The sequence below is a fragment of the Anaeromicropila populeti genome (genome assembly GCF_900112775.1).
GTDB classification, from domain to species: Bacteria; Bacillota; Clostridia; order Lachnospirales; family Lachnospiraceae; genus Anaeromicropila_A; species Anaeromicropila_A populeti.
Genome location: NZ_FOYZ01000004.1, coordinates 143,872 through 201,542, shown reverse-complemented (window position 1 = coordinate 201,542; position 57,671 = coordinate 143,872). Strand labels below are relative to the sequence as shown.

Annotated in this window: 22 protein-coding genes (2 of these 22 only partly in view); 1 reads left to right on the top strand and 21 read right to left on the bottom strand. The window is 33.2% G+C overall.

The features are described 5' to 3' along the window. From BM305_RS06520 to BM305_RS06505, 4 genes are all read right to left on the bottom strand, one after another. Positions 1 to 1,118: the 5' portion of a 4-hydroxyphenylacetate 3-hydroxylase family protein gene (locus tag BM305_RS06520; RefSeq protein ID WP_092559893.1), read on the bottom strand. 334 nt of this gene lie to the left of the window's left edge; the window shows 1,118 of its 1,452 coding nt (coding positions 1-1,118); the start codon lies at positions 1,116 to 1,118; the stop codon falls past the left edge of the window. Positions 1,119 to 1,233: 115 nt separating this feature from the next. After that, positions 1,234 to 2,646 (bottom strand): sigma 54-interacting transcriptional regulator, encoded by a 1,413-nt coding sequence (locus tag BM305_RS06515; protein WP_092559892.1) that lies wholly within the window; start codon positions 2,644 to 2,646, stop codon positions 1,234 to 1,236. 160 nt (positions 2,647 to 2,806) lie between these two features. Further along, complete coding sequence (locus BM305_RS06510) at positions 2,807 to 3,361, bottom strand: CDP-alcohol phosphatidyltransferase family protein (RefSeq protein WP_092559891.1); 555 nt, start codon at positions 3,359 to 3,361, stop codon at positions 2,807 to 2,809. Then, complete coding sequence (locus BM305_RS06505; protein ID WP_092559890.1) at positions 3,358 to 4,191, bottom strand: undecaprenyl-diphosphate phosphatase; 834 nt, start codon at positions 4,189 to 4,191, stop codon at positions 3,358 to 3,360. Before BM305_RS06505 ends, BM305_RS06510 begins: the two co-directional genes overlap by 4 nt. A gap of 281 nt (positions 4,192 to 4,472) precedes the next feature. Between BM305_RS06505 and BM305_RS18935 the strand changes: the two genes are divergently transcribed. Beyond that, positions 4,473 to 5,054 (top strand): DUF6431 domain-containing protein, encoded by a 582-nt coding sequence (locus tag BM305_RS18935; RefSeq protein ID WP_177214585.1) that lies wholly within the window; start codon positions 4,473 to 4,475, stop codon positions 5,052 to 5,054. A gap of 103 nt (positions 5,055 to 5,157) precedes the next feature. Here BM305_RS18935 and BM305_RS06495 read toward each other — a convergent pair whose 3' ends face one another. The 17 genes in view from BM305_RS06495 to BM305_RS06415 are tightly spaced (at most 60 nt apart) and all read right to left on the bottom strand, a layout consistent with a single transcriptional unit that may run on beyond the window. Then, on the bottom strand, positions 5,158 to 5,658 hold the full coding sequence (locus BM305_RS06495) for a YbhB/YbcL family Raf kinase inhibitor-like protein (protein ID WP_242940477.1): 501 nt from the start codon (positions 5,656 to 5,658) through the stop codon (positions 5,158 to 5,160). 24 nt (positions 5,659 to 5,682) lie between these two features. Next, positions 5,683 to 6,945 (bottom strand): beta-ketoacyl synthase N-terminal-like domain-containing protein, encoded by a 1,263-nt coding sequence (locus tag BM305_RS06490; RefSeq protein WP_092559888.1) that lies wholly within the window; start codon positions 6,943 to 6,945, stop codon positions 5,683 to 5,685. Continuing rightward, the gene (locus BM305_RS06485) at positions 6,945 to 7,190 is read right to left on the bottom strand and encodes a phosphopantetheine-binding protein (protein WP_092559887.1); all 246 of its coding nucleotides are present in this window, start codon (positions 7,188 to 7,190) and stop codon (positions 6,945 to 6,947) included. Before BM305_RS06485 ends, BM305_RS06490 begins: the two co-directional genes overlap by 1 nt. Before the next feature lie 9 nt (positions 7,191 to 7,199). After that, positions 7,200 to 7,769, bottom strand: a complete 570-nt coding sequence (locus BM305_RS06480; RefSeq protein WP_092559886.1) for a hypothetical protein — start codon at positions 7,767 to 7,769, stop codon at positions 7,200 to 7,202. A gap of 60 nt (positions 7,770 to 7,829) precedes the next feature. Further along, positions 7,830 to 9,140, bottom strand: coding sequence for a glycoside hydrolase family 1 protein (locus BM305_RS06475; protein WP_092559885.1), 1,311 nt, complete (start codon positions 9,138 to 9,140; stop codon positions 7,830 to 7,832). Between the two features lie 14 nt (positions 9,141 to 9,154). Then, positions 9,155 to 10,978 carry a polyketide synthase gene (locus tag BM305_RS06470; protein ID WP_177214584.1) on the bottom strand — a complete coding sequence of 608 codons (1,824 nt, stop codon included), beginning with the start codon at positions 10,976 to 10,978 and terminating at the stop codon, positions 9,155 to 9,157. 52 nt (positions 10,979 to 11,030) lie between these two features. Next, positions 11,031 to 11,780, bottom strand: a complete 750-nt coding sequence (locus BM305_RS06465; protein ID WP_092559883.1) for an enoyl-CoA hydratase/isomerase — start codon at positions 11,778 to 11,780, stop codon at positions 11,031 to 11,033. Beyond that, the gene (locus BM305_RS06460; RefSeq protein ID WP_092559882.1) at positions 11,780 to 13,039 is read right to left on the bottom strand and encodes a hydroxymethylglutaryl-CoA synthase family protein; all 1,260 of its coding nucleotides are present in this window, start codon (positions 13,037 to 13,039) and stop codon (positions 11,780 to 11,782) included. Before BM305_RS06460 ends, BM305_RS06465 begins: the two co-directional genes overlap by 1 nt. A 50-nt stretch (positions 13,040 to 13,089) precedes the next feature. Continuing rightward, positions 13,090 to 19,209: a beta-ketoacyl synthase N-terminal-like domain-containing protein gene (locus BM305_RS06455; RefSeq protein WP_092559881.1), complete on the bottom strand. Its 6,120-nt coding sequence runs from the start codon at positions 19,207 to 19,209 to the stop codon at positions 13,090 to 13,092. A gap of 27 nt (positions 19,210 to 19,236) precedes the next feature. Then, on the bottom strand, positions 19,237 to 23,709 hold the full coding sequence (locus tag BM305_RS06450) for a type I polyketide synthase (protein WP_177214583.1): 4,473 nt from the start codon (positions 23,707 to 23,709) through the stop codon (positions 19,237 to 19,239). Between the two features lie 31 nt (positions 23,710 to 23,740). Further along, positions 23,741 to 38,359 (bottom strand): SDR family NAD(P)-dependent oxidoreductase, encoded by a 14,619-nt coding sequence (locus BM305_RS06445; protein ID WP_092559879.1) that lies wholly within the window; start codon positions 38,357 to 38,359, stop codon positions 23,741 to 23,743. 20 nt (positions 38,360 to 38,379) lie between these two features. Continuing rightward, a complete protein-coding gene (locus BM305_RS06440) occupies positions 38,380 to 44,739 on the bottom strand; it encodes a type I polyketide synthase (RefSeq protein WP_177214582.1) in 6,360 nt (2,119 codons plus the stop codon). Positions 44,740 to 44,773: 34 nt separating this feature from the next. Continuing rightward, positions 44,774 to 47,038, bottom strand: a complete 2,265-nt coding sequence (gene fabD, locus BM305_RS06435) for an ACP S-malonyltransferase (RefSeq protein WP_092559877.1) — start codon at positions 47,036 to 47,038, stop codon at positions 44,774 to 44,776. An 18-nt stretch (positions 47,039 to 47,056) separates the two neighbouring features. Then, positions 47,057 to 47,818 carry a metallophosphoesterase gene (locus BM305_RS06430; RefSeq protein ID WP_092559876.1) on the bottom strand — a complete coding sequence of 254 codons (762 nt, stop codon included), beginning with the start codon at positions 47,816 to 47,818 and terminating at the stop codon, positions 47,057 to 47,059. A gap of 24 nt (positions 47,819 to 47,842) precedes the next feature. Next, positions 47,843 to 54,304, bottom strand: coding sequence for a non-ribosomal peptide synthetase (locus BM305_RS06425; RefSeq protein ID WP_092559875.1), 6,462 nt, complete (start codon positions 54,302 to 54,304; stop codon positions 47,843 to 47,845). A 52-nt stretch (positions 54,305 to 54,356) separates the two neighbouring features. Next, the gene (locus BM305_RS06420; protein ID WP_092559874.1) at positions 54,357 to 55,733 is read right to left on the bottom strand and encodes an MATE family efflux transporter; all 1,377 of its coding nucleotides are present in this window, start codon (positions 55,731 to 55,733) and stop codon (positions 54,357 to 54,359) included. 35 nt (positions 55,734 to 55,768) lie between these two features. Further along, positions 55,769 to 57,671: the 3' portion of an amino acid adenylation domain-containing protein gene (locus tag BM305_RS06415; RefSeq protein ID WP_177214581.1), read on the bottom strand. Its footprint extends 1,163 nt past the window's final position; 1,903 of the gene's 3,066 nt are visible here — the last part of the coding sequence; its start codon lies beyond the right edge, outside the window — the gene reads right to left on this strand; its stop codon occupies positions 55,769 to 55,771.

The following is a 57,671-nucleotide window of genomic DNA, read 5'->3' as shown; positions in this document are numbered from 1 at the left end:
ATATTTTGTTTACATACATTAGCAAGAAGTAAATCAATTAAATAGGCTCCTGATTCTGTTGCCTTTCCTTCTGTAGAACATGCAATTCCACAGCAATACAAAGTTTCATTCAGATGGGTCATTTCAATCAGCTTATCCTTTACAGCGGAAGCCTTTTCTGCGCCATTGTACTCTGCAATCACAGCAGCAGCTCCTATCAGTACATCGCCCACTCCAACTTTACATCCACCATAAGACTGTCTATGATAGCCTGCAAAACGCTCTACTAATACTCCTGCAAATTCTGTTTCTCCATCCATGAAAATTCTTTCATTCGGAACAAACACATCTTCAAAAATAACTAATGCCTCTACTCCTCCAAATTCAGAATTTCCAACGTCTAATTCAGATTCTTCTAATTTTCTTGTATCACAAGACTGACGTCCAATAATCATTAAAAGACCTTCCGTATCAGTTGGTACTGCAAAGGAAACCGCATAGTCCTTATCATCTGGTCCCATGGAAATTGTTGGCATTACAATTACTTCATGAGAATTGATAATTCCAGTTTGATGCGCTTTTGCACCACGCACAATAATTCCATCTGGTCTTCTTTCTACTACTCGAAGGTACAAATCTGGATCCTCTTGTGCATGGGGTGCTTTGGACCTGTCACCCTTTGGATCTGTCATGGCACCATCTACTGTTAAATCGTTTTCCTGACAATACATCATAAACTTTTTAAAATTTTCATGGTATTTTGTTCCGTACTTTTTATCAATTTCAAAGGTAGTAGAATATTCCGCATTAAATGCATCCATCCCTACGCAGCGCTGAAAGCAGGAGGCTGTTTTCTGCCCACATAATCTTTGCATTTTTACTTTATTTTTTAAATCTTCCGTACTTTGGTGTATGTGGGTAAAACGATTAATGGTATTACCTGTAAATGGTGACTTTGTTGTCATCAGCTCTGCATACTGGCTGTCCTGTGCCAAATCATACGTCATTCTGACAGAATTCAGCGACGGTCTTAATATGGGGTGATCCACCGGGTTTTCTATTTTTTCCCCAAACATATAAATTTCCATTTTTATTTTACGTATACTTTCGATATATTCTTCACCTGTCATTAAACTCATAAGTTCCTCCTTCTAATCGTTGCATTTTTGCACCTATTGATGTGTTATTGCAATTATATCATTTTTACATCAAAAAAGCAATCCTACAAAACATTGTAAAATTGCTTTTCTATACTTATATTTTTTTATCTGTTCTCATAAGCCCCATCTTAACATACCGCTGTCGTTTTCTGACAAACGTGGAATTATCCATGCCAAGCCACTCTGCTGCTTCTCTGGTATTATGAAATTTTTCATACGCATAAGTCATATACTCTGCTTCCAGCTCAGCTACCGACTGTTTTAAATTTACCTTTTCTGGAAACTCCCGTACACGACGATTGTAATATTCCACATTTCCTTTTATAAAAATATCGTCCTTTCCAATCGCTTCCCCTTCACTAATAATTGCCGACTGCTGCACCAGATTCCCTAGTTCTGTTACATTTCCAGGCCAATGGTAATCTAACATTTCCATGTAGCTTTCCTTGTCAAATCGCTTTATTTCTCCCGTTTTCCGATTATATCTGCCTAAAAAATAATTAGCAAGGGGAATGATATCTTCTTTTCTCTCACGCAAAGGCGGTACAGTTAAGGGAAAAAGTGAAAACTTATCTATCAGCTTAGGACTGACTTCCTTACTGGCTCGCAGTTCTTCTATAGAATACAGGCTTGCTGCAATAATGCAAATATTCCAACGGCGGAATATTCCTTCCTCGCTTCGAATATTTCCATCCTCCAGAAGTGCCAGAAAAAGCCCCTGTACTTCTTTAGGCATATGCCCAAGCTCTTCAATAAAAAGAATACCGCCTTCTGCATTTTCTAATATGCCCATATGGCTTTCCTTTGTTTTCACGTCCACATATCCGATCAATTCCTTTTGCAGATTTTCTTCTTGCAAAACAGAGAAATCCAGCCTTACAAAAGGAAATTCTGCTCTTTTAGAATGCTTATGTATATATTGAGCCAGCTTTTCCTTTCCTGCCCCGGTCTCCCCAGATATTAAAATAGGAATCTCTAGAGCTGCTGCTCTTTCTGCCAGCCGAAGCAGACTAATGGTTGCCGAATTAACAGCTACCATTTCCACATCTCCTTCCAGCTCCCTTCTGATTTTCTCTATCTCATTCAAATAGTTTCTATTTTGTTCTTCTTTTCTTTTCAATTCTTTACGAATCGCATAGATTTCCGTTATTTCCCGTACTATGGTGACAACCATACTGATTTTTTTCTTTTTCTCATGGGTATCATATATGGGCGTACTGGTAATAACCGCTCTCTTTCCCGTCCGAAAACTTTGCTCAACTGTAATTTCTTCTCCCGAATCTAATACTGCCAGCGTACCACTTCGTGAAACCACTCCCTGGGCAACCAGTTCCTTCATATTCCTTCCCATCATTTCTGACTTTCTCAATCCACTAATTGCTTCATAGCTGTCATTGAGATAAATGGTATTAGCATCTCCATCTGTAATATAAATTCCATCATGAAACTTATCCAGTACCACTTCCATATATTCATGTATATTTAATAAAGAGTTATTTTTTTCCATTCCGCTTTCCTTCTTTTTAATGATAGCCCTTGTCTTCCTGTCAATTTTATTCAGTCAACATAGATTTTACTATATGAAAGAGAAGTTGTACAGTATCTTTCATGTAATCTGTCCAAATGCCAGGACATTGTTCTATGATTGAGCCTGAGTGCAGAATCACTTACTTTCTTACTAAAATACTCTTTCTATTTCTATCAACGGCCTTAGACGTTGCGTGGATCAGCACTTCCTCCATTGCAGCCATACTTGCTGCTGTGCACACAACCCAGATTCCTTTCTCTAGCCGGGTTAGCTGATACAAAACAGGATAAAGGAACAATAATATTCCTGTAATTTTGTTTGCGTAAGTATGGAGAAATACCAGTTCACGAAAGCGAAAATACCCTATGATCACTGATATAATGCGAATTCCCGCTATCCCAGCTATCCAGATATAAATTACAAATGAGATTTCTATTCTGTTCATTACAAAAATCAATGTCACTCCAACAAATACAATGTCAGCTATACTATCCAGCATGGAACCAAGTTTACTTTCTGTATTTGTTTTTCGGGCAATATATCCATCCATAATATCACTAATGCCGCATAAACAATATATAATAATGAATGCTGCTGAATTATGAAATACAAATAACAAGAAAACAGACAAAAGGATTCTTACCATTGAAATCACGTTTGCTGTTCCTATTATGCTTCTTTTACTATGAGTCATGCCATCGCAAAATACAGCAGCACAATCACGCCTAAAATAATACGATACCAGCCAAATGCCTTAAAATCATGTTTCTTAATAAAGGTCATTAAAAATTTAATAACAAATACAGATACCATAAATGCAACGACCATTCCAATTACTAAAATAAGCAGCTCTGCACCTGTAAAAGCCAGGCCAAATTTCAATATTTTTATTGCGCTCAAACCAAACATTACGGGTACAGCTAGAAAGAAGGTAAATTCTGCTGCCGCCACGCGGGAAACTCCTATCAGTAACGCACCTATAATTGTAGCACCTGAACGAGAAGTCCCTGGGATAATAGAAAGCACCTGAAATAAACCTATTATAAACGCCGTCTTATAAGTAATATCCGATAATCTTCTTACAGACGGAACTCGCTTTTTATTCCAGTTTTCAATAAATATGAAGGCTGCCCCATAAAAAATCAATGCAGCAGCAATTACAACAGGTGTGTGTAAATGCGCTTCAATATAGTCGTCAAATAAAAGAGTCACAGCTGCACCAGGTATACAGGCAAAAGCCACCTTAAACCAAAGTGAAAAAGTTTCTTTTTTAATGACAGACTGGCTTTTATCCTTCCACTGAAAAGGAAACATTTTATCCCAAAACATAAGAACTACCGCTATGATTGCACCTAACTGGATTACAACAAAAAACATTTCTTTAAAATCATCGGTTGCATTGAGCTGTAAAAGCTGGTCTACAATCAACATATGCCCTGTACTGCTGATAGGCAGCCACTCCGTAATACCCTCCACAATACCTAGAAAAACAACTTTTAAAATTTCTATCAAACTTAACTCCATTATTTCATATTCTCCTCTCTCTTCACTAAAACATTAAATAATATTTAGAATAGCCTGCATCCAGACTTATTTCTTCTGCCGTATGTTCCTCATTATATTCTATCAAAAAATGTATCGTCTAGTACATGATTTTTCATTATTCTTACTGTGTCATCTGACTTTTCATTTTTTTAAAGTAACTCATCTATAATTTGTGGTTTACACACTTCTATTTCTTTGTTACTCTATAGGTGTTACTTTATAAACTGAAACAATAGAATGGTTACTTGTCTTTCACTATTATGATAATCGATTTTTCTACAGATAGCAAACAGTATAAAAAAAATATTTTAGATTTTAGGGGTATCTGGAACTGTCAGTGCCCTACTTGTGGTACCAGTCATTCCCTTCGCAGACATGGAACCTATAAAAGAAATGTAGTTACTGTACAAAATGGATGTATTTACGAGGAAAAGCGAACTCTTTTGCGTTTAAAATGTATTTCCTGTGGACATACCCACGCCATTCTTCCAGTAGATATTATTCCTTTTCGGATTTACACTGCATCCGCTGTTATGGCACTGTGTACTTCCATTTATGTATTTAAAAAGCCTGTTCTTACTGTTTCTAACGAAACAAGTGTTTCCTTCCCCCTGCTCTATCTGTTTCTGCGCCTGTTCCATTCCTTTCTTCCCCGTATCCTGTTGTCCTGTCATAACTTCTTGCGCCCATCCTATAAATCTTCTGCTATTGAATTGCTGCAAATGCTGTACTGCACCTATTCCTTTTCAGATTTTTTAATCTGCTATCTTGAGACTTATAAAATGCCTATTTTTTATACACATCGCTCAGGAATTTACTGTATGATTTCTATTAGATTTTGACAATAAAATATTTGAAAATTTGAATATCCAATGATTAAGAGAGCAGCGCTAATTGTCTGCTCTCTTATAGAATAGGATTGTATATCCAATGAACACTATGTTACTATTTACCCCTTTTAAAAAGGGGTTTTCTAACTCCAAATAACCCTGTTATTTCCCCATGCTGTAAAATATGCGTATTCATTTGAAGCATTAAATCTCTTTTTTTTGATTGCGGTGGCAGATCAATTTTACAGTCAAGTACAAATACCTCAAACCGATATCGATGAGTACCAAAGGGTGGATTAGGACCTTTATATCTATTTTTTCCCCATCCTTTTCCTTGAACTGCTCCTTTCATATTTTCTGGATATGGGCCATGTGCAATATTTTCTGGAATTACTTTCTGAATAGGAATGTTCCATAACAGCCAGTGATTAAATTCACCTATTTTTGGTACATCCAAGTCATCCATTATAACTGCAATTGACACTGCCCCACCTGAGACATCAGATAATATTAAATCTGGTGATATATTTTCACCTTTTCCAGTATATTTTACGGGCATTGATTGATTATTTTTAAATGCCAGGCTTTCAATTTTAATTTTTTCAATATTACTCATATACATTCTCCTACAAACTTAAATTTACACAACATTTTTTAAAACTAAACACGTATTGATACCGCCAAAACCAAATGAGTTATTTATTCCATATTTTACACTAATATGCTCTAAAGTATTTCTTACAAATGGTATATCATTATCAATTGGCTTATGTAAGTTCAGGTTACTATGTAAAAAATCACCTTTCATTTGTAGAATCGTCGCTATTGCTTCTGTAATACCAGCAGAATTCAAGCAATGTCCAGTAAAACTTTTTGTTGAATTCACATGAATATTGGATAAGTCATCTTGAAAAATATTTTTTATTACTTTCGCTTCCACATCATCTCCCTTCGGGGACGATGATCCATGTGCATTAACATAAGTAATGTCCTTTGGCATTAATCCTGCTTCCTTAATAGCCTTTTTTATTGCAAGATATTCTCCATCTTCACTTGGTGCCGATAATCTGTTTGAGTCCAGAACCATGGAACCCCCTATAATTTCTACAAGGGGGTGTACCTTTCTACGCTTAACAGAGTCTTCTGATTCAAGTATAAGAACTCCAATCCCTTGACCATAAATAAAACCTTCATGGTCCTCATCAAAAGGTCTGCATGCTTCCTTAGGCAGATTTCTATACTTTCTTCCACCTAATGCTCCTAAGTTATAAAATGCCTGCACTTCAAGTGGTGATAAATGATTAATTGGTGAAGCAACCATGCATATATCATTAATGCCAAACTTGATCTGTTGATACCCTTTGATTATTGCCACATTACTTGTAGCCGATGCACCACCCACACTAAAACTTTCACCTTTAATCCCAAATACTTCGCTAAGTGTTCCAACACAATCTGTATCCATATAATGCAGCGCATATGTCGGATTAATATACTCCAATTGTTCCCTGTATTTTTGAAACATTTCATAATGATACATTTGTGAAATGTTTTGTCCACCAACTATCAGACCCACATTGCCCATATCTATATCGCTATTATTTAATTGTGCATAATTCCATGCTTCTATTGCTGGAATTACAGCGGTCTGAACTACATATGGTGAACGTTTAATACTCTTTAGCGTATTCTTATAAAAGAATTCATCTTGATTACAGCTTTCACGTAGACTGTCCTCAAGACTGAATTTTTCTATCATGCCAATTGGAAGACTAACTTTCATATCATGTAAATACTCTACACTTTTTATTCCACAAATATTAGTCTTCAGTGAGTTTTCAAATTGTTTTACGTTATGCGCAATTGAATTAAATACACCCATTCCTGAGACAAATACTTTCATTACTGCACAACCTTTTCATAAAATTTGTTTACCAGGTCCTCAATATTTTTAACACTGCCCAATTCCTCTGCTGGTATTCGAACGTTTAAATCCTCAGAAGTTATAGTTACAATCTCAACTCGATCAATTGAATTACCTCCTAACTCTTTTATGCTCTTATGAATTAGAATATCTTCCTCTGGTACTTCATCTAGAATTAATATAATATTGCTCTTTAAAATTTGATAAATTTCTTCTTTACTCATAATATTTTCCTAACCTTTCAACAATTTTTTTAATATTAATATAAACTTTACTATAAATGGTGAAAGAAATGCCAATGCCATAGCTATCCATTTAATAGATGTAATAACGCTTGTGAAATTTAAAAGATTTGGCGATACTGTTGCATAATGTCTAAGTGCAAATGATAGTAAGGCATCTTCTGTTAAATCCAGCACAGCTCTTATGTAACATATATACATTAATTTTTCAAATTTCTTATCCATTCTGAGCAGAAATATTAAAAGTTTAACAAATCTACTCTGAACAACTGCAAAACCTAATGCAAAAAACAAATCAAGTGATAAAATTCTGAGATAGACGCTCCGCCCTGGGCTGCCTATATCCTGAATCATTTGTAGTGCAAAGCTTCCGCTATAATGACGTTTCATATCAAGCATACCAAATCCATTATTGTATATTTTTAACTCCTTATTTCCATAGGGTGATCGCATTATTAAATAGTATGCTGCTGCTGTTACCACAATAGCAATCACTAAAACAATAACTTCTATTATTCTATGCTTTTTTAAAACACTTTCACTTCTTTCTTTTTTATTCATAATATAACTGCCTCCTTATTTATAATATCAACTCCCCCATAAATATAACACGTTATCATTTTATATTTTGCTGCCAAAATATTTCTCCAGCATTTCTTTTGTAACTCCTTTGTTTCTACAAGCATCACCATAAAAATATCCACTTGGCTTTATTATCCGCTCCTGCGTCTCATAATTAATTTCAATTAGACCTAGTTTTCCCTTTTCACCTTCCATAGTTTCAAACAAATCCGTAAGAGACCAAACGTAAAATCCTTTAACAGGAACACCTTCCTTAATAAGCCTTTCTGTATATTTTAAATTTTCACAGATTATCTGTCCTCTTTTATGATCAACTGTTTCTTTTAATCCATTCTGCATAATATAGATTGGAGCCTTGTACTTATCAAATAACTCTTTGGAAATTTCAAAAATTCCTGCCGGATATGGTTCCATTGCGCCAGTATATTTTTCACCGTTGCTGTTTTGGAACTCAAAAAACAGGTTTTTTATATTAAACTTAAATTTAACAAAGCTTCTTGTCCAATGATTAACACCTATAAAGTCGTAATATTTTCCTCTTCCAAGTGGATAGTTTCCATTTCCAATAAAAAAGGTGAATTTTCCTGTTGTAAGTGCCTCTGTAATCATTCCCTGCGCAAAGGAACTTGCCAGCTTTGTTGCCCACCGGTTTAATACATTATTTTTTATAGGAGTATATTTTCTAAAATGAAGTGCAAAACCAACATTGGTATTACCCTTAAAATTTTTCTCTTTTCGTATTTTATGTATTTTTTTATAACTTTCAATATGTGCTTTTACTATATTTTTCATTGATTTAAGCATGACTTTTAAGTTGCAGTCCCCTGGTGGAAACCATCCCCATAAGTAGGCAGATATTAAATAGATATTTGCGTCATTAAAAGTAATCCAGTCCTGAATCAAATCCCCAAAATTCTCTATTACTACTTGTACAAATTCTAAAAATATTATATCTGCACTGTCTGCTGCCCAGCCCCCCATATCATCAAACCATTGTGGATTTGAAAAGTGATGCAGCGTAATAATTGGCGTAATTCCATTTTCCAAAAGCATGCTTATTTCGTTTCTATAATGCTTAATAGCTTCCTTATCAATCTTTTTTCTTTCTAAAAAAATTCTGCTCCATTCAATACTCATATTGCAGGAGTTCATACCCATCTTCTTCATGAGGGAAATATCTTCAGGATACTTATTCCAATGATCTGTTCCTCTCAAAACACTAGAGCCATCTCTAACTTTTCCTTCTTCAGACCATTTATACCAATTTGTATTTTTATTTCCCCCCTCACAAAGGACTGATGCGCATGCAGTCCCCATTAACAAGTCTTGGGGTAAGTGAATCTCTTCCATTTTTCTTCCTCCTTTTAAACCATGTATAAATTGGAAATGCTCCTTTGTAACTCTTTGATGGCATTAGACTCAAATAACATAGTGATATGGCTGGTTGCATTCACATCAAATAAATTAAAGTTAACAATATTACTTTTCCATTCATCCCAGTATATAGACTCTTTTGTAATATATTGCTTGTCTTCCATACTAAAATACTGGCTAAAAGCACCAAATAAAGAAAGGCTCTTATTTCTGTAGTAGTTACAACAAACTTGGTCAGGATATTTAAGTTCCTTTATTTCATACGTCTGTATTAAATTCATTAATGTTCTGTCAAGGCTTAACTCAAATAATTCAAGCAATTCATCTTCCGTCTTTACTTGTGATAATCCTTTGTCTTTTTTGCCAAGCATTATTAAATGTCTAAGCAATTTCTCATCGTGTAAATCTAATGCTACATCGTTACTATTTATCAGAACAGGAAAAAGGTCATCTTGTTCTTTTCTAGTTCTATACATCAAAGACATATTAACTGCCTGCAACATTCTTGTTTCCTCTGAATAAACTAAATGCTTATAACCTCTTGAATCAAATGTGTCTATCATTATAAGGGTATTTACTTTTTTCCCCTTCTCCTGTAACTGTCTTGTTATCTCATAAGCTATCATTCCACCTGCTGCATAACCACCAATATCAAATTCTTCCTCTGTCTGAACAGACTCCATAACTTTTATGTAATAAGAAGCCAATTCCTCCAGCCTGGCAAAGTTAAAATAGCTTCCAAGTCGATTTTGAGATTGAATTCCATAAACAGGTCTTTTACATACTTGGGCAATAGATTGATAGCCCTCCAGTCCCCCTTCATTGTGAATCAAAAAAAGTTTTTTTCCTTTTTCTATTTTATTGAGTTTAATTAATTCCTTATATTCCTGCTTTCTTGGATTACTCTCTTTTAATTCCTGTACCATGTGAAATGCATCCGATATTTTCTTCATAGTCGCTGGGTTTTTTAGAAAAGTTTTCTCTTGCATTTCCCACTCTTTCATTAAAAACGGTTCCAATTCTTTCTTAAGCTCTGCTGTCATATGTTCTTTTAATAAATACAAAGACTGTAAATTCATATTCTCAAACTGCTTGGCAAATTCTATTGCGTAGGGAACAACATCCTTTTTCGGCAAAATATTTACTGATGTGCCTCGTTCTTTTAGTTCATACCCTCTGTACCTTCTACCAGTATATACCATTTCTTGTCCTAAGTAAAATCCTAATTTTTTAGGAAGAATATAAGTTGCTCCATCTCCTGGAGTAAACCCATATTGCATGTGGTTGCAAGTATACATACTTTCTCCACTCATTACGATAAAATCACAAAAAAGCCCCATGCATAAACCACTGCCAATCGCATGTCCCTGCATTGCAGCAATTACTGGTATCCTGCAATCTAATATATATTCATTTAATTTGGAATCCGACATTTTGTATTTTCCCTCAAAGATTGCCTTCATCCCCTGCTCGCTGCCTCCACATGCAAAGTAATTATCATAACCTGTTAAAATAATAATTTTGTACTTTTCATTTTTATTAATATCCTCAAATATCTTTTTTATTTCCTGCAAAAACTGAATTGAAAACGTATTTTTGTCTTTGCGGTATTCCATTTTAACCATTAATATCTGCGGAGTAATCTCTAACACATGAATTGTATTGAACTCATCTCCTTTATTAACTATATTATTTTCTTCAACTGCATTATTTAGATTTTTTTCTTTATATAGTAATTGGGTCAACTGTCTTTTTGCTTCATCGGAAGAAATTGTACCTTCTCTTAACTGCAAAAGAATTTCCTTTTTATTCATATATTTTTGTGCCCTCCTGGTATATAACAACATGTTTTCAACCTGTTAATAATTAACTCCATGGTAATTTCCCATTATCTAAATACTTTACAATATTGTCTAATGTTATCGGATTAGAAAACATATTCCGATTTGCTTCAATGGCATATTCCTTATTCTCAGACAAAATGCTTCTATATTTTGTCATATATGCTTTGTATTCACAAATACTTGACTTTGCAAGGTATTTCAGTCTTAGCAGATAAATCCCCAGTACAGATTTTGAATTTTCAGATACCTCATCTACAAGTCCCCACTCATATGCTTTTTCAGCACTAACTGCCCGTGTCAATAATGTCATATAATTTGCATGTTGAAAACCAACTCGAACAATTAAAAATGGCATAACACAAGCTGGATAAATTCCAAACAGCATTTCAGAAAGACTAAATTTTGCAGATTTATTTGCTAGTACAATATCACATGCCGCAACAAAGCCAATGCCTCCTGCATTAGCCTTGCCACAAACATGAGCTATTGTTATATAAGGACCTGTAGCCAATTTATACCACAATGTATATAATAAATCTTGATAATTTTTTGCATAGTTATTTTCAACCTGCTCTTTAATTTCATTAAAATCTGCTCCAAAACAAAATACTTCTTGAGTACCTTCTATTACAATAATGGTTACCTTTTCTTCGCACTTCTGTAGTACATTCAAAAATTCTTTTACAAGTTTTTCACAAATCGTATTATTTCCATTCATATGTATAAAGCAGACTTTATCTTTAAATATAACATTTAAAGATTCATATTCCATTATAACCACCTGTATTTTCTATAATATTCTTTTATTTCATCTAGCACCAACAGCTTCTTGTCTGGCTTGTTTGCAATAACTCCTGGTATAAGTTCTATGTCTGGTTTTGTATTGCGCGTACCAAACTTAACAGAATTTCCTTTTGCAAATACTCTTTCATACTCATCCATAGACAAACAATATCGACTATCTAGGTGCTCCTTAACTTTCATTTTACGGATATTATTCTGACCTTCTTTTGTTACTATTCCACTAAAAAATTCTGAGCAGCATCCAGAACCATAGGAATAGCATCCAATTCTTTTGTTTACATCAAAATCCCCGTTTTCGATTGTACTAATCAAAGATAAGTAAACTGTCCCACCCATAATGTTAGCTACCCGCTGACAATATGTCATTCCTGGAGCAACTCTTTTTTCAAAATCCTCCTCAATTTCCTTTGTTTTTAATTTATAAAGTTTACGCATCATGGTCCTATGCGCTCCTTTTGCCATTCCACCGAATGGTGTATGAATCGCCAGATACTGAAAAGTATCTTTAAAATTAACGTCTGCAACTCGTCGGCAATACTCAGCAAAGGCTTCTTCAAAGCACTCTAAAAATGACATAAGAGAAACATCTGAATTTAGTGCCTCACTGTCTGGTGTGGGACGACATGTATCAAAAACCTCATGTCCATAATAACCGTTTGCTCCAATATCAATCTGAAATATATTAGGTTTTTCACTAATTAGTATAGCAACGGCTCCTGCTCCAACACTTGGTTCAGCATAAATCCACTCAGATGTTAGGACATCTCCCCCTTCTTCCATAGCAAACCTTGAGATGTCTGACGAAATGACCAATGCTTTTGCCCCAGGCGAAGTCTGTGACAAAATAAAGTTTATTGCCATCTGCACTCCAGCTGTTCCAGCATAACATGCATTTTTCATTTCAAACATTCTGCAATTTCTGCTTAACCCCAGATAGTCATGTATATATGTACTAATAGATTTGCTGAAATCTATTCCCGACTCTGAACAGGTTATCAATAATTCTATACGATCCTTTTCCTCTTGTGAAAGGGAATCTATAATTGGTTTTGCTGCATTTACCCCGAACGTAACAGGGTCTTCAAATGGCATAGCAACTGATTTTTCTTTCATCAATAAATTATCAAACCTTTTTAAATCAAGTTTTCTATAATCTGATAGTTCTTTTACATTTAAATATGCCATTCCACCAAAAAAGTTGATGGCTTCAATACCTGCTTTTTGCATATACATTCTCCTATTCTTGTTCCTTACTTTTCTGTTGTACACCAGACGCCTTATATTTTATCTAATTGTTCCAATCCATCATCAATACTTAGAGTCCCGCTTATAACATTGCCTATAATATCATCAATATTTTCTAATGTGTATTCTTCTGAATTTATACTTACCTCATGAATTATATTATCTGCCAGTATATTAATAGAAGGATAACTATAAATATCAGAAACCTTTACATTTGTGTTGTATTCTTTATTAATCCAATTAATCCACTCCACTCCAATAATTGAATCAAGTCCCATATCTATAAAATTGTCATCTATGTCCATGCCATCTGGACTAATCACTAGAATTTCACAAAGCATAGATTTTAGCTTATTTACAAGTTGATTTTTTTCAATTTTCATTCGTTCTTTGTCATCTTGCTGTATTTTTCCATCTTGCTCTATTTTTTCGTCTTGCTCTACCTTCTCAGTTTCTTCTATTGGCAAAATAACTTCATCTGATAGACTTGCTTTCTCCATAATATGCTTTGCTAAACCATGAATTGATGAATACTTATAAATTGCTGAAGCATCAATATCACTGCCAAATTCTTTATTAACCATACCAACCCACTCAACTGCAATAATTGAATCAAGACCCATATCAATAAATTTCTCATCAACATCAACTTGTACAGGAGTTATTACTAAAACATCTGCCAAAATAGAAACCAGCTTATCCATATACTGCTGCTCAATATTTTCTATATTTCCTGTCACACTTATAGTTTCATTTATAAATTCCTTTTCTTTTACTACAACCTCCTCTTCCTTATACTGTTTTGCAGATTCTTCTTTAGAAGAGAGTTGTATAATATTACTATACTTTGAAACTGACCCTTTATCTAAAACACTTGTTATAGTAATATCATTTGTATCAATAAGCTTTGTTTTACGCGGTTTACTGACAATTTCATTATTACTCTGTACAATTACCTCAGCATCCGAATTATTTATCAGTTTATAAGAATTTTTTTCAAAACTATAAATTGGAAGATGTATTTTTCTGACATTAATTCCTTCAAATAAATCTCTGGCAGATAAACCATATCCCTGACAATATAGTTCTCCCAATACATATAATAATTCCTCATTCTCCTTGTTCTTTTGTGAATATACCTTTTTCGTTATATCATCTATGTAATTTTGTATCATCTTTTGCCTTTTATGATTTAATGAAACTATATTGCTGAAGGCCTCTTCACATTCCTCATACTTTAATAATTTCATGATGGTCTGTACCGCATGCTCTGTATTCTTGACAATAACAGCACGACGATATTGAAAATACTTTCTTCCATCTATCATTGTGTACGAAATATCTGCCAGACTATATGATTTGTCCTCCAGAACACACAACATATTTTCCATTTGTTTCAGTAGACTTTCTTGTGTCTTTGCCGAAAAGACAATTATGTAATGGGAAAGCAAATCGTCACTTTTCTTTGATTCATACTGCTCATAATCAGCAATAATAGTATGTACATTTGTTCCACCCAGTCCAAAAGAATTGATGCAGCCCAACCTATGCCTACTACTGATTTTCCATGGTTGGTTTTGAGTATTAAAATATAATTTGGTATTGTCCAAATCAGAATATGTACTTTCCTTAATGTAATTTACATTGGCTGGTATTATTTCTGAATTTAACGCCTTTACAACGTTTACCAAGCTTAATAATCCTGATGCTGCAAATGTATGTCCAAAACTTTCTTTACCACCTGCTGTCACACAAGTTTTAATATTATTTTCTGTATAAAAGACTTCAGACATAGCTTTTAATTCCTGTCGGTCTCTTGCTGGGATTCCTGTTCCATCCGTTATTAAATATCCAATATCACTAATATTAATATTCTTTTGTTTATATAAGTCCTTTAATAAATCCGCCTGCATTTCTGCATCTGGCAAAGCCCCCTCGGCACCTTTGCCGTCATAGTTCATACTGCAGCCTTTTATAATTGCATAAATAGAATCCTTGTCTTTTACAGCATTGTCCACTTTTTTTAATACTACAACTACAATTGCTTCTCCTGGAACGATTCCATCTGCATTTTTATCATAAATTAAATACTTTTTATTGGATGAAATCATTCTATTTTTTGTAAGCAATTCAACTGTTTTTGTTGAATTGAACAGATTGATTCCTGCTACAATTGCAGTAGAACATTGGCCATGCTCTAAACTCAAACATGCCTGATACAGTGCCGCCATACCTGAAGAACTGTCTGTATTAACGGTAATGTTGGGTCCTTTTAATTGTAGATAATAGGAAATTTTAGATGCTAAGACAGCTGAGTTATTATATAAATATCTATGGTCTAATTTATCCTGTGTCTGAAAATCTGCATCTTCGGTTCCTACAAATACTCCAATGCGACTGTTTTCCAATTGCCTTTCACCATATCCTGCATCCTCTAATGCTTTCCACGTCTCTTCCAGCAATAGCATCTGTCGTGGGTCCATACTTCTAGCTTCATCACTTGATAACCCAAAAAATACCGAATCAAATTGGTTAAAGTGTTCTCCAAAAGATTTTGGAACGGCATCTTTTCCATTTAAAATTAGGTTCCACATTTCATCAATGCTTTCCGCATTAGGAAATTTACCGCTCATGCCAATAATTGCAATGTTATTTTCATTCTCTTTACTTGGAAGCTGTTTTTTCTTGCTTTCTTGTAAAGCAACATAATAATCTGATCTGCTATCAACCCAAAAGCATTCTCTGTGAAATGGATACGTTGGTAATCCAACTCTTTTTCCTTCCTCCTTGCTGAATAGCAATTCAAAATTTAATGCATATCCCTGAATGTATAAATCAGCAATCTCTTTTAACAACTCATAATAAATACTTTCTTGGGTTATAGTATTGCACTGACTTAACAAATCATTTCCTCTGTTCTTCTGTAAAACGTCCTCTATAAATTTTTTATCGTTAAATAAACCTACAAATGCATTTTTTGTATCTACCTTGCTTAACCAATTTTGTAATACCTGCACAAGCTCTTTTGTATCTTTCACTATACATGCAAACCGATGACTAAAGTGCTTTCTTCCTAGAAGAAGTGTATAGCTGATGTCCTGACATAACAGGGTACTATTTTTTTGACAGGCATCGTACAAGTTACTAATCTGCGTATGTAATTGTTCGCTAGTTTGAGCAGACAATACAATTAAATACCCAGGTCTATTAATTACAGTTCTTTCTGTGTAAGGCAACTCTTCTATGACAACATGTGCATTGGTACCACTAAAACCAAATGAGCTTATAGCCGCACACCGCTTCCTTCCTTCTTCCACTTCCCAATTTCTTGAACTTGAAGTGATGTAAAATGGACTATTTTCCAACTTCATATTAGTATTGCAAACATCATAGTGAATCTCTGGCGTTATTTTTTTATGCATCATAGACAACACTACTTTAATTATACTTGCAACACCTGCCGCCGCCGCAGTATGTCCAATATTTGCTTTGATAGAGCCTAATGCACAGTATTTTTCCTTATTTGTATATTTACGAAATGCTTTTACCAAAGCATTAAATTCAATTGGATCTCCTAATTTTGTTCCTGTTCCATGTGCCTCTACCAGTTGAATATCTTCTGGATTAATATTAAATTTTTCATAGACAGATGTTTCCAGCTCCTCCTGTGCAATTCCACTCGGAGCAGTTATACCATTAGTGGCTCCATCCTGATTAATATTACTTCCCTTTATCACTGCATATATGAAGTCTCCATCCTTCTGTGCCTTTTCTAATTTTTTTAATATAAGCACTCCTGCGCCTTCACCAGGAACAAAACCATTTGCCTTTTCGTCAAATGTATAGCAGTGACCTGTCTTTGACAGCATTCCTGCTTTCTCTGACAATGTATAGAACCCTGGTGTAGATTGCAGGAAAACTCCCCCTGCTAATGCCATATCTAAATCCTCTTGAAGTAAACTTTGACATGCAAGATGAATTGCAACTAATGAACTGGAACAAGCTGTATCTATAGCAATTGCTGGTCCGTGCAAATTCAAATAGTATGATATTCGTGCTGGCAACACCGAACTTTGATTACCCCAATATGACTGTGCTGGGGGATCCTCCTCAATTAAAGACTGATAATCCCCTGCAACTGTTCCAATATACACACCACATTTTTTCCCATGTATAGAATCTCCTACATACCCGGCATTTTCAAGTGCATTCCAGCATTCTTCCAAAAACACTCTCTGCTGCGGATCCATATAAGTAGCCTCTAACTTTGAAATGTTAAAAAATGCCGCATCAAATTCATCCATATTATTTATAAAACTTCCTTTATTACAAAATTCTGTTTTATCTTTGTAGTAATCAGACAAATTCCATCTTGTCACATCTTCCACCAAATCATCACCAGCATTAAGATGTTTCCATAGTTCATCAATATTATTTGATTTTGCAAACCTCCCACTCATTCCAATAACAGCAATATCTGGAGTTTCATTTGTTTCTAACTCCGATTCCATGCTGACATTTATAGGTTGGGCATTAAGAGCAGATTCCTGCGTTTTATCCAGATTTCTTATTAGCATTTTGCTTTTTAATAAATTCGGTGATTCTTCTTGCTTTACCTCTTCCACTTTTTGAGAAGTTAATTGACTTACTTCCTGATGCAGGTTCTTGGAAATTATTTTGCTATATTGAGAAACAATATAATCTCTTAACTCATTTACACTTGAATAATTAAACACATCTGTTGTATCCAATTCTATCTGGAGAAATTCATTTAAATCTTGAATCAAATGCACACCACTAATAGAATCTATTCCGTAATTTGAGAATGCATCATTATATTCTATTGCATCTGGATTTACTTGCAGTGTTTCTGCTAATTTTTCAACAATCGCATTGGTAATATACTCATTAATGTTCTGCGTGTTATCCGATGACTCTGTTTTTAAATTATTCTCTTTCACCATTTGCTGCTCTGGTTTATGGTTTTCTGTTTTTGGCATTACCTGAACCTCCTGTGTTTTTTCAGAATAGACCTTCTGTACTTCTATAATAGAATCTAAACCATTCACTTCTTGCACTTCAGTATACTGATTTTGAGGACTGGCAGTAACTCGAACAATTCCATCACTGACTGCTGCTGCCACAATATTTTGCAGCAACATTTCATTTTGAATAATTGTAATTTCCTGAAAAAATCCTTCTTGCTGCAATAACTCTGTAATGACTTCCCCATTCAATTTCCCCATTGATTTTTTATCTAATAAGCCTTGTAACATATGATATAAAATAGAGTAAGAGTTGACCGCACTTATAACAATAATACCATTTTTTCGAAGCAGTACTTTCAACTTACGTATAATACCTGTAAAATCCTCTTCATGCAAAAACGCTTTTTGTATTAATAAAATATCATAATAGTTATGGTTATATTCAGTTTCTAACGTTTTTTCCATATTTGTTGCTTCTTTTATTGCACAAAAATAACCACCATTTTCTTCCAATACATTAATACAATCTATTCCCAGATACGCCATTTTTATTTCACATAATTTGTCCGCTTCTATACGCTTATTGAGATACTCCTTAACTACACTTAGTGCAGCATTATCTCCTGCTGGCATATCCAGTGCCATGGAGATGTAATTTTTTTGGTTATCATAGCTTATTATATCTGAAATTTTTTCTTGCCCTCGTAATATAAAAGGAAGTTTCACAAGCAATTTTTCTAATGATTCCACTAATTGTTTTATACCTTGTTGTTCATCCCATTTCTTTTTTCTGGTTTCCCACTCTGCAAATACATTCTCTATTCTTACTTCATTTGTATAGGAGATTACGCTATTTTCGTAAGATAACACCCCAAACCTGCTTAGTAATTCAGCTGCCTCTTCCACCCATCCTTTTTCAGCGTCATCAATACCAGCCCTTTTCTGGAATGCTTCTATAGTCATGCCCTCTTCAAGCCCCATTGAAAGCATCTGAGCAAATAAATATCTGAGAACTTCTTGGCTTATTTCTTCTATTACAAGTGATTTCATTTTTTTCATACCATTATTTAAAACAATCTCATCCTCATTAATAGTTATTAATTCAATACCATCTGGATAACATTCCAATTTTTCATCTAAATCATAGTACTGTAATTCAATCATTTTTTCACCCCGTATCCTCTGAAAAAGTTAACGTTCTTTGTTACTTCTATTTGTTTTCAGTACTGCCAACTGATTAAATGGCATAGACAAAAGCCTTTCAACGGCATCTGTTCCATCTTCTTCTGTAAGTGAAGTCATGCCCACTTGAAGCATCCGCTTACGATACTCTTCGGAGGCAACCATTCCAATATAGCCCCAATAGCTCCAGTTAACAATTTTCACATTGCATAACCATTCATTTCCTAATTGTATTGCATAATTATCTTTGAATACACATCCAGAAGCATAATTACTTTGTCCAGGTGCCCTAATTAATGATTGATAGGATGAATAGAATAACACAAAATCTAATTTTTCTGTTTTAAAAACTTGTGCCATTCTAACACTAACGTTAACTTTTGAAGCTAACCCTATTTTAAAAGATTCTTCATCCATATTATAAAGACTTTTATCTCTTAAAACAGCAGCAGAATGTACAATCCCATTAATCTGATTATACTTTTGCTTAATTTGCTTATAAGCAGCCTCCATATCCTCTCGACTAGTTGCATCTCCACTTATGTACATTGGTTCATAACCATATTGGCTTATTTCATTTATTTTATTCTGAATCTGTTCATCTTTTTTTCTTCTTCCAATCCATATAATATGTGCATGATATTTCTTTGAAAGATATTTACTTAAAACCTCTCCAAGTCCACCAGCACCTCCAATAATTACATATATTCCTTCCTTTTTAAAACTATTTTCAGGAGAACTAGTTACATCAATGGGAAGTATTTTTTGCACATACCACCTTTTATTTCGATATACATGTGTATTCCAGTCGAGGGGAACTTTCATAAATACATCATCTAATTGTAACTTGTCTTTTTGTTCTATATCAACTAATTTTACTTTCCAAGTTGGCATTTCTTTTTGCATGGATCCAACAAAGCCATGTATACTTGCATTTATTGGATTAAAATCTTCTCCCTTACAAATACCAATTGCCCTAATTGTTATAACCGTAAATTTCAGTTTCTTATTACCATATTTAAGTGCAAGAAGAACTTTAACAAATCGAAAGAGTTTGATTACTCCTCCTTCTTGCGCCTTAATAATATTTTCATCTTCTACAGATGTTATGTCAGGAGCATTAGCCAGCCAGATTATATGATTTATATTACCCAATGCACTTAGTTTTTCACTTATTGTTTTAATATCATCTTTTTGCTCTATTACTAACTGCTCTATACCTGCATACTTACTCTTTATTTCATTAATGTCCTCATTTACACCTGTCACAATTATGGTTTTTTCCTGCCTGTTATAATAATCTGTTTCTTCCGTTTTAAGAATTTCACAGTCCCATTTGGGAATTGAATATATTAATTGTTCTTCTTCCATGGATTTATCTAACTTGCTGTCACTTTCTCTCAGTTGTAGTTCTTTTAAGCAAAAGCCCTGTAAAACAGCGCATACCTTACCCGATTTATTACAAAGAGTAATATTTGCCTTTCGAATATGGCTATTTTTTACAACTTCTTCTGCCCATTCATAATATGCATACTCGAAATGGTTACAGGAATCGTATATTGTAATTTTTTCTAGCTGATACGGTAAAAATGGTGACACTTCATCCTCCCCAGTATAATCTAAAGCAATCATTGCCATACTTCCTTGAAATGCTGCATCCATTAGTGTTGGATGTAATATATACCTGCTCCTTGTATCCTTTATCTCTTCTGGTAAAGAAAGTGAAATTAGCAGTGCATGACTGCCTACCTTAATATAATCAATACCCCTATGAGCTGGTCCATACTGAATACCTGCCCTTTCATATTGCTCATAATAATCCTTTTTTTCAATCCGTTCCTTATTGCATATGCTGTTAAGCTCATCTATGTCAATATATCTATCCTGTGTGCCCGATAATACTTCTACTTTTCCCCTACAATATATGTCCTTTTCCTTCTTACTTGTATAATCATAAACTATAAATTCGTATTTCCCTTTATCATCTGGACTTAACCCAATACTCACTTCTACATCATTATCATTTACAGTTATAGGTTTTAGCCAGTATAAATTCTCTATAGTAATCATTTTATCAGCTTCTGATAAATTTATAGGTTCTTCTAGTGATGCTAGCAAAGATACAACTGCCATTTCTATATAAGCAACACCAGGAAGTATTTTATTGTTGTTTACCACATGATCTGCTAAAAAAGCTTCTTTTCCTGTAAACACACTGGTAAATTTTTGTTCAAAAAAGCTAGAAGCATTTTTATGAATTAAAGGATGCATTTTTTCTGTGATCTGCGCTATACTATTTTGTTTTTCTATTGCTGTTTTTACCCAATAACGGTTTTTTGCAAATGGATATGTTGGAAGTGAAACTTTCCAATATCCATCCTCTTTAAATAACTTATCATAATCCATTTCAAAACCGTTTACAAACAATTCAGCAATCAAGTTTAGCTCATCCAAATATTGTTCTTCATCCAAACAATCCGCTAAATTCTCAATGCATTTCTTTGCATAATTAATAATAGTTGGCTGTATATGTGTTTCATTCTTTTGAACAACATTTGTATATACCCTAATTGCTGTCTTACTGTCATGCCAATTTTGTAATACCTCAATTAACATATCTTTACTTGAAACAACACAAGCAAGTCTATGATTAAAATGTTTCCTTGCCGTTAATAGAGTAAAACTCATATTACCCAAATCTAATTCTGAATGCTTCTTACAATAGTTAAGTAAATTTTCTGCCTGCTTAAGTAATTGATCTTGATTTCTTGCAGATAATGCAATTATATAACCAGCTTTTTCGCTGTGATGTACTGTTATCTCTGGCGCTTCCTCCAAAACCATGTGGGCATTTGTTCCACTAAATCCAAAACCATTGATCGCGGCACATCGTGTTTCTCCCTTACTTATATTCCATTTTTTTAACGTAGTATTTATATAAAAAGGACTGTTCTCAAAATCAATATGTGTATTCCCTTTTCTATAATGAATTGTCGGTGGTATTTCTTTATGTTTCATAGACAATAAAATTTTTAAAACTCCAGCAATACCTGCAGATGTAATACTATGACCTATGTTGGTTTTTACAGACCCCATTGCACAATAATTTTTTTTATCTGTAAATGCTGAAAAAGACTCTGAAAGCGCTTCATATTCAATAGGATCTCCCAATTTCGTTCCCGTTCCATGAGCTTCAAACATCTGAATTTTTTCAGGATTAATATTATATTTTTCATAAATACTCTTTTGTAATCGAACTTGAGAATTTAAGCTTGGTGCAGTAATGCCGTTTGTTGCACCATCTTGATTGATTCCAGATGCTTTAATAATTCCATAAATGTGATCTCTATCTCTAACAGCATCAGATAATCGTTTCAATACAATAGCGCCTGAACCCTCACCCAAAGCAATTCCATCAGCATTATCATCAAAGGTCTGACACCTGCCATAGTGAGAAAGCATGTGAGCACGTTCACAATACTTATGGAAGAAAGCTGTACTTTGAACGAATACTCCACCTGCAACTGCCATGTCAGTTTCATGTTCTCTTAAATCTTTTGCAGCCAAATGAATGGCTACCAGGGAACTTGAACAAGCTGTATCTACTGCAACAGCTGGCCCTTTCATATCAAGAAAATAAGCAATTCTTGCTGGTACTATAGAATCTGTGATACCCCAAAATGATTGTGCTGGTACATCTTCACTAAATAAATTATGGTAATCACCCACACCACTGCCACAATATACTCCGCAGTTACTTCCCTTTACCATATCACCTGCATATCCTGCATCCTCTAACGCATTCCATGCTTCTTGCAAAAATATTCGCTGGTTTGGATTCATGTAGGTTGCTTCTTGACCTGAAATATTAAAAAACAGAGGATCAAACTTATCAAAATCTTCCAAGTAACTACCATACTTGCAGTATTCTGTTCCTTCTGGAAACTCCTTTGACAAATCCCATCTAGTTGTTCTTTCAACTAAATCTTTTCCTTCTCTAATATTTTCCCAATACTGTTCATAGTTATCGGAATGTGCAAATTTTGCGCTAATTCCTACTATTGCAATCTTCTCTTTTTTGTGTTTATTTCTTATAGAAAAATTAATTTTTTGTCCTAACTTTTCTTTTGCGTCCTTAGTATTTAATATATTATGTGTACTTTCATCTACTTTTTCTTGATTTACAACATGCTGCTGATTCTTTTCTTGCTTTTCAACATTTATTAATTTCTCAATTTGCTGTCCATATTTTGATTTAATAAAGTGTGACAAACTGCTTACAGAACTATAATCAAAAAAGTCTACTGTACGAAGTGATATGTGAAACTGTTCATTTAATTGTTCAATAAAACTTACCGCTATAATAGAATCTACTCCATAGTCAGAAAATACTTCATCTTTATAAATATACTTTGCATCTAGTTTTAAAACTATAGATAATAGTTCTACTACTTTTTCAGAAATATATTCTAGCAATTCCATCTCGTTTCCTCCCATCAAAAATTTGTACTTATTATAAATTTTTTAAAACAACACCATTCAACTTTGCACAAACCATGCCTTTACCATCGCATAAAAGAATATTAAATTCATGTAAGCTGCTATCCTTAGCGGTATTTAATTCATTATTATATTGAACCCATGAATACATTTTTTGTTCAAACTTATGCATAATATCTACCTCTTTTATTGAAACAATTTCCATAAGACTATGCTTGTTTGTTAGTATGCCCCCAGATAGCAGTGCTTTTGCTAATATAAAAGGATGTATTACATATTTATCAAATGTTGACGCAAGGAATTCTGGAATACTTATTTCGGATATAACCTCATTTTGTCCAATATATTTTTTTCCATAATGCTGCTCTAATTCTTCTGTAATCAATTTACATCTCCTAATTAGAGCCTCAATATCAATTTGAATTTTTTCTTCATAGTGATAGTATTCTATAATACCACTACTTAACACAGGTGTATTGTCATTATCCCTGTTCTCGGTTTCTGAAATAACATAATTAATCTCTTCCTCACTATTTTGAATAATGCTGGTATAAACCTTCTTAATAGCATCCTTCCATATAACTGGTTGATAGCACACAACATCTTGCAGTTTAACCATAACGCCATCTTCTATTTTCTTTTCAAAAGAATATAGGGTTGCTTCTAATGCTAGTTCTAAATATACGGTTCCTGGCAAGTACCGGCTTTCCTTGTGGTTTTCTACATAAAATTCATTACCTTTTAATGTCGTACTAAATTTTTGTAAAACCAATGTTGACATATTATCATGCAGCAGTGAATATTTTTTAGCTGCATCATTTTCCATTTGTCCTTCTTTTATTTCTGAAGCAGAAAACCAACAATGCACTCTCTCAAACGGATAGGTTGGCAGACTAATTCGTTTCGGTTTCACATCACTATAAAGCAGATTCCAGTTAAAGGTAACTCCCTTTACCCATAATGAAAGAATCTCATTATATTTTCTATTTTCCATCCATATCACTAAAATGTCATGTAATTCCTGATTTTCCTTAAACATCTTTACTGTTGCTTTTTCATCTCTTATATTTCCAATGTGCATATCTGATTGATTAAGCTGTCCATTGATAAAAGCTTCTAACTTATCACATAACTCATCGTATGTATGAATAATCATTGCAAAACGTTCTTCAAATGAATCTCTTCCAATTTGAAGTGTATAAGCTATATCAGCTAAAGAAATTGAATCGTTTTTATGCTGTTTAACAAATTCCAACAGGTCTTCTGCTTTTTTTATTAATTTTTCTTGCGTTTTTGCTGACAGGACAAAGGCATATTCTGTTTGTTCAATTTCTACTCTCATATTTTCTTTTGGAATAAATTCCTCAATAATGATGTGAGCATTAGAACCACCTGCCCCAAAGCTACTAATCCCTGCATACCGTGGTTGTTTTACATGATCAACTTCCCATTCTTTTAGTTTTTGTGGTACACAAAATGGTGTCTGCTTAAAATCAATATTCTCATTCAATTCCTCAGAATGAAGGGATGGAGCTATCTGTTTATGTTTCATCTGTAATAATATTTTAGTAATTCCTGCAATACCTGCTGCACTCTCACAATGTCCAATATTTGACTTTACAGAACCAATTGTGCAATACTGCTTATCTTCTGTATCCTTTGAAAATGCCTCTGTTAAACCTTGTATCTCAATTGGATCACCTAACTTAGTTCCCGTTCCATGAGCCTCAATATAGCTTATTTGCCTTGCTTCAATTCCTGATTCTCTTAGCGCTCTGCTTATAACATTTTTTTGTGCCCTTACATTAGGGACTGTAAAACCATTTACTTTACCCCCATGATTTAATGCAGAGCCCTTTATTACTCCATAAATGTTATCTCCATCTTTAATTGCTTTATCCAATGGCTTTAGTAAAACTGCTCCTACACCTTCACCAGGCACATACCCGTCTCCACCTTTTCCAAAGCTTTCACACTTTCCCTTACTCGACAGGAAATTCCTTGTTCCAAGCGATACATACTTGTTTGGATGGATGGAGACATTAACTCCTCCAGCTATTGCCACATCACATTCCTGCTTTGCAAGAGACATACATGCTAAATGAATGGCAGTAAGAGATGAAGAGCACATTGTATTAACTGCCATACTTGGTCCATGAAAATTAAAATAATAGGAAATCCTATTAGCAATGGATGAGTTCACTCCACCAATGCCTGTCATTCTTCCATTCTCTAATTCCTTTGCACCATATAGTTGATACTCATCATACATAACGCCAGCAAATACACCAACGCATCCCTCTAATCCACCACTATTGTAATCACCTAATGATTCTCTGGTGTAGCCACTATCCTCTAATGTCTCATAAACACATTCTAAAAATAGTCTTTCCTGTGGATCCAACAGTTCAGCTTCATATGGAGAAAGATTGAAAAATAACGGATCAAAATCAGCTACTCCATTAATAAATCCTCCCCACCTGCTATTTATTTTGTCTTTTATTTTTTTGTCTTCATCATAATACAATTTCCAGTCCCAACGTTCCTTTGGAATTTCTGTTATGCTATCTACCCCATTTTTTAAATTTTCCCAGAACTTATTTATATTATCAGCCCCTGGATACTTACCTGCTAAACCAATAATAGCAACATTAAGAGCCTCCTCTTTATTTTTGCCTGAATTATCACAAACAGAAAACCTATTATATCTACGGCTTCTTATTTGTATTTCCGTATTGGTGCATGCATCTTGTTCTATCTCCTTCTCCTCTTCTATTTGTGTCGGCCGTATTAGCTTATTAAGGTGATTTTCAAGAAAATATTCAGCTAACTGACAAATATTCAAATATTCAAAAAACAATGTTTTTGGTAATAACCCAAACTTATTTTCCATATTTTTTGTCATCTGAATAATCATAACTGAATCTACCCCATAGTTGTCAAAGGCACAGTCTTCCTCTATCATATCAACTGGCAATTTCGTAACTTCACTTAAGATTCCCTTCAAATACTGATATAACTCTTTCTTTGCTTTCGCTATATCTATGTTAGATTCTTTTGTCACAGTCTTCTGAACTACCTTTTCCTTTACTTTGCTGTCTTCTATATCATTTTTACAGAAAGAGTTTAGAACTTTTATCCTATTTCCTTTAATTACTGTTACTTCTTCTTTCTCTACTCCTAATATCTGATAGAATGCATTTAATCCCTCTTCTGGTTCTATTTCAACTATTCCAAAGTTATCACGCAATTCATTTTTTACATCTTCATTTACACTCATGCCAGACTTCATCTTCCACAACGACCAGTTAATTGCAACTGCTTTGCCCTTACGTCTGCCTTGTCTCATAAGCTCATTACGGTACGCTGTATATCTGTCTGCAAAGGCATTGGCATATGCATAGTCACTCTGTCCTTGATTACCATGTACTGCTGATAAAGAAGAGTAGACTACAAGAAAATCTAATTCTACATCTTTTGCTGCCTCGTCTAGATTTACTAGTCCTTTTATCTTTGGTTCTAGTACATTTAAAAATTCTTCCTCAGATTTTTTAATAATAAAGTTGTCTTTGCTAATTCCAGCACAATGAAGAATCCCATTTATCTTTCCATATGTTTTCATTATGTATTGAATACATGCTTCCGTCTCTTTTCTGGAACTGATATTCATACTAATATATTCAACAATTCCTCCATTCCCCGAAATATATTCCAGCTTTTCCTGTATTTCATTACTATATTGACTTCTTCCAGTTAAAATAATAACTGTGTCTTTTGAGTTCTTGTTTATTTCTTCTGCCAACATCCAGCCCAAGTAGCCTAGTCCACCTGTAATAACATAAACCCCTTTATCTTTCCATTTAAACTGTTTTCCTTCATTTCCTTTGTTCTTAATTTCCTTCATTTGTGGAGTATATTTTCCATCTTCCAAATATCGAACTTCTGCATGATTCATATAACTGCAATCCACTAATATTTTGGCAAGATCTAATTCCTTAAAATGAGAACCCTCAATTTCAATCATCTGTGTCACACAATCAGGATTTTCAAAACTTGCGCTCTTTAATAAACTACCTATACTTCGATAAAGAGGCTGACTCTCTCCTTTCATGCTTACAACCTGTAGCAATATTTTTCCTTTCTTTTTATTGTGCAAACATGCTTTTATTTCAAGAAATACAGCTTTACCTATATCTGTAAATTTATCCCCTAGTTCCAATTTCTCTGAGTTCAGACTAAATGCCCTTGCATTTCTTTGTATTTTTAGCTCACTTTCTACCTTCTTCACAAAGCTATCATCTTTGTCCAGAAAAATTACTATTTGCTCAGAATATGTTCTTTCTTTATAAATAATTTTAAATTCCTCTTTCTTCCATACCGTTTCAAGCATTATTATTTCATCTGGATGCTTTTCCTTTCTTGCACCACTATAATAAGCCACAGTGAGTCCATTAGCCGTTAATATAATTTCACCGTCATTATTTACAAGCTGAATGTCAAATTTAAAATTATTCCCGCAATCTTTCTTTACTACAGCCCACATTTCCGATTCACATTCCCCAAATATTATTAACTCATCTAGTGAGACTGGCAGTAATGTTTCCTGCAATGTATTCCAATCAAACATTCCAATAATACTTTGAAAAGCAGCATCCAAAACAGTTGGATGTAAGATGTACCTATTATATTCATCTTGAATACAGGCTGGCAGCTGGATAGAAGTAATTACACAATCTTTCTTAACCATCAACTCTTTCAACACTCGGTGTGCAGGTCCATACTCAATACCTAATCTTGAAAATATGTCATAGCAGCTCTCACCCTTTATCATCTCATAATTTTCTGTATTAAGAAGTTGACCAAGATTTGTTTTTGTCTTTTCAACCTCTTTACACAACTGAATATTGCCTTGACTAAAAATATCTAGTTTTTCGTTATCTTCATAATAAATCTCAAAACCATAGTTTTTCTCACAAGAATAGATGCATGTGTTAACCCCCTTAACGGCATCTTGACTCATAAGTGGCTTTCCCCATATTACATTGTTTAGCTTTATTAAATAGTTTTCGTCCATTGAAGAACTCATTGCCTCTAAAGCCATTTCAATATAACCGGCTCCTGGTAATAACTGTGTTCCTTTAACCCTGTGATCCTGGAAAAAATATTCCTTTCCAGTAAATACTGAGCTAAATTTTTGTTCTGCCAGCGTAGAAATATTTTTATGAATCATTGGATATAATTTTTCTACCCCGCCCTCTACGACATTTTGTTTACCTCCTGCATACCAGCAGTGAATTTTTTCAAATGGATAAGTTGGCAAACTTACCTTTCTTGGTCTTTCATTGCAATACAGTTTATTCCATTCAATGGAAATTCCCTTTACCCATAATGTCAGAAGTAGCTCATATTCTCTATATTGCATCCACTTTTCTAATGTAATTTTTAAATCCCTATTCTCTACAAACATCTTTTCAATTGGTTGATCCATTTTAGTATTTCCAATATACACGTCTGGAATATTTTTCTTTACACTAATAAACTCCTCAAGTTTTTCTTTTAAATTTTTGTATGAGCAGGCAAGGATTCCAAGACGTTCTTCCATTTCCTCTCTTCCAACTTGAAGGGTATAAGCAATATTTTTCATATCAACTGGCTGTTTTTCATTATCTATTAAATACGCAAGTAAATCCTCTGCTTTTTTCATTAAAGATTCTTTGGTCTTTGCAGATAAAATAATTACATAGGTCTGGTTTTTATCCTCTTTATCTTCTCTTACTTCTGAAACATATTCTTCAAAAATAATGTGGGCGTTGGAACCACCAGCTCCAAAACTGCTGATTCCTGCATATCTCGGCTGTTTTTTGCAATCAATCTCAGTCTGTTCCCAGTTCATTAATTCTTGCGGAACAATAAAAGGGGTACTTTCAAAATGAATATTTTTATTTAATTCTTGTGAATGCAAGGACGGTACAATCTGTTTATATTTCATCTGCAATAAAATTTTTGTGATTCCTGCAATACCAGCAGCACTTTCACAATGTCCAATATTTGATTTTACAGATCCCAGTATACAAAACTGCTTGTCCTGTTCATTCCTATTGAATGCTTTTGTCAATCCTTGAACTTCAATTGGATCTCCTAAGGAGGTTCCTGTTCCATGCGCTTCCATATAACTTATTTGTTCTGGTGAAATACCAGCTTCTCTTATTGCACTACTAATAACATTTTGCTGAGATTTAACATTTGGTACAGTAAATCCATTGGCCTTTCCTCCATGGTTAATTGCAGAACCTTTAATTACTCCATAAATGTTATCTCCATCTTCAACTGCAAGTGCAAGAGGTTTTAACAATATGGCACCAACACCTTCTCCTGGAACGTAACCATCTCCACCTTTTCCAAAACTCCGGCACCTTCCTTCGCTTGACAGGAAATTGCTTTTGCCCAGAATATTGTATTTATTAGGATGAATAGATACATTAACTCCACCAGCAATTGCTACATTACACTCTCCTTTTTCTAAGCACATACACGCCAAATGCACTGCTGTAAGAGAGGATGAACACATAGTATTAATTGCTATGCTTGGCCCATGAAAATTAAAGTAATATGAAATTCTGTTTGCAATAGAACCTGATACTCCTGCATTTCCACCAAATAACTGATATTCATCATACATAACACCAACAAAAACACCAATATTACCTTCTAGTTCGTCTTTTTTATATTTGCTTAAAGATGCTCTTGTATAACCACCGTCTTCAAGTGTTTCATAAACACACTCTAAGAATAATCGCTCCTGTGGATCCATTGTTTCTGCTTCATATGGAGATATGTTAAAAAATAGTGGATCAAAGTCTGCTGCTCCATTAATAAAACCGCCCCATTTACTATTAACTGTTCCACTTTTTAAAGGGTCTTTATCATAATACAAATGCCAATCCCATCTATCCTTAGGAATCTCAGTAATGCTATCAACACCATTCTTTAAATTATTCCAAAATAAATTAATATTCTCTGCCCCTGGATATTTACCAGCCAAACCAATAATTGCAATATCAAGTGGCTTATTTATCTCCTTTTGCATAGTATCTGTTACTGTAAAACGGTTTCTTCTTTTACTGATTATTTCAAATTTCCCAGGAGAATCTGGCTCAAATATTCTCTCACATTTCTCTTGTTTTGTATTATTATGTTCTAATAATTTGTCCATGTGATTTTCAAGAAAATATCCAGCTAACTCTTTTACTGACATATATTCAAAAAATAGTGTCTTAGGTAATGGTCCAAACTTCTTTTCTAAAAGACTTGTAAGCTGCATAATAACTATCGAATCAATTCCATACTGCTCAAATTCACTGTCAGCATCTATTTTTTGTACTGGCAGCTTAATTACCTCGCTTACGACTTCTTTTAAGTATTGTAAAAGAAACTTCGCTACAGCTTCCTTTTCTTTATCCGAAATATTTATGGAAACCTGTTGTCTATATATTTTTGTTTCAATATTTTCATTTTTTGTAAATGTCGTTAGAACCTTATTTTTCTCTCCATAAATTACTGTTACCTGTTCTTTTGGCAGTGTAACAGCTTTATAGAAAGCATCTATACCTGTTTCCTGATCCATTTCGTACATTCCCAATTTTTTTTGAAACTCTTTTTTTACACTATCATTAACACTCATTCCCGTATCTGTTTTCCATAATGGCCAATTAATAGAAATTGTTTTTCCACAACGTTTTCCTTCTTCGACAAGCTTATTTCTATACCGAGAGTATTGTTCCATAAAGGCATTGGCAAATGCATAGTCACTTTGTCCCTCATTTCCATGAACAGCAGCTAATGAAGAAAATAGAATCACATTATCAAGGTCAAGTTCTTTAGTGGCCTCATCAAGATTTACAATACCTAATACTTTAGGTTTTAAAACCTCCTCAAACTCTTCTCTAGTCTTTTTAATAATAAAATTATCTCTATTAATTCCTGCACAATGTAAAATCCCATTAATTTTTCCATATTTCTTGACAGTATACTGAATCAACTCTTCAACCTGGTGGCTTAAAGTAATATCAATATTTCTGTATTCAATAATTCCTGCTTTTTCTTCTAATTCACCAATTTTCTGTTCTATTTGCTCAGAATATTCAGAACGTCCTGTAAGGATTAAAGTTACTCTATTTGTACACTTGCAAATTTCTTTTGCAAATATCCACCCAATATTGCCCATCCCTCCAGTAATTATGTAAACTCCATTGTTTTTCCAACTAAATTTATTTTGTTTTTTAATTACCGTTTCCTTCAAGTATGGCACATATATTGTATCATTTTGATACACAAGGGCATGAAACTTACTTGAACTGCTGCTTAATAATCGCTCTGCCAATTCTGCTTCTGATAATTCCATAGTGCTAAACTGTATATATTGCGTGAGAAAATTTGGATTCTCCAGTTGTGCACTCTTTAATAAGCCCATAAAGCTTCCATATAAAGAATTCTGATTTGCATCCATGCAAACTACTTGAAATAGCATAGCTCCATTCCATTGTTTCTGAAAGTAACCATGTATTTCCTCAAACATGAAATTTCCATATTGCATAAAAATGTTACCCATGTCTTCACTGACCGCATTAAAGTTAATTACTTTTGCTTTTCTTCCTTTACTTAAATACTTTTCAACCTGTCTAGCATAGGCATTACTCTGATTAAATAGAACAACCACATGATTACTAAACTCCCTTGTTTCCTCCTCTTCCTTAGTTTGTACTTGCTTCCAATCCGATTCCAGTATAACAATTTCGTTTTTAACAAATGGCTTACTACCAAATGCACGAACTTCTAATCCATTAATAGCGACATTTACTTTTCCGTCCTGGGTAACCAGTAAAATATCAAATTTATAATTATTATGACTGCATTTTTTAACAATTGCATATTCATTTATTTGGCAGCTATCATAAAAAACCATCTCATCAAGGGAATACGGCAATACCGTTCCTGATATCTTCATTTTTGACAGATATCCAATTATACTTTGAAATGCAGCATCTAAAATACTTGGATGCATAAGATAGGCATGAAAATTTTCCTTTAATTCTGATGGTAACTTAATGGTACTTATACTTGCTTCCTCATTTACTGATAGAGATATAATTCCTCTGTGCGCTGCTCCATATTGAACTCCAAAATCGTCTAATAACTTATAACATTCGTCAGCAGAATAGATTGAGCTATTGTTTTCATATTTTTCATCAAATACATTTACAACTGGAGACTCCAGGTTATTACCCAAAATTATTTTACCTTGACTATATATATTTGTTTTTTCTTCACTACCGTTATAAATTTCAAATTCAACACTGCCGTCATGGTTTGGAATAATACAGGTATAAACAAGTTCTTCCTCTTCTACAGCTAATGGCTTTAACCAAGTTATATTTTTTATAACCATGCAGCAATTTTTCTTAATATCGTTAAACATAGCATCCATTGCTGCCTCAACTGCCATTTCAATATATACTGTTCCTGGCAAAGTCATTTTTCCTTTTACACGATGATCCGATAAGAAAAATTCATTTTTAGTAAAAACAGAAGTATATTTCTGTTCTAGCAATGTTGACACATTTTTATGAATTAACGGATATATTTTTTCTGCATTAGCTTTCATATTTTCTTCCACTATAAAATTATCTGAAATCCAATAACGTTCTTCTGCAAAAGGATAAGTTGGAAGGCTTAATCGATTAGGTTGCTTTTTCTCATAAAGAACTGACCAATCTACACTTTCACCATTTACCCATGATTTTGCCATATGTAACAATTTCTTTTTGCTGTCCTGGTCCCCTGATTGCATGATAGTATTTGCATTAAAATTGCCCTTTTTGCTAATATGTGCTGTAAAGTATTCCTCTGGACTGCTACTATTTATGTAATAGTTCAGTTTTGAAGCTAATTCGTCTTTTGAATAGACTACAAAAGCAACTCTCTCCTCCATCTCCTCTCTTCCTGTCTGAAGTGTATATGCCAGATCCCTTAAATTATAGTGTTGCTTGTCCATAGCAGGTAAGCAATAATGTTCTGCAAGTTTTTGGCTATAATTTAGTTTTAAATTCTCTACAATTTCATAAATGGAAGACGCTTCGGTTATGAAACTATCTTCAAATTCAAAATCATATTTTTCTGATAGTTTACTTTTCAACCTAATCAATGCATAAAAGTCAATTGTTGTACCTAAAAAGTTTTTTACTTCCATTACTTCCTCTACATCAATTCCTATTATATCTGAAAGTATTTCTGCCGCATCTTTTCTAATACACTCATCTAAATTATGTACTTGCTTGGCTTTGTTTTTAGAAATATACTCCAAAAGTTTTTGTGCATAGATTTTTAATCTTTCCTTGTTCTTTGCTGAAAGCAATATTATGTATCCCTGGGAGACTAAATCTTCTTCCACTATTTCATTATTTTTCTGATATTGTTCCAAAACAATATGTGCATTACTTCCATTTGCTCCAAACGAACTTATCCCCGCCCTTCGTGGGATTTTCTCATCATTCAAAATCATTTCGTTCCATTGTTTTGGTTTTTGAATAATTTGAAAAGGAGTGTCATCAATTGGAATATAAGGATTTATTGTCTCTGAATGCAAGGATGGAACTAATTCATTATATTTCATCTGAAGCAAGATTTTGGTAATTCCCGATATTCCCGCTGCTCCTTCTCCATGCCCAATATTGGATTTAATTGATCCAATTGCACAAAATTGTTTGTCGTCCGTCCAATTCTTAAATGCACTTGAGAGTGCTTGAATTTCAATTGGATCACCTAAAGAAGTCCCCGTTCCGTGGGCTTCAACATAACTAATTGTACGTGGATTAATACCTGCATTAACTAATGCATCTTTAATTACTTCTGATTGTGCCACGGGATCTGGGACTGTAGTACCTGAAGTTTTACCTCCATGGTTTAATGCCGTTCCTTTAATAACACCATATATGTGATATCCTTCCCTTTCAGCCCTTTCTAATGAAGTTAATAAGACAGCTCCTACACCTTCCCCAGGCACATATCCATCTCCGTCTCTTCCAAAAGTTCGACATCTTCCATCACTCGATAAAAACTGTGCCTCCTTTAAGAACATATATTTATGGGGATGTGTCACAACATTAACACCACCCGCCAGTGCAAAATTACATTCTCCTTGTTTAAGGCTTTCACACGCTAAATGAATAGCTGTCAACGAAGAAGAACACATTGTATTTACGCTAATTGACGGCCCATGAAAATTCATTGCATATGATACCATATTAGGAACAGATGCCGTATTTATTCCTAGTGATGTTGGCATTCCCTGAAAGGACATATCTGCCGCAAGTATATCATAATCATTCCAAAAAACTCCTGCAAAAACCCCTACACATTTGTCGCTATTAGATTTAAAGTTTTGCTTCTTTCTATTTTCATAAAATCCTGCATCTTCACAAGCTTCCCATGCAGTTTGTAAAAAGAGACGAACCTGTGGATCCATTGCTTCAGCCTGCCTTGGTGATATATTAAAAAACATACAGTCAAATTTATCTGCATTGTTAATAAATCCACCATACTGATAATATTTTTCGATTTCTTCTTTTGTTTTAAATGTCCCCCATCTATCCAATGGAAAATGTGTAATACAATCCTTACCAATTTTTAAATTATTCCATAATTCATCCATAGAATTAGCCTGGGGATATTTTCCAGATAATCCAATAATGGCAATATCAGCATGTCCTGCTTCTTCATTATGAATAGCATTACTTTTCTTATTATAGGACTCATCAGCCTTGTTGTTTAAATAAATATTATTTACTCTAAGAATTTTATCTTTATCTCCGTAAAACACAACTGCACGTTCCTTAACCTTAATTAATAGCTCATCTAGTACCTCAAGCCCTATATTTAATGGCATTGGAAACAGACCAGTCATTTCATATAACCGTTTTTCTGCTTCATTATCAATTGACATTCCTTCACTTTCCCACAATGTCCAGTTGATTGAAATTGTTTTTCCTCTTCTTTTTCCCAATCGAACTTTATCATTTCTAGCTGCCGCAAAAGCATCCATATAAGAGTTGCCTCCAGCATAATCAACTTGTCCTATATTTCCTATAACTGCGGAAACAGATGAAAACAAAACAATAAAGTCCATATTTATGTCTTTTGTTGCTAGATCCAGGTTGTAGGTTCCCCTCACCTTTGGTGCTAATGTCTTACTTACATTTTTTATATCTTTATCTATTAAAAATTCATCATGAAGCACTCCTGCACAATGAAATATCCCTGTTATAAAACCGAATTGGCTAATAACCTGCTCCATAACCTTTTTTACTTCATCAGGATTTGTAACATCTGCCATGAAATAAAAGGCATTCACTCCATTGTCTCGTAGATCTTGCATTTTACTTTCAATGTCACTGCCCCTTCTTCTACCCAATAACACAATATGTGCGTTTACCTTTTGAGAAATATGCCTTGCTATAGCAAGGCCTAATCCACCCATTCCTCCTGTAATAACATAAACACCATTATCCTTATACACATTAGAAAGCGTTTTTTCTATCTCTTTCTCTTTGAGATAACAAACATATCTTTCTAAAGAAGCATCTTTATATTCAACTGCTAAATATCGGTTTACATACTGCCTGTATTCTTGAGCTATGACCCTAGCTATCTTATCACTTGAAATTGTATTCAGATTTTCAATAGCTATAATCTGACCATAAATTCTTGGATTTTCTTTTTCAGCAGTTCTCAATACCCCTTTCAATGAAATTGCAAAGTTTTTTCCTACTTTTAAGTCAGTAATAATCTGAACTACAACATCATTCTTTGGCATTTCAAATACTATTTCTTTCAAAAGTACAATTAAACTTGTTATTACTTCTTCTGCTTTTGATGCTTCCTCTATTTTCCCTAATTCTTTTACAAAAACTTTTGCGTCTTTAAAATAATGTGCCACATCTTTTACTAACTTGTCTTCTGTTAAAAATAGAATTATCTGCTCGCTTTTATTTACCGTCATATTATCAGCTAATCGGTCTGTCTTTAATAAAACAGGCTCCATTAATAACAAATCATATTTATCCAATTGTTTTGATTCTTTTGTATGTTCTTTCTTTAATACCTGAAATTTTGTTCCATAATTTTCAAACAAATAATTAGCAAGTCTCTCAATAGTGGAATACTCAAATAGCAATGTTGGATACAATTGTACCTCTAAAGTTTTTTCTAATATTTTGACTATTTGCAGTAGTTCACCAGAATCTAATCCCAAATCATAAAAACCTTCTTCCACGCTGATGCTGCTAGAATCTTTTCCCAGTAACTTTCCAATTTCTTTTTGAAGATATAAGCTTATCATTTTCTCATTTACTTGTATAAATTCTGACTCCAGCTTTTCAACTGCCAAATCAGTATTCATGTTTTCTGATGTTAATAATTTTTCCTTATAATTTTCATGCAAATAACCTGCTAATCGATTAATTGTGGAGTATTCAAACAAAAGAGTCGGATAAAGGGGAACTTCCAATTTCTTTTCTAATATTTTAACAATTTTTAGTAAATCCGCAGAATCTAGCCCAAGATCATAAAATCCCTCATTAATATCTAGACTTGCTATTGGTAAATTTATAATATTAGAAATTATATCACACACATAGTGTAAACTGATTTCTCTGCTGGAAGCTTTATTGTTTATCGTAGAAGCAGATTCTATTCCCGTACCTAATAGCTTCTTAATTAAAAAAGCTTCTCGAATCCGCTTAAATACAATACGTTCAAATTCAACTAACACTTCCCCATCTGAATTAAAAATTGTAATATCGTTTTCTCTTACATCATTATTATAAACATAATTAACATTTTCCCTGCTATTTTCACCATAAACATAGATTTCGTTGGAAAGGGACTTATGCGCTCGAAATCTTTTAATCATAAATGGTATAAATGGTGCGTCTGGACCAGCTCCATTTTCATTCAGCAAAAAAGTTGAACCCGAAAATGTCGAACCATCCAAAAATGCCGGATGCAGATAAAACTGTTCTCTAAATTGCTCTGCTAAATCACTTAAATGCAAATGCATAAGCTCTTTTTGATTATCTTTTTGATACACAGTACCTAATGTTTTCATAAAGACATAATGAGAAATATCATTTTTTCTTGCAACTGCATAAATATCATCCATGTCCCACTTTTTAGTATAATTATTCAATATCTCAAGTACCCTCTCTCCTCTTGGGGCACAAGTTTCTTCAGTCACTTGATACATAAGACATTCCATATGTTCAATAATGTCCTCATTAATTTGACCATTATTCATCACTTTCTTACTTGTAATCTGAACTTGATAATATCCTTGTTTAGGTTCAAGTGTAACATATACATCCGCACAAAAATTCTCTGAAACTACAACTGGACGTTTAAATAATATATTACGTAGTTCCAGTTTACGAGATCCTATATAATCAAAGGATACTCTATAAACCATATCAAGCAAAGTTACCCCTGGTAATGTTCTTACATTGTACAACTGATGATCTCTAACTATGTAATTATCAAATGTTACCTTTTGCGTATATGTCATTGTTTTTTCCGTTGGCATCTTCAGTCACTCCTCCTCTCTTAATTTACCCTTTTGAACCCAAAGAAATCAGAAAATGGATTTAATTCACTTTGAATATTACTACTCTCTTTTCTAATAATTTCTGTTTCTTCATCTATCCAAAATCTTTTTCGATTAAATGTAATTTTTTCTCCTAAACTTTGCATAGTAGCAATATTCTGTTTCGGAATACCTTCGTTACTTACAATAATATGGGCATTGTCTCCACCTAGTCCAAACCCACTAATACCAGCCCTTAATACATTATTTCTTTCGTTCCAGGCAACCTGATTATGCACAATATATAAAGAGGAGTCCTCAAATGCAAACCTTGTATTAGGATTATCACAATTTATGGTTGCTGGTAATTGACTGTTAATAATTGAAAGTAATACTTTAATTATACTTGCTGCACCAGACGCACTTAATAAATGTCCAATATTACTTTTTACACTTCCTACCCCACAAAAATGTTTTTCATCTGTATAAGATTTAAAGACTGTATTCAGTCCCTTTAGTTCTATTGGATCTCCTATTAAAGTTCCTGTTCCATGCGTTTCAACATAACTAATTGTTGTCGGATCTATTTTTGCATTCTTAATAGCCTTTTGAATTAATTCTCTCTGCTGTTCTGGACTTGGTGTGGTAATTCCCATAGTGTTTCCATCATTATTAAGTGCTGAACCATCAATAACTCCATATATTTTATTATTGTCATCTATTGCCCTATTCAGTTCCTTTAAAATTAATACACCGCAGCCTTCTCCAATGCCTATTCCGTTGGCATTTGCATCGAAAGTCTTACACCGCCCATCAGGAGACAAGATTTTTGCAGCACTTAGCAATTCGTAAATTGATTCTTCTAAAATTTCTACTCCACCAGCAAACGCCATATCAGATTCACCACTTAAAATACTTTGAGCAGCTAAATGAATAGCTGTCAGCGAACTTGAACAAGCTGTATCAATAACCATATTGGGACCCTTTAAATTAAGAAAATGAGATAAATGTGTTGCAATAAAATTCTGACCAATTCCAACAATTGTATCGCTGGTATCCTGCTTTATCTTATTATGAAATGTACTTACTCTTGCCCCACAAAATACACCTATATCCTGACCCCATACCTGCTTTTTGCTATATCCTGCATCCGCTAATGCTTCTACACTCACTTCAAGCCATTGACGCTGCAATGGATCCATATTTTTTGCCAAAGATTCTTTTACCTTAAAGTATTCCGCATCAAAATATTCTATATCCTTCAAAAAACCTCCCCATTTACTTATAATATTCCCCTTCTTAAATTCATTTGGATAATACCGTTTTTCCCAGTCAAATCGTTCTTTGGGAATGATGCAAATACTGTCTTTTTTACTAACCAGGTTACTCCAGTACGTCTGTATATCTGGTGCATCTGGGAAATGGCATGCCATTCCAATTACTGCAACCTTTTTGTTACATCTTGAACTGCTTTTCACAATAGCAGACTCCTCTTTTGGCATGATGACCTGCTTTTCTATTTTTTTACCCAAGCTATCTTCATAATTAGTAGATAGGTAGTCTGCCAATTCCTTTATTGTGCGGTACTCAAAAAATACATCGGGAGCAAGCTTTATTCCTTGTAATTCTCGATCAAATCTTTTAATTATCTGTTGTAAAAAAATAGAGTCAATACCCATATTTTCAAACATTTCATTCACATCAATATCTTCTTTTTCAACTCCTAATTCTTCTGCAATAATATTACAAATCAGCTTTTCTAAGTCACCATCTGTTTCCTGTTTTACTTGATTTTTTTTATTACACGACGTTAATGCCGTTTTGATTTTATCTGGATAGGTTTCTAGTAAAAACTCCGATAACTGTCGAATGTTGGGGTATTCTAAGATTACAGCTGGATCAATTGCAATTCCTTCCAAAGAATTTTCCATTCTCTTTACAATTTGGGCTAGTATAATAGAATCAACACCAAGTTCCTGAAACATAATATCATAATCTATATCTTGTGCTTCTAAGCTAAGTTCCTCCATAAATATTTTTGATATAAAACTGCTTAGTTCATTAACTAGAACATTATCTGCCATATGAAGCGCCTCCCTGTTTAACAGTTTTTTTAATTTCCATTTATCAAAGTTTACATATGCCGGCATAATAACAGGCGTTTCTAAATTACTTATTTTTTGAGAAATTATTTTATCTAACAGATACAAGCCCTCATTATTGGTATGACTTAATAAGCCAGTTTCCAAATAAGCCTTATTTTTCACCTCTCCCATACCAGACATGCTCCAACTCGGCCACTGAATACTAACTACTGCACATTTTTTATAATGACTACAAGCAAAGTAATCCAAATAAGTATTTGCCATTGCATAATCACTCTGACCAGATGATAAAGAGGGAATTGCTGCTGATACCGAAGAATACAGTACAAAAAACTGCAAAGGTTCATCCTTTAATACCTGAAATAAGTTTTCTGTACCTTGAACCTTTGGATTCAATACTAATTGAATTTCATCTACATTTTTTCTGATAAATGCAGGATTTCTTTCGTCTGTTATCCCAGCACAATGAATAACTCCTCCAATAAAACCAAACTGTTTTTTTACCTCTTCTAGACTAGTTCTCAGCGCCCTATTATCAGTAAGCTCTGTTGCCAAGGTTATTACTTGTGCTCCCAATTGTTCAAGCTCTTTTATAGCAGCAATCTTTTTTCCTATTGGTGTATTCCCATATAGACTCCATTGGTTTTTAGGTGGTATTTCTTCTCTACCAGTTAAAACAAACTTTTGAACTCCATAATTTTTAGCAAAATGAATTGCAGCCAAATACCCAATTCCTCTTGTTCCACCAGTTATCCATAGCGCATGTTCTCTATTAAAATGTAATCGTTGTTCATTTTTTAATGATATTTCATTAAAATAGGATTGAAATCTTTCTTTATTTCTATAACAAACTTGGCAAACCCTTGAGTCATTAAAATATTCTTTTATAATTAATGGTGCCATTTCCTTAGCTAAGTCATTTTCCGCAAAGTCTACATGGCATGATGAGGTACCTTTGTATTCGTTTTGAATCATTCTAAATAAGCCAGCATGAATTGCACCTGCCATATTTATTTTACTGTTTTGAAAAATTTCCAATCCTTTTGAAATGCATAAAAATCTCATCTCTTTTCTTTTTATTACAGCTGTATTCAAAGCAGCCTGTATTACAGCAATCCATTTCTTTTCCTCTATTAATGTAGTACCACATCCAGTTACATCAATAATTCCCTCTCCCAAATTATCGGAAAGATTCTGAACTCCTACAAACTCATTATTACTATATAAAATAATATGACTCAACTTCATTTGTTTTTGTATTAACTTTGCAAGTTCCAACGTATCCTCTGTTGCAACTATAATAACTGATTCTTTTCTATTTACATTTTGATAATATGGTTTCTTTTCCCACTCTTTATGTACAAAAACAGGCTCCCTTTCTATGTTCTTACCAAGTTCTATGGTACAATTAGAATTTTCTTGCAATAAATCATTACTATTCACATTACAAATAGATTGATTTTCAGCCCAAAACTTTTTTTGCTCAAATGAATAAACTGGTAAACTGACCTTTTTGTAATCAGTTTTTCGATAATATACATCCCATTTTATACTTTGACCCGTTAACCACAGCTGAACACAACACTTGTCTATTTCATAACGCAGGCTATGATCCAACCTAATTTTTACTGACTTATAATTTCTTGTTAAACTAACGTTTTCTTCCTGTTCTTCTACAACAAACTCAATGTTTAATAGGTCATTTTGGATTGGTGTAAAATCCTCTTTAAGTACTTTTATTAACCAATCCTCAAAATTTTCCCATACTTTTTCCTTTTTACTAAATTTGAAAAGATATTTGTAGTCTTCTCTTTCTGATAAAATATTCTTTTCAAATCCTCGTTTATCAAGACAAGTCTTTACAATTTTCTCATAATCCTCTTGTTTACCGAATAAAAGTGTGATTAGTTCCAATCTACTTAGTTTATGTGAATTAAGTAAATGTATTAAATCATTAAATTTCTCATTATCTATCATATAATCTTCACTAATATTCCACTTCTTATTAAGCTTAATTAAAGAGCTTGCAATTATTAGCACAAACAGAAACTTCTTTTCCTGGATATTGTCTTCATTCCAATATGAGCTATGGCTATTATAAATTATTTCTTTAATGCTGCTTCCATACACGTCTATAACATCATTCCATTCATCTGCATACTTTCGAAATGTAAATTGATTCTCATAAAGCAGCTTTGCTTTACATGAATAGTGCAGAAATGCTTCATCCGGCAGCTCTGCTTTATGTAATAAATCATGCAAATAAGAAGCATTGAAACAGAATGGTTTTATCAGATTCTGATTAATAGGATCATAAAATGTCATGTTCCCACATACCGGCTTTAGTTGTGACAGCTTAATTTGATCTAGCAAATAGCATAATATTTGATTTACAGAAAGAATCTCACTTAATGCTAAACTGATCCATACTCCTGTACCTTCACCAGTAGTCTGATCCATTCGGACTCCAAGCTCTTTTAAACCAGAAATAACACTATACTGCAAAATAAAATTATTTAAGTTTACATATATTTCTTTCCATGTTCCATTATAAAAATCTTTTCTTCTTTTATAATTTGTGCTTATTTCTTCTGTCATTTTTAAAATCATTTCAAGCCTATTAAATACCTGATGTTCCTTAAATAAGCTGCTATTCACAGAAAAAGAAGTTAACTTGATATTTCTTGCTATAAACATGCACTCTAAATCTGCGTCATCCGATATAGGAGTGTTATCATGTCGTTCTAGCATATTACTAATATCTTCAATAGTTGAAACCATACCGCCAACTCTATACTTAAAATTTTCTCGACCAAGCAATTGAGTCATACAGATATCTTTTAAGGCAAGACTCTCAACTCCGTTGTTCTTTATAAATTTTAACCATTTATCTTTTATTTTCTCTAAACTGTTTTCCGTTTTGGCAGATAATATAAATGGATATTCATTGATAAGTTCTGTTTTCTCATCCATAGTTTTAGCAACATACTCTTGTATAACAAGATGACTGTTTGATCCACCTAATCCAATAGCTGTTATACCAGCTAATCTTGCTTTCTCTTCACATTTCCAGTCTTTTGTATCTGTTGAAATAAAAAATGATGATTCATCAAATTCAATCATAGGGTTTAACATTTTGAAATTAATTAATGGCGGAATCTTTTTATATTTAAACATTAAGAGAACCTTAATAATACTGGCCATGCCTGCAGCATTTAAAAGATGTCCTATATTCGTCTTTACAGACCCTAATTCACAGTATTGCTTTTTCTCCGTATCTTCTCTAAACACCTGCTTTAGCGCTTCTATCTCAATTGGATCTCCTAAAGAAGTTCCCGTTCCATGTGTTTCTATATATGTCACATCTTCAACAGAACATTGAGCATCCTGATAAGCCTTTCTTATTACACTCTTTTGTATCTCTACACTTGGAGATGTAATTGTGTTAGCATGTCCTCCATGCCCTACAGCACAACCTTTAATTACACCATAAATATGGTTATTATCTCTGATTGCATCATCAAGCCTTTGAAGAAGTAAAACTCCAACCCCCTCGCCCATAACAAATCCATTTGCATCCTTGTCGAAAGTTTTACATCTTCCATCTCCACTTAACATTCTATTTTTTGACCATATAATATACTTTAATGGCTCAATACATATATTTATAGATTCAACTAATGCATAATCCGAATCCTTATTAATTAAGCTCCTTTGAGCATCATACGTCGCAATGAGGGCTCCTGAGCACCCTGTATCTATTACTTTACTGTCACCCTTTAAGTCAAAAAAATAAGATATTCTGTTTGAAAGCATAAAAGGGTAATTTCCATTTCCCGTAAAGACTCCAACATTCTCTTTGTTTAGAAGGTCAAAATAGGAATTTAAGTTTAATGCGGATACATAAACTGAAGTAATATTTTTTTGTAAACACTTTAAAGATATTCCAGAATCCTCAATGCATTTCCATGTATTTTCCAGTAATATTCTTTGTTGTGGATCCATCTCATTTGCTTCTTTTGGTGATATGTTAAAAAAGTTATTGTCAAACATTTGAATGTCATCTAAATGTCCCATCCATTTACTAATGCTTTTATTGTCATCATAATTTTCAGAATAGAACTGGTTATTATTCCATCGCTTAATTTCTTCTATACAATCTTTTCCCTTTATAATGTTATCCCAAAATTCATTATAATCTTTAGCTTTTGGGAACTGACATGCCATTCCAACAATAGCAATATCAGTTCCTCTACCTCTATTATTTTTGCGCACAGCCATTTTCCCCACTTATATTTTTTATTCTTAATTAGTTCATTAACATTTTAAGCCTTTCCACAAGCTGCTCAGATGCTTCATCCATAATTTTTATTGCAATTTGATCTACATGCCGGTTACGCCAGTCCTCTAATTCTGTACCTCTTACCCATTGATTAAAGGCTCCTAATGCTGGTCCACAGTGTACCTGAAAATCTATTTTTCCTTCTGCTTCTCCTTCCATTGCAAGTCTAGTACTGTTTGAAAAGTACCATTTAAATATTAGAGCCATTTTTTTCTTGGGACTATCCTCAATTTTTTGTATTTCTTCTTGTGAAAGATTTCTTATCATTTCTTGATAAACTTCTTTAAAACTTTTTTTAAAATATCTCTTTTCAATCATTTGCTTAGTATCTTCGTCAAGGTCATCTATAGAATTATTATGTCTATATAATTCATACAACGTATTTCCTCTTGCGGGGAAAAATACACCTTTTTTTAATACTTGCACTTTAGCACCAATTTCAAACATATCTCCAGCTATTGTGTAATCCGTATCCTGAACGTTAATATCTTGCAAAAGACTTTTTACCAATTCACTTGTATTGCTTTCTACTGTACATTGATTAATTGAGCCAGTAACTATATAATCTGCTCCCATAGCAAAAGCTGCTACAGCAGAAATTGGCGTTCCAATTCCTCCAGCCAGGCCAATTCTAACGTCTTTTTCATATCCAAATTGTTTCTTTAACCGGTCTCGCGTTGCAACCATAGCTGGAAACAGCACACAAGTAATTCCTTGATCTGTATGTCCACCCGAATCACCCTCAACAGTAATATCATCGGCAACAGGAATTTTTCCAGCTAATAATGCTTCTTCTGATGTTATGTCTCCCTGTTCAACAAGTTTATCTAACAATTTATCAGGAGCAGGACTTAAAAACATTTCTGCTACTTCTGGCCGAGACATTTTTGCAATAATTTTATGTTCTGAAACCACATTTCCTAATACGTCTTTTTTCAATCCCTTGGCACGATACTTAACTAAACTTTTTGTCATTTTAATAAAACCAGATGCCTCAATAACTTTAATATGATATTTCAAAAATAAATCAATGATTGCGACTTCTTTCTCTTCATTATCTAGACGTTGTAAAAAATTCATTCCGAATAACTGATTACTTGACAACTGACTCTGTATTTTCTGAATTGCCTGTTCTACCTGCTTGTACCCCAAGCCTCCTGAACCAAATATACCAAGCATGCCCGCTTTAGCCATTTTTACGACCATTTGTTCCGAAGAAATTCCTCTATACATTCCTCCAGCAATATATGCATACTTTAAATTATAATCTTTCTTAAACTTATCACTGCCTAACTTCTCTGATACTGTTGCTTTTTTACTCCCAATTATTTGATTTTCTCCAGCCTCTTGTTTAGCCTGTAATGCATATTCAGGGTGGCTGGCATATTCCCTCCTAATTCGCTTTGTCATTCCAACTAATGCATTGCCTGGTCCTATTTGTTCAATTTCTATATCAGAATTCTGATTCATCAAATAAATCATACTCTTGTTCCATTGAACCGAACTTTTTATCTGATTAATTAAATTATTTTTTACTTCTCCATTTTTATAAAGCTCACCACTCACATTAGAGATAACTGGTATCTCTAGATTATTTATTTTAGCTTCCTGTATAAAATTTTTAAACTCTTCGCTTGCATCTTCCATATATCTAGAATGAAATGCACCACTTACTTTTAATTTTATATAAGAAATTCCAGGAACCTGTTCAAAAATGCTTTTTGATGCATCAATATCGTTTTCATATCCTGATATAACTGTTTGAAGTTCTGTATTACAATTTGCTATATCTATCCTATCCAAATTATTTTTTACCAATATTTCATTAACTCTATCCTTTGTTACTCCAATGATTGCAGCCATGCCTCCACCAATTGCTTTTTGCATTAATTCTGCCCTTTTTTTTACTAGCCTTAATCCAGTTTCAAAATCAAATGCACCTGCTGCAAGTAATGCATTATACTCACCCAGACTATGGCCTGCTACATAATCTGGTTTTTGCACTGCATCCTTTATTTTTTTATAGTAATATAGTGCATTAACCACATACATTGCTGGCTGAGTATATTGTGTCTGATTAAGGACATTATTCTTATCCTCTAAACACAGTTCTTTTATAGAATAGCCTAAGACTCTGTCTGCTATTTCGGTGACTTTAGGAAATTCATCAAATAGCTCCTTTCCCATTCCTACAGTTTGTGAGCCTTGTCCTGGAAAAACGTACGCTTTCATTTTATTACCACCTTTCTCTTATGCAATTTCATCAATACACATTATTTTTTTTAATGTAAATAAAGTTTCAATTGGATATCCAAATGAATTATTAATATAATTTACTCCTTCAATAGTCGTATTTTCTGCAATATGAACATGACCGTAAATATGCTTAATCGATTCTATCCTTTTTATATACTGGTTAATATATGTACTTCCCATTACTGGAACTAGTAATGAAAGATTTTTTAATTTATTTGTAGGCAATAGCCTGGTGTCAGGTACAAAATGTGAAAATGAAATAATTCGGTTGTTTGTATTAAAAATCATTTTTTCATTCAATTCACAGCAATACTGATTTAAATCTTGAATTTGATTATAATTTTTCAAATTGCATGCTATAAAATCCCTCCAGATTGTATATAACTCTTTACTTGGCATGCCAAACGAAAAGTCATACCACGACATAATTGGAACAATTGAAAAACCATCAAAGTCCTTTGCTTCCATATGTACTCCCGTTTTTCTTACAACACTGTTCAGGATGTTCCATTTTTTAATTACAGTATTTATTTTTTGGTTCTCTAACCATAAATCATGATTTCCAGGAACAAAAAATACTTCATGAAATACCTTTTTTAAAAAAACAAATACTTCCTCAATTAAATTTATTTTAGAGGATATATCTCCTGAAATAATTAAGATATCTTTACTAAAATTATAATTTACTAATTTTTTAATCCACATTCGATTAGAAATATAATCCACATGAATATCAGATACAACAAATATCTTCATTTTCCACCTATCTAAACTAGTATTTTACAGCATAAAATCATCATTATCAAACTCCGCTTCCATGCAAACTGCATTTTCATCAAATTGCTGAGCTATTGTATCAATAAAACAAATATCATCTATTTTAATCTGCTCATTATTTATTACTTGGCTGCACACTCCAACATAGTTTACTAAAATTCTCTCAATACGATGACTATTGTATAAATTAGCCTTGTATACCAAATTCATTCTTAACCCATCTTGCATCTCATTAACATAAAAGGTCAGATCATATTTTGGAAGAATTTCATAATCTGAATTTGGGATTACCTTTATTTTATCAAAGGTTAATTCACCATAACTATCAAATGGTAAATAGTTAAAAAATAACGAAAACAAATTTGTTTGAGCAAATTCCTTATTTTGTTTTATTTTAGAATATAACTCGTCATAAGGATAATCTTGATTATCTAGAGCCTCAAATACTATGTCCTTCATAAGCATTATGTATTCTTCAAATGTACTACAAGTATCCATGTTTGATCGTATGATAATTACATTTAAGAATAACCCAATTAACTTCTCCAGATCTTGATTTTTCCTATTCTCAATAGGTATACCAATACTCAGATCCTTTTGTCCAATTTCCTTACTAATTACAATATTTAAAATGGAGATATAAAAAACAAAGTTAGTTATTTTTTTCTTAATACAATATTTTTGAATATTCTTTGCTAATTCAGTATCTAGATATTGAATTTTGTTACCAGCTAGTATCTCTGAATTTGTATATACATTATCTACAGGAAGTTCTGTATATTTAAAATTCTCCAGCTTTTTTAGCCAATACTTTTCTTGACTCTTAGCCATATCTGATTTTAGTAAATTATTATGCCAAAATGAAAATTCACTATACTGAATCCGTAATTCAGGCAACCTTATCCCCTGATATAATTGCATTAATTCATTAATTAATATACTCATGGAATATCCATCTATAATGATATGATGAAAATCAAGTAACATGGTATACTTTTGCTCACTGTGTTTAAGCAATTTTATACGCATTAATGGTAATTCAGCAAGATTAAAGGGCTGAATAAAATCCTCTAAATACTTTTTTATTTCTGTTTCTTTTGCTTCTATAGAATCTATTTTTAATTGTAAGAAATCGTGAACTTTTTGAACTGGCTCATCTGAAATAAATCTAAATGTTGTTCTTAAAATCTCATGCCTCTGAATTAATTGATTAAAAGCATGTTCCAATTCGCTCACGTTAAGTTCTCCTGCAAGAGATAGTACAACTGGCATATTATACCGAATACCTAGGTCTTCTATCTTGCTTAAAATTAAAATTCTCTTTTGCGCTGATGATACCGGGTAAAACATTGTTTTAGATAAGGTTTCAATAACATTATGACTATTTTTTTCTGCTTTGCTAATATAACAAGAAATTTCTCTAATGGTAGGATGTCTAAATATTTCTTTTAATGGAATTTCTACACCCAATTCCTGATTTAACTTAGATGCAAGTGTTACCGCACTTAAAGAATTTCCATTTTGCTCAAAAAAGTTACCATTTACATTAATTTGTTCTCCCCCTAGTACATTGCACCATATCTCACCAACTTTTTGCTCTAAGTCATTTTTTGGCCCACAGTATTCTGCACTATTATTACTTTTTACCTCAGGTTCTGGTAATAATTTTCTGTCAACTTTTCCATGACTATTTAATGGAATTTTATCTAACTGAACAAAATAGGATGGTATCATATAATCAGGTAATTCTTGCGCTAAGTACTCTCTAATTTCTGTTTCTTCTACTTGATAGGTACACACAATGTAAGCACACAAATAGCTAAGTCCCTGTTCATTTTTTTTCACAATAACGCATGCATCTTTAATAGAACTATGCTTCACCAGCTGGGTCTCAATACCACCAACTTCTACCCTGAATCCCCTGATTTTAACCTGATGATCCAGCCTGCCCATAAAATAAATTTCACCATTAGGCAGCCATCTCGCTAAATCCCCTGTCTTATACATTCTGCTGCCAGGACAAAATGGATCATCAATAAACCGCTCTTTTGTCAATTCCCTATTATTTATATATCCGCGTCCTACCGAATCACCTGCAATATATAATTCTCCTGGTATTCCAATTCCTTTATGTTTCATTTTTTCATCTAAAATATATATTTTAGTATTGACTATCGGGTTTCCTATAGACGGTATTAATTGAATATCCTCCTTATGCAATGTTTTTGTTGTAACTACATGAGTTTCTGAAGGTCCATAGTGGTTATGCAGATAAATATCCCGATTTTCTAAACTACTAATAAACTCTTTTGATATGATGAGCTGTTCTCCTGCTGTTACAATATGCTTTATGCATAAAGGGATTTCCGAACAATATTTTTTATCACTCATAATAAGCTTTAAGAATGCTGTTGGTAAAAATACTGTTTCTATCTTGTTATCATTTATAAAATCAAATAGTATTTTGACATCCTTTTTACTATCTTCGTCAATAATATATAGTTCCCCTCCTTTTAATAGTGTGGAGAAAATCTCCTGATAGCAGACATCAAAGCTCATTGTTGTAAATTGCAGGCTTTTGCCGCCAAAATTAATGTTTGTATTATTAAACTCAAACTGAATAAGGTTTACTATATTTTTATGTTCAATCATTGCGCCCTTTGGCTTTCCTGTAGTTCCAGAAGTATAAATAGTATAAAGCAAATTTGATCCATCTGTTATGTTCTCTACTGGCGAATCGTCTTCCTCAAAGATATCTTTGCATTCCAAGTCTATTTCTTTAATTAGAAAGTTTTTTTCAAAATGATATTTTAAAATAAACTGTGCATTACAGTCTTTAAGCATATAATTTAAGTTTTCTTGTGGATATGTATAGTTTAGCGGTACAAATGATGCACCTGCCTTTATAATTCCCAGTACACCTATTATAATCTCTGGTGAACGTTCACCAATAATCCCAACTCGGCTTTCCTTTTCAATTCCCAGCTTTCTCAAGTATCGGGCAAGTGAGTTTGATTTCTTATCTAATTCTTCATAAGTAACCGTTCTGTTGTTATATAGTACTGCCTTATTTTTAGGTGCCTTTATAGCTTGTTTTTGGAATAGAGAATTAATTGTTTCATTAAAGTCAATTTTATACTCTGTATGATTAAATTGATTAATTGTCCTTATTTCATCTTCATTTACCATAGCTACATCCGCTAAAAGAAGGTAAGGGTTTTCTGTTATGCTGTTTAAAATATTTATATAATGAGTAAACAATCTTTCTATTGTAGCTAATTGAAACAATTGGGTACAATACTCTATCTCCACATGAATTTCACTAACCCTATCTGTTACTTCAATTGTAATATCAAATAATGAAGTTTTTCTATCAAGTGAATAAGGGATGATTGTAAAATCCTTTGTTGTTATCAGCTCATTATTTACATCTTGTACAATAAACATAGTGTCGAACAGAGGATTTTTGCTCAACTCTCTAGCAATATTTAATTTTTCAACTAACATATCAAATTGATATTCTTGATTTTCATACGCTTTGAAAGCATTCTCCTTTACTTCCTGTAAAAATTCAGAAAACGTTTTGTTTTGGGAAGGTGCATTTTTCATTGCTAAGGTATTCACAAACATTCCCATTACATTTTGAATTTCTGTATTTGTTCTTCCAGCAATCGGGGTTCCAACTATGATTTCACTTTGATTTGTATATTTGAAAAGAAGTACATTGTATGCCGCCAGTAAAACCATATACAACGTTGACTTTTTGTCTATAACAAGTTGATGTATTTTCTTAGATAAATGATTTTCTATTACAAAACTAGCTCTGCTTCCTTCAACACTTTGTAAAGATGGTCTTGGGAAATCTGTAGGCAGATTTAATGCTTCTGGTTCTTCTGAGAATTGTTTTAGCCAATATGACTCTTGTAATTTCATTTCTTCAGACTTTAGTCTTTCGTTCTGCCAAACAGCATATTCCTTATATTGTAACTCAAGAGGCAGTAACTTCTCTTGATAATACAACTTTAACAATTCACTTCTAAAAATACCCATTGATGTACCATCTGAAATAATATGATGCATATCAATAAATAATATTTTTTTATCTTCATTTAAATCTATTAAGACAGCTCTAATAAGTGGCCCTTGACTTAGTACAAATGGCAGAACCAGGTCGCTCAACAAATAAGACACATCTTTCTCATCAGCACTAACAAGGTTTAATGTAAAATTCATAAAAGGATGAACTACCTGAACCAGCTCACCATTCTTCATCTCAAATGTGGTCCTTAATATTTCATGTCTGTCTATCATAGACTGAAATGCTTTTTCCAATCTATTTTTATCTATTTTTCCCTGGACTAGCATTGCATATGGAAGGTTATAATTTGTATTATTACTCTCCAACTGACTCAACATATAAATACGCTTCTGAGAAGATGAAAGCGTATAACTATCTTGTTGAGCTATCTTCTTTATTTCGTGATAACTGCATTTTGTATTATTTTCTATCATTAATGCTATATCTTTTAATGTTTTTGCCCTCAACGCATCATCCAGAGATATATTTACATTATTTTCCTTGTAAATTCTTGCACACAAAATTGAAGTTTTTAATGAATTAAAACCGTTTTCTAAAAGCCCTTCCTTGATATTAATAGTAGTGCTTGTTACTATTTCTTTGCACATTTCAATAAGCTGCTGCTCCATAGGTGTAATAGATTCATTGAAACAGGTTGCCTGTACACTATCCGAACATATATGATTTTTCATTTCTCCAAGCACTGATTCAAAATTATTATCTTCATACATTCTAACAAGCTTATATTTTTGTATTTTTCCTGATGCTGTTCGCGGAAACATATCCATAGGAACTACATTTGCAATTTCTAATCCCATCTGCCTGCTTAAATACTTTTTCATTCCCTCTGCCATTATAGTGAATGCTTCTATGTTCTGTTTTGTTTGTATGAATATAATAATATCATCTGTTCCAATTTCTCTATTATACACACCACATGCAGCAACTGTACCTGGGTGTATTAATCCAGATTTTTCTGCCACATCTTCAATATCATGAGGATAATAATTCTTACCGTTGACAAAAATAATATCTTTTGCTCTTCCAGTAATAAATAATTCTCCATCTCGTACAAAGCCAACGTCACCTGTCTTAAACCACCCCTCAGCTGAATAGGCATTCTTAGTTTCTTCTGGCTGCTTGTAATACTCATTAAAAATGTTAACTCCTCTAACCCAGATATTCCCTATAATATCTTCACCTAATTCAAAGCCCTCGTCATTATATATTTTAACCATACAATTGGTAACCTGGGTACCTACGCTTACAAAAGTCACCTTCTTACTGCTATTTTCTATATTATTTAAATCAATTTCCTCTACGTGTTGTCCAATAATCACGCTGTCTCTATCTAAATTAACATAAGTAAAACCCCGTTTTATATCAGATACCGTAATAATAGATGCTGATTCAGACATTCCATAGGACGGTGTCATAACACAAGATTTCATTCCATACTTCTCTAGCATCTTCAGAAAAATATCACAGGTTTCTTTTGCAACAGGTTCACCACCATTAATAATAAATTTTACACTTGAAAGATCCCAGTCTTGTGCATATTGTTCTTTGAATAAAGATACAAAATAATTTAGAGCAAAATTTGGGGCAAATAACATTGTGGCTTTATACTCACTTGTCTTTTTCATCCATAACATTGGATTTTTCAAAAAAAGTTCTGTAGGCATAACATAAAGCGGTACATTAAAATATATAGGATAAATATGTGTTGCAATTAGTCCCATTGTATGACTTAACGGAAGCCACGTAAGCATTACATCGTCAGGATTTCTGTCTGCTCTGGATTCCATTGCCAATACACCCGAAATAATCATTTCATGCGTTAGAACTACACCCTTTGGCATCCCTGTTGAGCCTGAAGAAAATTGAATCATTGCCACATCCTGTGCCTCTGCTTGATATATTTCACATGATTCATTATTTAGAACAATATCATCCATTAATATAATAATGTCATTAATACTCTGAAAGCGCTTATCTTGTAAATTCTCTTGAAGCGTTCCTTGTAACCCTGTTAATACCATCTGAGTTGTAAGTATATGGGGATGGGTTAATGTTTTTAAAATATTAGTTACTTTACTTTGCTGCTCTTCTCCAACTCCTACAGGTAATGGAATAGGAATAATTCCTCCTAATATACTTGCCCAAAATGCTCTTACCATGGACTCATTATCAGCAAGTTGAAATACTAGTTCATCCCCAGGCTTTATACCTTTCAATTGAAGTTCATGCAAAAGTTCTTTAGCTTCCTTATATAGCTCTTTGATAGAAGCTCTCTTCTCTTCTAGTTCTCCATTTATGTAAGTAATAATTCCTTTATCTTCCGCAGCCTTATTTATAAAAAGAGCAATTAAATTACTTGTTTTCATAATTTTCCTCCGTACATTTGTTAACTACCGTTTTCCCTCACAATAATATTTCTTACTGTACTATATTTTTACTTTTTACTGTTGTTTTCTTCCATCCGCCCCAAAAATAAAATATCATATTAATAATCAGCCCGCTGACATTACTAATTAAGATAGCAATCCAAATTCCTTTATAATTTAGTGATGTTTTTGAAGCAATTGAAGTAATAGGTATTCTAATTAACCATAATTGTACAATTGTAAAAACCATTGTCATAAAGGTCTTTCCTGCACCACTAAAAATTCCTGTAAGTATAGATGTAGCAGTTACTGCCATATATCCAAGGCTAACAATTCTCAAATAAGATGCTCCAATCTCCAATACCTCTTTATTTGGCACAAACAAAGATAGTATTTGCTCTGGTATCAAAAGAGATAACACTGTAACAAGTAATGCTGGAACTATAGATATTATAATTCCACTTCGAAACACTTCTTTTACTCTCTCTTCCTTCTTTGCCCCAATTAATTGACCTGTAATTGATGTTGTAGCTGCACTCAACGCCATAACTACCATGGTCACAATTGAGTCAATCTTTGTTGCAACACCATAGCCTGCTGTTACATCTTTTCCAAAACTGTTTACATACGACGAAACAATGCTTATACCAACTGAAAGCAACACCTGTTGCATTGCAGTTGGAAAACTAAGTTTAATTAAGTCCATCATAATCTGCTTATCTGGAATAAATTTTCTAGGGTCAAACTTAAGCAGTTTGTTTTTTCTTCCTATAAACAATAATCCGATAACAACTGCTATTGCTTGTGCAATAACTGTTGCATAGGCCGCACCATTTAATCCAAGTTTCTTAAATGGACCAATTCCACTAATTAAAAATGGATCAAGTACAATGTTCACTACAGAAGAGATAACAAGAAAAACTAAAGATGACATGGTATCCCCTATTCCCCTTAATATCGCTATGGCAAGGAAGAACATATACATAAATATAAAGCCAAACAGACAAATTCTTAAATAACCTGAAGCTAAATTAAATATATTTCCAGTTACATTTACAAATTTAAGCACAAGGTTATAACTGCACAAACCAATAACAGTTAAAATAATACTAATAATAATTGATAGAAAATACGAATTGCTTGCAACCTTTTCTACTTTGTCATACTTCTTTGCACCATAATAGCGTGCAATTAGTACTGCCGTTCCAGTTGATGCTCCAGATGCTAATGAAATTAAAATATAGATTAAAACAAAACTAACTGATGATGCTGCCACCGCATCTTTACCTAATAAATTTCCTACCCATATCATATCTACAATGTTATAGCCTGTATAAAGTATGTACCCAAACAGCAATGGTATTGCAAAAGAAATAATTTTTTTGGATATACTTCCTTCAGTTAAGTTAACTCCGTCAATTTTTTCCATTTCAAAATTCCCCTTTATTGTTTAAAAATATATTACTATTTGTTTATAAAGCCTAGCATTTCGCAATTACGTACCATTTTGTAAGCTAAATCTTCATCAAATTCGGCCCACTGCATATTTAAGTTCTTTAAGACGTAATTCGTTTTTTCTCCAAGCATATAAAATACAGTTTGCTTTTTACCTTCCAGCATTCTTGTATGCAATAGAATCTCATTAACATACGGCTTCAAATCAGGATTAGCATAAGACTTTTCTAAATTTTCAAGAAAATATTTCATCTCTGCTACTTCTACATCATACCCCCTCTTCATTAAGTATTTCCCTAATTTGACTAATCCATCATAACGATTATTAAAAATATTATAGGTTTCATTTTCTAAGTTTTTTATATTCACTAAATTAACAATTGCCTGACTAACATAATTTACATAAGAAAACTCAAAAGCACCATTCTCTATATTAGGAAATGCTTTTATTTTTACAAATGCCTTTATCAAAGCATACAGTCCACTCTCTTCAATGTTCTCTTGGAATTTTCCAGTTTCTGTGTTAAACACAAGATTTCCAACACGCATAATATTCGCCTTTAACCCTTGTTTTCGCGCATCATGAATAATTTTTTCTGCTTCAAGCTTTGTAAGGTTGTATGGTGATTCAATTACTTGTCCAAGGTCACAATCGTCTTCTGTGTATACAACAAAATCTTTGTCTTCTACTTTTCCTCTTGCAACACCAGTTGTAGATATGTGATTCAGAACTTTATTCTTTCCCGTCATTGCAAATTTAATCAATTTCTCTACGCCGCCAACATTTATCTTGTAAAACTTGCTGTAATCACCATAATGACTTACATTTGCCGCACAGTTAATAATACATTCTATGTTATCAGCCAGTTTGTTGTATTCATTCTCATTTAATCCAAAATATTGTTCTGTTAAATCTCCATTGAATACAACAATACGATTTATGTTTTGCCTATATACACACTCCTCAAAATAGAAACTAAACTTCTGTTTCAGCCTCTCATTTGCTTCTTCCAAACTCTTTCCTCTAATAATTACGTAAATACAAGCATCTGTCATCGTTAAAAGTGCATTTAGGACGTTTATACCCAAAAAACCGGTAGCCCCCATTAATATAATTTTATTATAATTATTTTTTTCTAACTTCTTATACGCCTTATACTTTTCCGCTTTTTTGCGATATTTTTCTAATTTCTCAGACATACCATTGCTTATAGTCTGTTCAAGCAAACTATTTGTGGAAATTTTATAAAGCTGCTGAAATTTTTCAGCAATACCCACTTTCTTTTTTTTGCTTCTCTTAACTATTTCACTAATTTTTCCATATTTAAATATATCATTAATACTAAATTCATATTCTTCAGATAATATAGAAAAAGCTTTAATTGCCTTTAAAGAATTTCCGCCAAGCATAAAAAAATTATCTTCAATACCAACTCTTTCAACGTCAAGAACTAATTCCCATATTTTTGCAAAGCCTTTTTCTATTTCATTGCGTGGAGCAACAAAATTTTTTGCATTAAATTCTTTTTCATTTACCTCTGGAAGTTCTCTTCTATTAATTTTCCCACTAGGCAATACGGGAAATTTGTCTACTTGCATAAAATATTTAGGTATCATAAATTCTTGAATATAACTTTTTAAAAATACCTTAAGCTCTGATGTATCGATTACCTGGTCAGCTATATAATATCCAATAAGGTATTTTTCATGTCGATCATTTTCTTTTGCTACCACCACAACATCGTTAATCTTTTCATAATTTAAGAGTGCATTTTCAATTTCACTTAGTTCAATACGAACTCCACTTATCTTAACTTGATTATCTTTTCTGCCTAATACCTCAACATTTCCATCAATTAAACACCTTCCAATATCTCCTGTTTTATAGATGATATCCTGACTATTTGAAGAA

What these genes read in the sequence shown, in the direction of transcription:
- BM305_RS06465 (WP_092559883.1), bottom strand. Translation starts at nt 11,780, where the DNA reads ATGGAATATGAATCTTTAAATGTTATATTTAAAGATAAAGTCTGCTTT.
- BM305_RS06485 (WP_092559887.1), bottom strand. Translation starts at nt 7,190, where the DNA reads ATGAGTAAAGAAGAAATTTATCAAATTTTAAAGAGCAATATTATATTA.
- BM305_RS18935 (WP_177214585.1), top strand. Translation starts at nt 4,473, where the DNA reads ATGATAATCGATTTTTCTACAGATAGCAAACAGTATAAAAAAAATATT.
- BM305_RS06425 (WP_092559875.1), bottom strand. Translation starts at nt 54,304, where the DNA reads ATGAAAACAAGTAATTTAATTGCTCTTTTTATAAATAAGGCTGCGGAA.
- BM305_RS06430 (WP_092559876.1), bottom strand. Translation starts at nt 47,818, where the DNA reads ATGAAGATATTTGTTGTATCTGATATTCATGTGGATTATATTTCTAAT.
- BM305_RS06515 (WP_092559892.1), bottom strand. Translation starts at nt 2,646, where the DNA reads ATGGAAAAAAATAACTCTTTATTAAATATACATGAATATATGGAAGTG.
- BM305_RS06505 (WP_092559890.1), bottom strand. Translation starts at nt 4,191, where the DNA reads ATGGAGTTAAGTTTGATAGAAATTTTAAAAGTTGTTTTTCTAGGTATT.
- BM305_RS06420 (WP_092559874.1), bottom strand. Translation starts at nt 55,733, where the DNA reads ATGGAAAAAATTGACGGAGTTAACTTAACTGAAGGAAGTATATCCAAA.
- BM305_RS06490 (WP_092559888.1), bottom strand. Translation starts at nt 6,945, where the DNA reads ATGAAAGTATTTGTCTCAGGAATGGGTGTATTTAATTCAATTGCGCAT.
- BM305_RS06475 (WP_092559885.1), bottom strand. Translation starts at nt 9,140, where the DNA reads ATGGAAGAGATTCACTTACCCCAAGACTTGTTAATGGGGACTGCATGC.
- BM305_RS06445 (WP_092559879.1), bottom strand. Translation starts at nt 38,359, where the DNA reads ATGCCAACGGAAAAAACAATGACATATACGCAAAAGGTAACATTTGAT.
- BM305_RS06480 (WP_092559886.1), bottom strand. Translation starts at nt 7,769, where the DNA reads ATGAATAAAAAAGAAAGAAGTGAAAGTGTTTTAAAAAAGCATAGAATA.
- BM305_RS06460 (WP_092559882.1), bottom strand. Translation starts at nt 13,039, where the DNA reads ATGCAAAAAGCAGGTATTGAAGCCATCAACTTTTTTGGTGGAATGGCA.
- fabD (WP_092559877.1), bottom strand. Translation starts at nt 47,038, where the DNA reads ATGAAAGCGTACGTTTTTCCAGGACAAGGCTCACAAACTGTAGGAATG.
- BM305_RS06510 (WP_092559891.1), bottom strand. Translation starts at nt 3,361, where the DNA reads ATGACTCATAGTAAAAGAAGCATAATAGGAACAGCAAACGTGATTTCA.
- BM305_RS06450 (WP_177214583.1), bottom strand. Translation starts at nt 23,709, where the DNA reads ATGGAATTGCTAGAATATATTTCTGAAAAAGTAGTAGAACTATTATCT.
- BM305_RS06495 (WP_242940477.1), bottom strand. Translation starts at nt 5,658, where the DNA reads ATGAGTAATATTGAAAAAATTAAAATTGAAAGCCTGGCATTTAAAAAT.
- BM305_RS06455 (WP_092559881.1), bottom strand. Translation starts at nt 19,209, where the DNA reads ATGATTGAATTACAGTACTATGATTTAGATGAAAAATTGGAATGTTAT.
- BM305_RS06470 (WP_177214584.1), bottom strand. Translation starts at nt 10,978, where the DNA reads ATGAATAAAAAGGAAATTCTTTTGCAGTTAAGAGAAGGTACAATTTCT.